This window comes from Bosea sp. ANAM02, assembly GCF_011764485.1.
In the GTDB taxonomy this organism is placed as follows: Bacteria; Pseudomonadota; Alphaproteobacteria; order Rhizobiales; family Beijerinckiaceae; genus Allobosea.
This window is the reverse complement of sequence record NZ_AP022848.1, coordinates 2,516,541-2,572,876: the sequence shown is the minus strand read 5'-3', so window position 1 is coordinate 2,572,876 and position 56,336 is coordinate 2,516,541. Positions and strand designations below refer to the sequence as shown.

Below are 56,336 nucleotides of genomic sequence, written 5' to 3'. Positions count from 1 at the left end.
GATCGCCATGGTCATCGGCAGGAAGCGCAGCGAGGCGAAGGCGATCGCGATCACGATCGCGCTCCAGGCCGCGCCGGCGGCGATCGAGGCGAAGAACAGCACCTGCGACGGCCCGGCCCAGACCAGGATGGTCGAGAGCACGGCGACATCGACGGGATAGCCGACATCGCGGGCGAGCGAGCCGATGCCGATCAGCCCGAAACCGACGATCCAGGCCGGCAGCGTGAGCGCGTCGCGCATGCCGGCCAGCGCGACGCGCTGCCAATTCCAGTCGGCGGATACGCTCATGAGGTCATCGCTGCGGGATGGCTCGAAAGGGTTGCGACTCCGGCAAATGCCGGACCTCGACCTCTATTGCCCATGCGCGCAACGCCTGCATAGGCTTCAGCAAGCCGGCCGGACCTGCAGTTGATGCAGGGTGCGCGCCCGGAAACTAGTTCGGGCGGATCCCGTGCGATTGATCATTCTACGGGAAAACACGTGGGTCATCCCGGGCTTTACCCGGGATCCATGCCGGAGCGCTTCCGATCAAGGTTCAGGCATGGATCCCGGATCGGCGCCGCTTCGCGGCTTGTCCGGGATGACCCGCGTTTTCATCGGAAGACGGCATGCCCTTGAACCGGCGACCGCCCCCGTCAGCCCTTGCCGCCCTTCATCGCGATCGCGATGAGTTCGTTGGCGAAGTCGATCAATTCCTTGGGAATGCCGCCGACGGCCTGCACGCCGAGATAGATCAGGTAGATGAAGGCCGGCACCAGGATCCAGCCCAGCACCTCCTCGAAGATCTTGCGGCGGCGGCGGCGGCGGTCGCGCTTCTCGAACCAGCCGAGCTTTTCCTTCTTCGGGCGCGCCGGTGCCGCGGGCGCCGCCGGTGCCTCCTCAAGCACCTCGCCGCTCTCGGCGGCGAGGCTCGCGGTCTTTCGCTTGAACAACACGGTCTCAGGCCTTCGTCAGCGGAACCTTCGGCACGGTGCGCACGCCCTTGGCCGAGGCCTTCGGAGCACCGCCACCCGTCCCATCGGGAGTGCCGCCACCTTTAGGCGCTCGCCGCGGCGGAGTCTTGCTCGTTTTGCCGGTAGCCGCAGCTTTCGCACGCGGCTTCGGCACCCGCTTGGCGGTCGCCGCCGCGACGTCCTTCTCCGGCTTGGGCTTCGCCGGCCCGTCCGGGAATTCGAGGCCGAGCACCTTGATACCGGTCTCGGACTGGACGACGACGACCTTGACCGCGCCACCATTCTTCAGGCGCCCGAACAGCACCTCGTCGGCGAGCGGGGTCTTGATCGTCTGTTGGATCAGGCGGGCCATCGGGCGGGCGCCCATCGCCTCGTCATAACCGTTCTCGACCAGCCAGTCGCGCGCCTCTTCCGAGAGCTCGATCGTGACGTTGCGGTCGGCGAGCTGCGCTTCGAGCTGGAGCACGAACTTGTCGACGACACGCGCAACCACCGTCTTCGGCAGATGGCCGAAGGAGATGACCGAATCGAGCCGGTTGCGGAATTCCGGCGCGAACAGCTTGTTGATCGCCTCCGTATCGTCGCCCTCGCGCTTGGTCCGGGTGAAGCCATAGGCGTTGCGGGCCATGTCGGCGGCGCCGGCATTGGTCGTCATGATCAGGATGATGTTCCTGAAATCGACCTGCTTGCCGTTATTGTCGGTCAGCTTGCCGTGGTCCATCACCTGCAGGAGGATGTTGAACAGGTCCGGATGGGCCTTCTCGATCTCGTCGAGCAGCAGCACGCTGTGCGGATGCTGGTCGATCTGGTCGGTCAGGAGCCCGCCCTGATCGAAGCCGACATAGCCCGGAGGCGCGCCGATCAACCGCGAGACGGTGTGGCGCTCCATATATTCCGACATGTCGAAGCGGATCAGCTCGACGCCCAGCGAGGAGGCGAGCTGGCGCGCGACCTCGGTCTTGCCGACGCCGGTCGGGCCGGCGAAGAGATAGCAGCCGATCGGCTTCTCGCCGTCGCGCAGGCCGGCGCGGGCGAGCTTGATCGAGGAGGACAGGGCCTCGATCGCCTTCTCCTGCCCGTAGACGGTACGCTTCAGCGTCGTCTCGAGATTGCGCAGCACCTCGGCATCGTCCTTGGAGACGGTCTTGGCCGGAATGCGCGCCATGGTCGCGATCGCTGCCTCGATCTCCTTCACGCCGATCGTCTTCTTGCGCTTGGATTCGGTCACCAGCATCTGCGAGGCGCCGGTCTCGTCGATCACGTCGATCGCCTTGTCCGGCAGCTTGCGGTCATGGATGTAGCGCGCCGAGAGCTCCACCGCCGCCTTGATGGCGTCATTGGTGTAGCGCAGCTTGTGGAACTCCTCGAAATAGGGCTTCAGCCCCTTCAGGATCTCGATCGTGTCCGGCACCGACGGCTCGTTGACGTCGATCTTCTGGAAGCGGCGCACCAGCGCCCGGTCCTTCTCGAAATACTGGCGGTATTCCTTGTAGGTGGTCGAGCCGATGCAGCGCAGCGAGCCCGAGGCCAGCGCCGGCTTGAGCAGGTTCGAGGCGTCCATCGCGCCGCCCGAGGTCGCACCGGCGCCGATCACCGTGTGGATCTCGTCGATGAACATGATCGCCTTCGGGTGCTGCTCGATCTCCTTCATCACCTGCTTGAGGCGTTCCTCGAAATCGCCGCGATAGCGCGTGCCGGCGAGCAGCGTGCCCATGTCGAGCGAGAAGACGGTCGCGTCCTCCAGCACCTCCGGCACCTCGCCGCGGGTGATCTTGAGGGCCAGGCCCTCGGCGATCGCGGTCTTGCCGACGCCGGGATCGCCGACCAGCAGCGGATTGTTCTTCTGCCGGCGGCACAGGATCTGGATCGTGCGCTGCACCTCGGCCTCGCGGCCGATCAGCGGATCGATGCGCCCGTCCCTCGCCTTGCGGTTGAGGTTGACGCAATAGGCGTCGAGCGCGCTTTCCTTCTTCTTCTTGTCCTTGTCCTCGGCCTGGCCCTGCTCGGAGCGCTGCTCGCGCTGCGGCTCGCCCTCCTCCTCGGCGCCGCGGACGGGCCGGCTCTCGCTGGCGCCGGGGCGCTTGGCGATGCCGTGGCTGATATAGTTGACCGCGTCGTAGCGGGTCATGTCCTGCTCCTGCAGGAAATAGGCGGCGTGGCTCTCGCGCTCGGCGAACATCGCGACGAGCACATTGGCGCCGGTCACCTCCTCGCGGCCCGAGGACTGGACATGGATCACCGCGCGCTGGATGACGCGCTGAAAGCCGGCGGTCGGCTTGGAATCGTCACGCCCGTCGGTGACGAGATTGGTCAGCTCCGCGTCGATATAGTCGACGAGATTGCGCCTGAGCAGGTCGAGATCGACGCTGCAGGCGCGCATCACCGCGGCCGCGTCCTGGTCGTCGACCAGCGCGAGCAGGAGATGTTCAAGGGTGGCGTATTCGTGACGGCGCTCGTTGGCCAGAGCCAGAGCCCGGTGAAGCGCCTGTTCGAGACTGCGCGAGAAACTCGGCAAGGGGCGCGCTCCTATCTGTTTCGGGTACGTATGATCAACCGAAGGCTACTTCTTCTCCATCACGCATTGCAGCGGATGCATGTGCTTGCGCGCCAGATCCATGACGAGCGTAACCTTGGTCTCGGCGACTTCGTAGGTAAAGACGCCGCATTCGCCGACGCCGTTCTGATGCACATGCATCATGATCTGCGTGGCTTCGGCGCGGTCCTTGTTGAAGAACCGCTCCAGAACGTGAACGACGAACTCCATCGGCGTGTAGTCGTCGTTGAGCAGCAGGACGCGATAGAGATTGGGCTTGCGCGTCCGCGTGCGGGTCAGGACGGCGGTGCCGCTGCCCTCGCGGCCGTTGCCGTCACGCCCGCCACCGTCGTTCGGCGGCTGGCCACGCTTGGGGCGATCGGCCATGACGAGCCCCTCGCCGGCGCGCGCCGGACGCCCTGCCCGCCTGGTCCTGTGCTGGCCTGACTGCATCATTCCCGTCCGCGCCGTATCCACATCCGATCCTGCATCGACTTCCGAGATAGTGCTTCGCCTGCGAATTTACAGACCTCGCCTCCGCTTCGCCAGCCCGTTCGCGGCGAGCATGGCCGATAAGCGCTCCGCAGGGCTACCCCGACTTGACCCGGCCGGGCTCAACTCGACATAAGCCCGGCAAGCACCCGGCAGCCCGCTGGACAAGGACGCCGCCATGACTCCTAACGCCATCGTGACCATCGGCGAGGATCTCGCCCGACCCGTGCGCTTCGGCAATGCCCTGCCGCTCGCCCTGATCGCCGGCCCCTGCCAGATGGAAAGCCGCGACCATGCGCTGGAATGCGCGCTCGCGCTCAAGGAGATCGCGGCGGAGCTGGATGTCGGCCTCGTCTTCAAGGCCTCCTTCGACAAGGCCAACCGTACCAGCGTCAAGGGCGCCCGCGGCATGGGAATGAAGGCCGGGCTGCCCGTCTATGCCGAGATTCGCGAACGCACCGGTCTGCCGGTCGTGACCGACGTGCATGAAGCCGACCAGTGCGCGCCGGTCGCCGAAGTGGTCGACATCCTCCAGATCCCGGCCTTCCTCTGCCGCCAGACCGACCTGCTCGTCGCGGCCGCGAAGACCGGGCGCGTCGTCAACGTCAAGAAGGGCCAGTTTCTCGCGCCCTGGGACATGGTCAATGTCGCCGCCAAGGTCACCGAGAGCGGCAATCCGAACGTGATACTGACCGAGCGCGGCGCCTCCTTCGGCTACAACACGCTGGTCTCCGACATGCGTGCCCTGCCGACCATGGCCGAGATCGGCGCGCCCGTGATCTTCGACGCCACCCATTCCGTACAGCAGCCCGGCGGCAAGGGCGCCTCCACCGGCGGGCAGCGCGAGTTCGTACCCGTCCTGTCGCGGGCGGCGGTCGCAGTCGGCGTCGCCGGTCTCTTCATCGAGACCCATCCCGACCCGGACAAGGCGCCCTCCGACGGCCCCAACATGGTGCCGCTCGCCGAGTTCAAGGCGCTGATCGCCGAATTGCAGGGCTTCGACCGCTTGGCCAAGTCGCGGACCGCCCCGGCGGCCGTCGCTTATGTCTGAGCCCGTTCCGCAGGCAGATTCTTCGGCGACATCGCTGGGAACGCTCGTCCTCGTCCTCGGGACCTGCGGCTTCGCCTCGACCTTCACCATGCGGCTCATCGATCCGCTGGTGCCGACGCTCGCCGCTCATTTCAGCCGTTCGATCGCACAGGTCGCGGTGATGGCGACGGCGTTCTCGTTCTCATATGCCTTCGGCCAGCCGATCCTCGGCCCGATCGCCGACGCGATCGGCAAGATTCGCACGATCGGCAGTTGCCTTGTCCTGCTGGTCTTGCTGTCGGTCGCCTGCTCCTTCGCCCCGAATTTCGAGGCACTGCTCGCGCTCCGCGCCGCCAGCGGCATCGTCGCCGGCGGGATCATCCCGATCGCGATGGCGGCGATCGGCGATCGCGCGACCATGGCGCAGCGCCAGGTCACGCTCGGCCGCTTCACCGTCATCATGATCTTCGGCCAGATGGCGGGCGCCGCCTGTTCCGGCGTGATCGCCGAATATCTCGGCTGGCGCGGCGTCTTCCTGATGGCGGGCGGCATCGCCGCGATCGCCTTCCTGATGCTCACCCTGACGATGCGGCCACGCGCCGGTGCGGTGCGGCGGCGCCCGACCCTGGGCGGAGCGATCGCCAGCTACGCGGCTGTCTTCTCCAACCCGCGCTCGAAGCTTCTCTATGCGCTGGTGATCACCGAGGGCAGCCTCATCTTCGGGATGCCGCCCTTCGTCGCCGCCATCCTGCAGGAGCGCGCCGGAATCGGCCCCTCGCTCGCCGGGCTGGTCATCGCGGGAACGGGCATCGGCGGGCTGATCTACGGTCTCACGACCCGCATCCTGGTCGATCGGATCGGCCCCACCCGCATGCCGATCGTCGGCGGCGTCCTGATGGCGATCGGCTATGGGCTGTTCGCGCTGCCCTTCCTGCCGTGGTGGAGCGCCATACCGTTCTTCGTGGTCAACGGCTTCGGCTTCTTCCTGATGCACGGCACGTTCCAGGCGCAGGCCACCGAACTGGCGCCCGGCGCCCGCGGCTCGGCGGTCTCGCTCTTCGCCTGCTCGCTGTTCGCGGGCCATGCGCTCGGCCCGGTCTTGATGGGCACGGCGCTCGCGCTGCTCGGCACGACCGGCGCGATCGCCCTCTTCGCCGCCGGCATTGGTTTGCTCGGCTTTGCCGCGCCGCGCATCCTGCCGATGCTCGGCGCGGCGGAGGCTCAGCGCCCGCGATAGGGCGCGACGCCCTGGTCGGGCAGCCAGAGGCCCTTGGGCGGCTCGCCGGTCTGCCAGAACACGTCGATCGGGATGCCGCCGCGCGGATACCAGTAACCGCCGATGCGGAACCATTCCGGTTCCAGCAGGTTGACCAGCGTCTTGCCGATCGAGACCGTGCAATCCTCGTGGAAGGCGCCGTGGTTGCGGAACGAGCCGAGATAGAGCTTCAGCGACTTCGATTCGACCAGCCATTGCCCGGGCAGATAGTCGATGACGAGGATGCCGAAATCCGGCTGGCCGGTGACCGGACAGATCGAGGTGAATTCCGGGCAGGTGAAGCGGGCGAGATAATTCGTGCCGACATGCGGATTGGGCACGCGGTCGAGCCGCGCCTCCTCCGGCGAGGCGGGCAAGGCGCTGCTCTGGCCGAGCTGCAAGGTCGAGGCGTCGATGGTCATGGGATGCTCCTGGATTTGGGCGGGTTCTAGAGCATCTCCAGCGGATATGGGAACTGTCGCCTGCCGCGCCGCAGCCTCCGACGCCATAATGCAGGCTGGCACGATAGCCGGCGCGCGAAACCACAGCCTTGCCTCGCCGTTCGTCGACTGAGCATCCCTTAAAGCAGTCAAGTTTTATGTAATAAAATCGACTGATTTATTAAATATTTCTGGATCTTCCACACGCTTATTTGCGCGATATGCCTGCACGCTCTACTTCGATTTCGTGAAATCGGAAGCCTAGACCGTACTATATGATCATTGCCGGCATCCTGTTCCTGATCGGCCTTCTGATCGGCCTCTCGCACGGCTATCCGGCAATCCTTCTTGCAAGTGCCGCGGTCACGCTCGTCGCCTTTCCGACATGGATCATCCGCGGCGAGCTTGGCCTGTTCGTCGTCCTCGTCTGGATCGGATACCTCTTTGCCCTCCAGGCCGGCTTCCTGCTCGGCGGCTATCTCGGCCTGCCCGAGGAGGAACGGGATTTACCAGAACCAGACCGGCCGCCCCGCGAAGAGGCAGAGCCCCGTCCACCACAGGACGGTCAAACCGGACCAGAACAGGACAGAGGAGAGTGAAGGCCGGCGGCGGTCAGGCATGGTCTGGAACATGATCGTTTCCCGATGGGACGAAGCGTCTGGGTCCCCCGGTAATCCGCAAGCTCCGCGCCACGCAGGCGCCGATTGAGGCTTTCCCCGCGGCAGGCTCTTGGCTAGAAGCGCCCTATCCATCCCGCCCCGCCTCTCCCGGAGCCTGCCATGACCGCGATCATCGACATCATCGGACGCCAGATCCTCGATTCCCGCGGCAATCCGACGGTCGAGGTCGATGTCGTGCTGGAGGACGGCTCGATGGGCCGCGCCGCTGTTCCCTCCGGCGCCTCGACCGGCGCGCATGAGGCGGTGGAACTGCGCGACGGCGACAAGTCGCGCTATCTCGGCAAAGGCGTGCTCAAGGCCGTCGAGGCGGTCAACGTTTCCATCGCCGAGGCGATCGTCGCCATGGACGCCGAGGACCAGACCGCGATCGACCAGGTGATGATCGAACTCGACGGCACCCCCAACAAGTCGAAGCTCGGCGCCAATGCCATCCTCGGCGTTTCGCTCGCCGTCGCCAAGGCCGCGGCCGAAGCCTCCGGCCTGCCGCTCTACCGCTATGTCGGCGGCACCTCGGCCCGGATCCTGCCCGTGCCGATGATGAACATCGTCAATGGCGGCGCCCATGCCGACAACCCGATCGACTTCCAGGAATTCATGGTGATGCCGATCGGCGCGACCTCCTTCGCCGAAGGTCTGCGCATGGGCGCGGAGATCTTCCACACCCTGAAGAAGAAGCTGCACGACGCCGGCCACAACACCAATGTCGGCGACGAGGGCGGCTTCGCCCCGAACATCAAGTCGGCCGAGGCCGCGCTCGACTTCGTCATGCAGGCGATCGAGACCGCCGGCTACAAGCCCGGGCAGGACGTCGCGCTGGCGCTCGACTGCGCCGCGACCGAGTTCTTCAAGGACGGTTCCTATGTCTACGAGGGCGAGCGCAAGACGCGCGACCCCAAGGCCCAGGCCAAGTATCTCGCCAAGCTCGTCGGCAACTATCCGATCGTCTCGATCGAGGACGGCATGGCCGAGGATGACTGGGACGGCTGGAAGGCGCTGACCGATCTCGTAGGCAGCAAGTGCCAGCTCGTCGGCGACGACCTCTTCGTCACCAACGTCACGCGCCTGTCGCAGGGCATCAGGTCGAAGACGGCGAATTCGATCCTGGTCAAGGTCAACCAGATCGGCTCGCTGACCGAGACGCTCGCCGCCGTCGAGATGGCGCAGCGCGCCGGCTACACCGCCGTGATGTCGCACCGCTCGGGCGAGACCGAGGATTCGACCATCGCCGACCTCGCCGTCGCCACGAATTGCGGGCAGATCAAGACCGGCTCGCTCGCCCGTTCGGACCGGACCGCGAAGTACAACCAGCTGCTGCGCATCGAGGAAGAGCTCGGCGCGCAAGCCGTCTATGCCGGCCGCAACGCGCTGAAGGCTCTGGCCTGATCGACCGGCTCAGGCTGCCGCGTTCACCAGCGCGGCAGCAGGCCGTTAGCCTGCGTCAGGGTCCATGATCCTGCCGCCTGCACGCTTCCGGCCGCGCCGGACACCGCGTCGACGACCTTCATCGCCGGCGCGACGACATACTGCCGCAGGGATGAATCGGCAGCCCCGCCGCTTGAGGCGTCGGCCGCCGGCGCCGTATCCGCGCCGGCCATGGCCGCCGGAGGCAGGATCACCAGCGGCGCGGCCGGCCCGTGGCCCTTTCTCTCGGACAGCACCGCCAGGCGACGCGGCGGCAGCGCAATCGCGCTGGCTACGGCTGGTACCGGCGCCTTCGCCTGCGCGATCGTGCGCGGCGGCGCCCACTCACCCTGCTCGGGCCAGGCAAGCGACATCGGCATCGCCAAAGCGGCCGGCGTCAGCAGGCGCTCCTCCGGGACCCCCTCCTCGCCGCCTGCTGCGAACTCCGCCAGCCTATCCGTGAGTTTGCCGTCGCGCAGCAAGGTCAGGGCCGGCGCTTTGGCACGATCGGGCGCGGCATCGGACATCAGCGCCGGCACCGTCACGAGCAGGGCCGTCGCCGCCGCGACACCCAGCGAGAGCAGGAGATCGCCGCCCAGCCGCGCCGCCATCGCGGCCGGCGCGGGAAATTCAGAATCTGTCTGCATCGGTTGCGCTCCGCATCGCTGCGCCCCTTGCCTGTTGCATCGCAAGGAAGCCGTGGCCTCTGGGCGCCAGCGGGGCCGAAACAGGGCGCAAATACGGTCTGCCGCCGCACGCGCGGGCGCCATGCGCGCCGGCCCGTAACCGGCCCGCCGATGCGGCGTTAGAGAAGGATGATGGACCAGATCACCCCCGCTGCGATGCTCGAGACCGATACGCGGGTGCGCCGCCGCAAGCGCCTCGCCGCGCTCGGCATGCTGTTGGCCGTGCTGATCTACGGTTCGAATTTCGTCATCAGCCGCCATGCCGTCCTGAACGGGCTGACCCAGCATGACCTGATGGCGCTCCGCTTCGCCATCGCCGGCCTTCTGCTCCTGCCGATCTTCCTGCGGCCGGGACTGGCCACCTGCGGCGGCGTCGGCTGGGGGCGCGGCCTCTGGCTGACACTGAGCAGCGGCGTCCCGATGACCTATCTGATGCTGACCGGCCTGACGATGGCGCCAGCCGCCCATGGCGCCACCATCGGGCCGGGCACGGTGACGCTGATCGGCATCATCGGCTCGGTCGTGATGTTCGGCGCCGCCCTGACCGGGCGGCTCATGATCGGCGTCGCGGGGGTGCTCGCCGGCCTGATCTGCCTCGGTATCGCCGGCAGCGCGGGCGCGAACGCCATGACGCTGCGCGGCGATCTCTGCTTCCTAGGCGTCGGCCTGCTCTGGGGCTTCTACCCCCTGATGATCCAGCGCTGGCAGGTCGACGGCCTGAAGGCGACGGCGATCGTCTCGGTGCTCTCGCTGGTCTATCTGCCGATCTATTTCCTGTTCTATTTCCGCGGCTTCGACGTCGCGCCCTGGTGGGTGCTGGCGCTTCACGGTTTCAATCAGGGCGTGCTCAACGTCATCGTCGGTCTCTGGGTCTGGGGCTGGGCCGCCCATGTGCTCGGACCGTCCGTGGTCGGGCGCTTTCCCCCGCTGATCCCGGTCACCGGCACGCTGCTCGCGATTCCCGCGCTCGGCGAGATCCCCTCCTCGCTCCAGCTTGTCGGGATCGTGCTGATCATCGGCGGGCTGTTCGTGGCCTCATGGCGCCGACCGACGCGCCAGGCCCAGCAGGATCAGGTTCCAGCCGACGGCAATGACAAGGCCCAGCCCCAGCGCAGCCCATGAGCCCCAGGGCACCGCGGCGACATGCACCGCTGCCAGCCCAAGCCCGGCCCCGAGCAGGCCGAGCGCGCTGCTGCCGATGACGGCAGCAGCCGCCCGGCCGCCGGCTCGCATATGCAGGATGACGATCAGGCTCGACAGGATGATCGGCAGGCCGGCAAGGATGCCGGACCATTGCGGGCCGACACGCTCGCTGAGCCCGGTCACGATGCCGACCAGCGCCGCGACGCAGGCCGCGCGGATGGGAATGGCATGGCGCGAAATCCCGGCCGGAGGCTTGGCGCGCACCTTGAGATAGGGCCGCACGAGCAGGTGCACGACGAACAGGGCGAGCACCGTCAGCACCGTGAGCGGGAACACCGTCAGCGCCATGCTGCGCAGGACCAGCAGCAGAACCGTCCAGATTGCCAGCGCTCCACCGAGGGAGACCAGCACGCCATGGCGCTGCGCGAGCAGCACATAGCTCAGCACGAAGCTGGCATGGGTCGCATTGGCGTTCATCGTGCCGAGCGCGGCGCCCGCGATGAAGTCGGGGCCATGGTCGAGCGCGAGGAAGACGAGCACCGGCCCGAGCGAGATCGGCAAGGTGGCGATCATCGCCGCCATCAAGGGCCCGGCCCGCTCGGCCAGCATCGAGCAGCTCACGACCACGCAGGCCGCGAGCGCCATCTTGAAAGGCAGCAGGGCGAGGCCCGTGTTCAAGCCGGCTCGCCCCTGTCCCAGCCTTCGCGGGTCTCGGCGATGAAATCGTCGAGCCGCCCGGCGGCGATCGCGGCGCGCAGGCCGGCCATCAGGTCCTGGTAATAGGCGAGGTTCACCCAGGTCAGCAGCATCTTGCCGAGCATCTCCTCGGCCTTGACGAGATGGTGCAGATAGGCGCGCGACCAGCTATTCGCGGCCGGGCAGGAGGATTGCGCGTCGATCGGGCGCGGGTCTTCCGCATGCTTGGCGTTCTTCAGGTTCATCCGGCCGAAGCGGGTGAAGATCTGGCCGTGGCGGCCGGCCCGCGTCGGCATCACGCAATCGAACATGTCGATGCCGCGCGCCACCGATTTCACGATGTCGTCGGGCGTGCCGACGCCCATCAGGTAGCGCAGCTTCTCCTGCGGCAGATGCGGCTCGACCGTCTCGATCATCGCCAGCATGACGTCCTGCGGTTCGCCGACCGCAAGCCCGCCGACCGCATAGCCCTTGAGGTCCATCGCCGCGAGCTCGCGTGCGCTCTCGACGCGCAGATGCGGCACGTCCCCGCCCTGCACGATGCCGAACAGCGCCCGGCCCGGATGATCGCCGAACGCCGCCTTGCAGCGCTCGGCCCAGCGCAGCGACAGCCGCATCGCCTTCTCCGCGACCTTCTCCTCGCAGGGCAGCGCCACGCATTCGTCGAGCTGCATCACGATGTCGGAGCCGAGCAGGTTCTGGATCTCGACCGAGCGCTCGGGGGTGAGCACATGTTTCGAGCCGTCGATATGCGAGCGGAAGGTCACACCCTCCTCGGTCAGCTTGCGGAGCTGCGACAGCGACATCACCTGGAAGCCGCCCGAGTCCGTCAGGATCGGGTGCGGCCAGTTCATGAATTGATGCAGGCCGCCGAGCCGCGCGACGCGCTCGGCGCCAGGCCGCAGCATCAGGTGATAGGTGTTGCCGAGCACGACATCGGCGCCGAGCGCCCTCACCTGCTCGGGGTACATACCCTTCACGGTCGCGGCGGTGCCGACCGGCATGAAGGCCGGCGTGCGGATGACGCCGCGCGGCATGCTGATCGCGCCGGTGCGCGCCGCGCCGTCGCGGGCCGCGACCTTGAAGGTGAATTCGGGTGTGGCAGCGGTTTGCGGCTGCAGGACTTGGGGCTCGACGGTCATGGCCTGCGAGGTAGAGCAGCGCGCGGGTTTAGGGAAGTGACCCGCGCGCCGGATGGCCGTTCCTCGCCGTCATGAGCGAACCGAACTCTCCACAACCGGATGCCGTCTTGAACCGCGGGGAACCCCTCTCCTGCATCGAAGCCGGCTGTTGCCGACTTCGACACTATACGACGCCCATCTCGGGCAAGCCCGAGATGGGCGAGAGGGTCAGGGGTGAGGTGTAGGTCCCTGGGCCAGTGAAGCGCTGCCGCCATAGCAGCAACGGTCAGGTCACGGCCAAAACGTCCAACAGACTCCCCCTCACCCTGCCGTCTCCCTCCGGGAGAGGGTTCCCCGCGCTGTCCGCGCGTTCCTTAGCGAGCCTCAACTCCTCGATACCGCGGCCGCGTAAATCTCCGGCTTGAAGCCGACGATCGTCCTGCCCTGGCCCAGATCGAGCACCGGACGCTTGATCATCGAGGGCTGCGCCAGCATCAGCGCGATCGCCTTCTCGGCATCGAGCCCCTGCTTCTCGGCATCCGGCAGCGCGCGGAAGGTCGTGCCGGCGCGGTTAAGCACCGTCTCCCAGCCGTGCTCCTTGACCCAACGCTCAAGCGACGCCTTGTCGACCCCGCTCGCCTTGTAGTCATGGAACGCGACGGCGACGCCATGGCCGTCGAGCCAGGCCCGCGCCTTCTTCATCGTGTCGCAGTTCTTGATGCCGTAGATCGTCTTGGCCACGCTTGAGCGCCCCTCAATCTCATTGAAAGTATATCGAGCCCTCATCCTGAGGAGCCATTCCGCTTGGGAATGGCGTCTCGAAGGATGTTCCAGGAGACTCCGGAGACACCTGGAACGCCCTTCGAGACGGCCCTTCGGGCCTCCTCAGGACGAGGGCTGACGTTCTAAATCAAACCTCAGGCCGGGCGCTTCGGGCTGTCGAGGCCGCGCTGCACGGCCGGGCGCGACAGGCAGCGCTCCAGCCAGATCGGCACATGGGTCAGCTTGGCATAGTCGACGAGTTCGCCCGCGCCGTAGAATCCGACGAGATTGCGCACCCAGCCGAGGATCGCGATATCGGCGATGCTGTAGTCGTCGCCCATGATCCAGGTGCGGCTCGCCAGCCGGTCCTCGAGCACGCCGAGCAGGCGCTTGCTCTCATTGGCGTAGCGGTCGCGCGGACGCTTGTCCTCGTATTCGCGGCCGGCGAATTTGTGGAAGAAGCCGAGCTGGCCGAACATCGGGCCGATCGCCGCCATCTGGAAGAACACCCACTGGATGGTCTCGTAGCGGGCGGCAGGGTCCTTCGGCAGGAGCTTGCCGGTCTTCTCGGCGAGATAGAGCAGGATCGCGCCGGATTCCCAAAGGCCGAACGGCTTTCCGTCCGGGCCGTTGGGGTCGATGATCGCCGGGATCTTGCCGTTGGGGTTCAGCGACAGGAATTCCGGCCCCCAGGTCTCGTTCTTGCCGATATCGATGGCATGCGGCTCGTAGGGCAGTTCCAGCTCCTCCAGCGCGATCGAGACCTTCACGCCGTTGGGCGTCGGCAGCGAATAGAGCTGGATACGGTCGGGATGCGCTGCCGGCCAGCGCCTGGTGATCGGGAAAGCGGACAAATCGGCCATGACAGGCTCCGTCTGAATCGGATGGGCTTCGGCCGGAAACGATAGAGCCGACCGCGCCCAAAGCAACGGCGCAGCATCCCGATCGCCGCAAAGCGGCCTTGCACGGCTGCATGGAGTTCAGCCGAGCGGCCAGGAGCCCAGGATGACGTATTTCCTGTTATCGATGCTCTCGATCAGCACGAACGCGCGCACCTGCCAGCGCAGCTCGGGCAGATCGATCGGCTCCCGACGTCTCCGGTCGTAGAACAGCGTGACATGCGGCTGGAAGCTTGATCCATCGACCTTGAGGCCGGCATGCCGCAAGTCATCAAGCAGCGTGGCAGACAAACTGTTGGCAGCAGGCAAATCCGCCCGTGTCGTCAGGGAGAATGCGTATTTCGGCGGCTTTCCGAAGCTTGCGGCCTGATCGAACATGACGGCGAAGGACGTCCTCCGAATCGCGTCGGCGACCGTGCGTGCCATCGCGATGCTCTGCCCGAACGAGCCGTCGGGCACAGCAATTCCACGCAAGGTCACATGATACTTGTCCGGCCCGCGCAGCCGGTTCGAGGCGCGAAGCCGCGCGTTCAACTCACCGGCAAGCTTATGGATTCGCTGCTTCGCTTCGATATCCGGAAGGAGCGCGAAGAAATAGCGGGGTGGGCGGTGGACTTCTCGCGGCTGAAACTCCCGCTCACCGTCGAGGTCGAGAACGAGCTGCATATCCAATGATAGAACAAAAAAAGAACAATACAAGCGATAATCCGACCAGCGAAAATCGCAAGGCTGCCAGTCGCCGCGACAGCCCGGCCCGCGCTTGAGCGCCGCAGACCCCGCGTCTAGGCTGCCCGCGACAGCCGCTCGGCCGCCGCTTGCGCCCCCGCTCGGCGGTCGGCACGGATTCCTCTCCAGTCAGGCATTGTCTATGGCTTCCTCAGACGCACTCGCCGCGGTCTTCGACCATATCGAGACCAATCGCAGCGCCTTCCTCGACCGCCTCGTCGCCTATCTGCGCCATCCCAGCATCAGCGCCGAGAATATCGGCATCGCCGAGGTCGGCCTGCTGCTCGTCGACATGCTCACGGAGATCGGCCTCGAAACCAGTCTCGTCCCGACCGAGGGCCACCCGGTCGTCGTCGCGCGCAGGGAGAAGGCGCCGGGCAAGCCGACCGTGCTGCTCTACGGCCATTACGACGTGCAGCCGCCGGACCCGCTCGATAAGTGGGTGTCGCCCCCGTTCGAGCCGACGATCCGCGACGGACGCCTCTATGCGCGCGGCGTCGGCGACAACAAGGGCCAGCACTTCGCCCAGATCCTCGCGATCGAATCTCATCTCAAGGTCCATGGCGAACTGCCCTGCAACGTCATCCTCGTGCTCGAGGGCGAGGAAGAGATCGGCAGCCCGAACATCGCCGGCTTCGTCCGTGCCAACCCGCATCTGCTCAAGGCCGACCTCGCCGTCACCGCCGACGGCCCGCGCCATGCCAGTGGCGCGCCCACCATCAAGTTCGGCTCGCGCGGCGTCGTCTCCTTCGACCTGCGCTGCCGCCATGCCAGCCGCGACGTCCATTCCGGCAATTTCGGCGGCGTCGTGCCGAACCCGATCTGGACGCTGGTCCATCTCCTCGCCACGATGAAGAACCCCGAGGGGGAGATCACCATCGACGGGCTGCACGATGCCATCGAGCCGCCGAATGCGGAGGACCTGGAAGCGGTCGAACGCCTGCCGCTCGACATCGAGGCCTTCAAGAAGGGGCTCGGCCTCACTCGCCTCGACGCGCCGGCCGACCGGCCCTTCTACGAGCGTCTCTGCTTCCGGCCGACGCTGACGATCAACGGCTTCCATGGCGGCTATGGCGGGCCGGGCACCAAGACCGTGCTGCCGAACGAAGCGTTGGTGAAATGCGATATCCGCCTCGTCGAGGCGCAGGACCCGGAGGACATCCTGCGCAAGGTCCGGGCTCATGTCGAAAAGCACGCGCCCGAGGTCGAGTTCGTCGCCGAGGAAAAGGGCATGCAGCCCTCAAAGACCGCGATCGCCTCGCCCTATACCGCGCCGTTGCGGCGCGCCTTCGTGGCGGCGCAGGGCGAGGAGCCCCTGCTGATCCCGGCCGGGTTCGGCAGCCTGCCGAACTACGTCTTCACCAAGATCCTCGGCATTCCCGCCTTCGTGACGCCCTACGCCAATCACGACGAGGCCAACCACGCCCCCAACGAGAACATGACGCTGGACTGCTTCTATAGCGGCCTGCGCACCGGCGCAGCCCTGCTGCACGAACTCGGGCAGTTGGGTAAGCAGGGCTGAGAGGCGCTATCGGGCAGCCATGGAGGCCGTCATGCTCGGGCTTGACCCGAGCATCTCAGGCCGAAAAGGGCACCCAGCGCCTCTTCCGGCCGGAGATTCTCGGATCTCCGCTTCGCTGCGTCCGAGAATGACGGCTGGGTATGGATCCTGGGCCAAGCCCGCAACCACCGGCAAACAGGCGCCCCTTACCGCCCCTGCCAGTTCGGTGTCCGCTTGCCGAGGAATGCTTCCATGCCCTCGCGGAAATCGGCGCTGGTATAGCAGAGCGTCACGAGGTCATGGCCGTCGATCCCAGAAGCGGTCGCGGCCGTCAGGCGGCGCATCGCTTCCTTGGTCGCGCGCATCGTCAACGGCGCATGGCCGGCGATGATCTGCGCCAGTTCGCGGGCGCGCCGCATCAGCGCTTCATGGTCCGGCACCAGCTCGTTATAGAGCCCGATCCGCGCGCCCTCCTCCGCCTCGACGAGCCGAGCGGTGAAGACGATGTCCTTGACCCGCGCCGGGCCGAGAATGGCGTAGAGCCGCCCGTAATTCTCCATCGACAGGCAGTTGCCGAGCGTGCGCGCGATCGGGAAGCCGAAGCGCGCGCTCGTGGTCGCGATGCGTAGATCGCAGGCGAGCCCGATCGCGGCCCCGCCGCCGGTGAAGGCGCCGGAGATCGCGGCGAGCGTCGGCACCGGGCAACGCTCGATCGTGCCGATCACGACTTCGATCCGCTCCTCATAGGCCAGCGCGTCCTCAGCGCTCGAGAAGGAGCGGAACTGCGCGATATCGGTGCCGGCCGCGAAAGCCTTGTCGCCGGCCCCGGTCATGACGATGACACGCGGATCGCCATGAGCCGCCGGGTCGCGGCAGATCTCGGCGATGCGCTCGTACATGGCGAAGGTCAGCGCATTACGCGCCTGGGGCCGGTTGAGCGTGATCGTGCCGACCCCGCCCTCGACCGCATACAGGATTTCGTCGTTCACGCAGGCTCTCCGTCAGATCACGCCATCGGCCCGCAAGCGCGCGAGCCCGGCTTCGTCATAGCCGAGACCGGCCAGGATCTCGTCGTTATGCGCCCCGGCCGCCGGCGTCGGCGTCGCGACATCGGCCGGCGTGCGCGACAGCGTCACCGGCTGGCCGATCAGGTGGATACCGCCGAGCTCGGGATGGTTCACCGGCCTGGCGATGCCGAGATGGCGCACCTGCGGGTCCTCGAACATCTCGTCGACCGCATAGATCGGCCCGGCCGGGACGCTGTTGCGCTCCATCGCTTCCAGCCAATCGGCGCTGTCCGCCCCGGCGAAGATGTCCTCGATCAGTTCGCGCAGCTCCGGCCGGCGGGCGAAGCGCTTCTCCGTGCTGTCATAGCGCGTATCCGTGCCCCAGTCCGGTCGCCCGATCGCCCGGCAGAACGAACGCCACTGCTCTTCGCCGCCGACGCCGAGATTGATCGCGCCGTCGCGCGTCCGGTAGACGCCCATCGGCGTCTGGTAGGGATGGTCGTTGCCGGACTGCGGTGGCACCGAACCCTCGACGAGATAGCGCGCGGCCTGGAAATCCATCATCGCGATCTGCGCTTCGAGCAGCGAGGTCTGCACCCACTGCCCCCGCCCCGAGACTGCCCGCTCCTGCAGCGCGACCAGCGCCCCGACCGCGCCATAGAGCCCGGCCGAGGAATCGGCGAGCGCGATTCCCGCCCTCACCGGCCCCTGCCCCGGCAGCCCCGTCACCGACATCATCCCGCCCATGCCCTGCGCGATCTGGTCGAAGCCGGCACGCGTCCGGTAGGGGCCGGACTGGCCGAAGCCGGAGATCGAGACCAGGATCAGGCGGGGATTGCGCGCATGCAGCGTCTCGAAATCGAGCCCGAGCCGCTCCTTCACATCCGGGCGGAAGTTCTCGACGACGAGATCGGCCTCGTCGACGAGCTTCATCAGGATCGCCTTGCCCTCGGGCGTCTTCAGGTTCAGCGCGAGCGAGCGCTTGTTGCGATGCAGGTTCTGCATGTCGTAGCCGAGGCGCGGCCCGCTCATGTTCTCGTTGGGGTCGAGTCCCGGCGGGCTCTCGACCTTGATCACGTCGGCCCCGAAATCGGCGAAGATGCGCACGCAGGTCGGCCCGGCCCGCACCCGCGTCAGGTCCAGCACCTTGAGCCCGGCAAGCGCGGTGGACGGTCTCGGCTGCGGCATCGGTCTTCGCTCCCTCTCGGGGCGAACTATCCGGTACGGCGAGCGGCGCGGTCAATGGCGTCGTGTATGCTGCATGCAGGAGCGGAGTGCATGGCAACGAACCGCCGCGCCACTCCAGCCGTCATGCTCGCCCTTGTGGCGAGCATCCACGTCTTGAACACCGCATGGCATAAAAGAAGACGTGGATGGTCGGGACAAGCCCGACCATGACGGATAGGTCGTATTCAAGGTTCCGGCTCGGACCGGCCGCCCGCTCCGGAACGACAAAGGGAGAGGCCTGAACCGTTACGCCACCGCGCGCGCCGCATCCCGCACCGCGGAAAGCGTCGCATCCACAACCGACGCATCATGTTCCGACGACACGAACCAGGCGCCGCGCTCCAGCACGCGCACGCCGCGCTTCAACAGTTCATGCGCGAAACGGCTATAGGCAGCCTTGTCGGCGCGCGCGACGTCGCGGTAGTTCCGCGCCGGCGCATCGAGCCCGAAGGCGACGTGGAACATCAGCGGGAAGCCGGCGACCTGCGCCTTGATGCCGGTCTCCGCGAGGATCGTGCGGATACCGTCCTGCAGGCGCTGGCCCTGAGCGGAGCTGCGCTCATAATGCTCCGGCGTCAGCGCCTTCTGGGTGGCGACGAGTGCCGCCATCGCGACCGGCTGGGCATTGAAGGTGCCGCCATGCAGCACGCCGTCGGCGAAGAGGTCGAGCAGGTCCGCCCGCCCGGCGATCGCAGCGACCGGGAAGCCGTTGGCGATCGCCTTGGCCATGAGGGTGAGGTCCGGCGTCACGCCGAAGCGCTCCTGCGCGCCGCCGCGCCCGAGCCGGAAGCCGGTGATGACCTCGTCGAAGATCAGGATCGCGCCATGCTTGCGGCAGGCCGCGAGCGCTCCTTCCAGATAGCCCGGCGCCGGTGCGATGGCGCCCTGGTTGCACATCGCCGGCTCCATCAGCACGGCGGCGACATCGCCCCTCGCGAGCCGGGCCTCCAGTGCCGCGAGATCGTTCCAGCCGAGGATCGAGAGCCCCTCGCCGGCCTGCGGGTCCTGGCCCTTGCTGCCGATCACCGGCGTCGGCGCCTCCTCGGGACCTGCCGCATTCAGCCCCGGCGCCGTCGACCACAGGATGTTGTCGAACCAGCCGTGATAATGCCCCTCGAACTTGACGATCGTCCGCTTGCCGGTGGCCGCGCGCGCCAGCCGCATAGCGGCTTGCGCCACCTCCGAGCCCGATGAACCGAAGCGCAGGCGCTCGGCCGAGGGAATGCGCTCGCAGATCAGTTGTGCAGCTTCCACTTCGACCGGCATCTGACCCGCGAAGAGGATGCCCTTCTCGGCCTGCCTTTTCACCGCCTCGATGACGGGCGCCGGCGTATGGCCGAGCACGGTCGCGCCCATGCCGCAGTAGTAGTCGATGATCCGGTTGCCATCGACATCGATCAGATAGGCACCCTCGCCGCGCTCGAAGACGAGCGGGCCGGGCTGCATGCCCAAGCGGAAATTGCTGTTCACGCCGCCGGCGATGAAACGCGCATTCGCCGCGATCTGCCGGGCGGATTCGTCGAAGCGCAGAGCGCCCGCCTGCTGGCTGCCATTGCCTGTCACTGCGTTGCCTCCTGCTGTTGTCCCGACCAGACCAGAGCGCCCACTCCGCGTAAAGGAACAGGGGTTTCGCCTTGCGGAATTATTAGGGGTTGGCCATGCTGGCGGTCGAACGAGCGCGACCACCGGAGCCGCCATGTCCAGGACAACCGACAACCCCTATGTCGTGCAGCCGGTGATGAAGGCGCTGAAGGTGCTGGAGCTGGTCGCCCGCCACGGCCATGAGATCGCGCTCACCGCCGTCAGCAAGGAGCTCAAGATCCCGAAGACGACGACCTTCCGCTATCTCCAGACGCTGACCGCCGCCGGTTTCCTCGACCACAACCGCGCGACCGACCGCTACAATATCGGGCCGCAATTGCGCGCCATCGCCCGCGCCGATGCCAGCGTCAGCAAGGTCCGCGAGCTCGCCCGCCCAGCCATGATCGAGCTGATGCAGGAGTTCAACGAGACCGTCAATCTCGCGGTCAAGGGCAACGGCACCGTCGTCTATATCGACCTTATCGAGGCCAATCGCTCGCTCAGGATGCAGGCCCGCATCGGCGAGAGCCACCCGATGCATTCGACCGCGCTCGGCAAGGCGATCCTCGCCTTCCTGCCGGATGCGGAGCGGCAAAGGCAGCTCGACCTGCCGCTGACCGAGCGCACCGGCCGCACCCTGCTCGAGCGCGAGGAGATCGAGCGGCAGCTCCGGCAGGTCGCCCGTACCGGCTACGCCACCGAGATGGGCGAGAACGAGGACGGCGCCATGTGCGTCGGCGTGCCGATCCTCGACGATGACGGCTATCCCGTCGCGGCGCTCAGCGTCTCCGCGCCGCTGATGCGGATGCCGCACTCGCTGGCGGCCAAGGTCGGGACGCGCCTGCGCGAGGTCGCGGCCGGCATCTCGACCCATCTCGGCTCGCGCCCGACCGCGGACCTGCGCTGAAACGCATGGAGGCTTGGTCAGACCGGCCTTCCCATCCGCCACCGTCGCCGCCCCGGTTCCGTCATGCTCGCCCTTGTGGCGAGCATCCACGTCTTGAACACAGCGCTCGACCCATGAAGACGTGGATGGTCGGGACAAGCCCGACCATGACGGAATATGGGTTCCGGGCTCGATCCTGCGGACCGCCCCGGAATGACGGCGGAGGTTCCGTCGAGAACCGTTTCGACAAACGCGCGCATCCTCGAGAGCGGCAATCATCGGTATTCGATCCGCGGGTCGATCCAGGCATAGAGCATGTCGACCGTGAGGTTGATCAGCATATAGGCGACCAGGATCACCAGGATGCAGCCCTGAATCAGCGGGTAGTCGCGGGTGCTGATCGCCTGGATCAGCAGGCGCCCGAGCCCCGGATAGGTGAAGACCGCCTCCGTCACCACGGCCCCGCCGATGAAATTCGCCATCATCAAACCGACGATGGTGACGAAGGGCAGAAGCGCGTTGCGCATGATGTGGAAGCCGACGATCCGGTTCTCCGGGACGCCCTTGGCGCGGGCGGTGCGGACATAGTCGGCCCGCGCCTCACCGATCAGCGAGGCCCGCAGGAAGCGCGCCAGGATGCCGGAGACATAGGTGCCGAGCGTGATCGCCGGCAGCGCGAGACTGCGCAGCGTGTCTAAAGGCGACTCCCAGAATGGCACATGGCGCGAGGCCGATGGCAGCCAGCGCAGTTCCACGGCGAAGAGCAGGATCAGGAGGATACCGAGCCAGAAGGTCGGCACGCCCAGCGCCAGCGCGCTCCAGCCGCTGAGCAACCGGTCGAGCCAGGAATTCGGCTTGACCGCGCTCGCGATCGCAACGGGAATGCCGATGACGAGCGCGACGAAGATCGCGGCGAGCGCCAGTTGCAGCGTCGCCGGCAGGCGCTCGCCGATCAGTTGCAGCACCGGCTGGCGACTATGCAGCGAGAGCCCGAAATCGCCCGTCGCCGCCCGCCCGAGCCAGTCGGCATATTGCACCACCATCGGGCGGTCGAGCCCGTAGCGCTGGATCGCGGCCGCGATCTCCTCAGGCCCGGCATTCTCGCCAACGATCACCGCGACCGGCCCGCCCGGCACGGCATAGATCATCGCGAAGATCGCGAAGGAGGCGAGCAGCAGCACCGGCAGCATCTGAAACAGGCGGCGCAGGACATATCCCGTCATCGCCGCCCCCCGATCGGCTCGCCGCCCGCCTCGCTCTCGTCGCGGTCGAGGATCGCGGTCAGCGCCCGGCCGATCGTGTCGAGCGAGAGGATCGTCAGCGTCAGCACGATGCCGGGCAGCACCGCATAGGTCGGCGCCTCGTAGAGATAGGATTTGCCGGTACGCAGCATCTCGCCCCAGCTCGGCGTCGGCGGCGGCACGCCGACCCCGAGGAAGGCGAGCGCCGCTTCCAGCAGGATCGCGATCGAGGCCAGCACGATCGCCTGAACCACCAGCGGGCTCAAGGCGTTGGGCAGGATCGTCCGGAACATGATGTAGCCGGGGCTGCCGCCGAAGCCGCGCACCGCCGTGACGAAATCGAGCTGGCGCAAGGCCATGACCTGCGCCCGCGCGATGCGGGCGAACCCGGGTATGCCGGCGATGCCGACCGCGATCAGCGCCGCCCCCTGGCTGCGGCCGAGAACCGCGATCAGCGCCATCGCGAACAGGATGTTCGGCAGCGCCAAGAGCACATCGATGCAACGCATCAGCAGGGAATCGCGCCAGTCGCCATAGAAGCCGGCGGCAAGTCCGATCGGCACGCCGATGAGCGCCGCGATCACGACCGCGCCGGCCGCCGTCAGCAGCGAGGTCCGCGCGCCATGGATGACGCGCGCCAGGATGTCGCGGCCGAGCTCGTCCGTGCCGAACCAGTATTCGGCGGATGGAGGCAGGAGCGAGTCCGCCACGTTCTGCCGCAAAGGGTCAAAGGGCAGCAGATCGGCGAAGGCCGCGGCGAGCGCGACCAGCACAAGAAAGCCGAGCCCCAGGGCCGCGCCCCGCCGGGCCAGCAGCCGACGCAGCAACCCTTTGACCTGGGCAAATGTCTCCGTCATCGCCGGGCGCCGCGCTCGCGCCGCCCGGCGCCGTCAGGCCGCGTCATTTGAAGCCGATGGTGCGGGCGACGAAGAGATTGTCGATATCGAGCGTCACGCCGCCGATCTTGTCCGAGGCGACGATCAGGCCGACATCGTAGGAATTGGTGGGGATGCCGAAGGCCTCCGCGACCAGCACCTTGTTGAGGTTGTCATAGGCCGCCTTGACCTCGGCCGCCCCGCCGGACGTGGCATCGACCCTGGCGATGGCTGCGACATAGTCGGGATGCGGATGCGGGTCCTTCAGGACGGGGTTGCCCGAGGTGCGGTAGATCGAGTTGGTGGCGACGCGCGAGGGGAATTTCTGGACGTTGCCGACGGCACCGAAGGTCGCTGCGAAATCGCCGCCGAGCAGCGCGGTGACGTATTCCGCGCCCTGCCGCATGTCGAGCTCGACGGGGATGCCGATCTTCTGCAGCGAGCCCTGCACGATCTGGCTGATCGCGACGGAGGATTCGTCGCTGCCGTTGACCAGCAGCTTCCAGTTCTTGGTCTCGTCGGCGGAAAGGCCGGAATCCGCGATCAGCTTCTTGGCCTTGTCGAGATCATAGGCATAGGTCGCATTGTAGCTCTCGTCATAGGCGGGGCTCGCCGGCGCCCAGGGCAGCGCCACGACCTTGCCCATGCCGGCATAGCCGACCCGCAGGATGCTCGCCCGGTCCATCAGATGGTTGAAGGCCTGCCGGAACGCCTTGTTGCGGAAGGGTCCGCGCGTCGAGTTGATGCGGAAGACCTGCACCAGTGGCCCCGGCCCGGCGAAGACCTGGAACCCGGCATTCTTGAGCCGGACCGCGCTGCGCGAGGAGCCGTTATAGACGATGTCTACCGCGCCCGATTCCAGCGCGGCGCTGGCCGAGGCGTCCTCGCTGAACACCGTGAAGACGAGATCTTGCACGATCGGCTGCTTGTCGCGCCAGTATTTCGGGTTGGCCTTGAGCGTCAGGCTCTGCCCCACCGCCCGGTTGACCAGCGTGAAGGGGCCGGTGCCCGCCGGCACGGTCTCGACCGTGTCGATTCCCTTGGGATCGATCGGGATCAGGAACTGCAGGAGATCGAGCATCTGACGCTCGGGCACCGGCGCCTTGAAATTGATCGTCACCGTGGAATCGTCAGGCGCCGACCAGTCCTTGACGATCGACATGGTCGCGAAGACGTTCTTGCCGCGCTTGGGATCGGCGCCCTTCTGCAGGGTCGCCAGGACGGAATCCGCCTTGAACGGCGTACCACTATGGAAGGTCACGCCGCTGCGCAGCTTCAGCGTCACCGAGGTCTTGTCGGGCGCGATCTTCCACTCCGTCGCCAGGCTCGGCTCCGGCTTCCCCTCCGGCGTGTACTCGATCAGGCTGTCATAGAGGTTCTTGATGACGTGGAAATTCACCGTCGAGAGCTGCTGCGGATCGTAGTTCGCCAGCTCGCTCAGCACGGCGACGCGCAGCCTCCCGCCCTTGAGCTGCTGGGCCGAGGCCGGCAAGGCCCCCGCCAGGGACACGCCCGCCAGCGCAAGGCCGGCCATGCCGAATTGACGTCGCGACAGCTTTGTCATCGCTTTCCCTCTTGTTGTGTTGGTTTCGTCTCAGCTTTTCCCCGCTCCCGGCTGGGACGAATGCGCCCGCCAGTCGCTTATTGTCTCCAACGGATAGACCGGGCGCGGAATCCGCTGCCACGGCAGGGTGAATACGTCCGACTGCCCCGGCCCGCGCGTATCGGCACGGACGAGCCCGGAGGCGATGCGGTCGAAATACTGGAAGTTCGAAGCCGTCTTGAGTACCGCCATCTTGTAGTCGGAGAGGTCGATGCCGAAGGCCTCGTAGACATCGGGCACGTTGCCCGCGACGCCGCGCAGTTCCGAGATCAGCAGCGTCACCGGCCCGACATCGAAGACCGCGACCCGGCCCATATCGACCTCCGGCTGATGGTTGAACCTGAGCGGGATCGACCCGCCGCCGAGCTTGCGGACCTTGCCCGTCACCGTCAGCGGCTTGAAGAAGGCGGTGGCCGCGTCGCCCCCGAGCGGGAGCGTCACCTCGGCGCCCTCGCCCGCCGCGGTCAGCGTCGCGACGGCCTTGGGCGAGATCAGCGGGATCAGCGCCTTGCTCCTGATGCCGAGCCGCAGCATCGCTTCCAGCAGCAGGTTGCTGTCCCCGGCCGCGCCGCCGAAGACGGTGTCGCCGGTATCGCTGATCACGATCATGCCACGCTCGGCCGCATCGGCCTTGCGCACGGCGTCGTCGATGGAAACCGCCTCGCGCACCTGGAAATCGTCGCGCATAGACCAGGCGAGATCGGCGAGCTCGTCCGCCAGCTTCTCGGCCAGCAACCGGTCGCCATCGGTGACCACGATCGTCGACCAGCCGCCCTCGGCCACATCGAGCCAGGGCTGCATCGGGTAGTTCGAAGCCTGTAGCACGCGCCGGTCGGCCTCGATCGCGCGGGCCCGGTCGAACCAGAGCTTCATCGGCCCCTTCGAGGTTAGGAACTGCTCCTGATGCGAGAGCAGCGGGATCTTCCGCCAGGCCATCACCGGCTTGCACTTCTCGGTGAGGATGCGCAGCAGCACCTCGGTGCCGACCTTGCCCGTATCGAACACGTCATGTGGCTGGGTGCGATGGCCGACGATCGTCGTGCAATTGGCCATGATCTTGTGCGTGATATTGGCGTGGTGATCGAGCCCGAGCAGGATCGGCACGTCCGGCCCCAGAATCTCGCGGCAAAGCTCGGCCTGCTCGCCCTCGACATCGTCGATGCCCTCGGCCGCGCAGGCGCCGTGCAGATGCAGGACGAGCCCGTCGATCGGTCCCACCGTCTCCAGCCCGGCCCGGATCTTCGCCTGGAAGAAATCGAAGGCCTCACGCGAGATGCGCCCGCCCGCCACGGCCCAGGCGCGGATGATCGGGATCGTCTCGATCGCGAGCCCGCTTTCCTTCACCGCCGCGTAATGCCCGCCGATCTGGCCGATCTCGCCGAATTGCCGGGCGATCTCCTCGCCCTCGACGAGGCCGAACGCCTCGAAATCCGCGAGCGTCGTCAGCAGCGGATTGAAGTCGTTCGTTTCCTGAACGATGTGGATCAGCGCCAGACGCACGGCCATCCTCCCGGATTGCGGTTCCGCCGGCCGGCCGATGCCGGGCGAAGCGGTAACTCGGACTTCAGGATATCTTGCCGGATCCGTTCTTCAGCCCGGCCTCGTCACCAAAAGCGTAGTTGCGCCAGATATTTCGCGTCAAGGATTGAATGTTCCGCCCTAAGGAACATCCTCGACCTCCCCCGAAAGGAACCATGTCATCCCGGGCGACCGAAGGGAGACCCGGGATCCATGCCGGAACCTTGATCGGAAATGCTCAGGAATGGATCCCAGATCTTCGCTTCGCTCCGTCCGGGATGACCGCGCGATAAGATTAAGAGCTTGCATTTCAAGCGGCCGCTCACGCCGCCTCCCGTCCCGCTCCTTTCGGCCAGTAGCGGCAGGACACGCCATGGCCCGGCGCGACCTCGTGCCATTCGGGCGTTACCGCCCGCGCGTGATCGGCACCATGGACGCACCCGCCGCCATCGCCATCGAGGAAGCGCAGGTCCGGTGGCGGGCGCCGGAGCCGCTCGCGCTGCAGCACGGGGTCGGGCACCGGCACGGCATCCAGCAGGAGTTGCGTGTAGGGGTGTGCCGGGCTGTCATAGACTTGGCCCGCGCTACCCATCTCGACGATGCGCCCGCGGAACATCACCGCGACGCGATGCGCCATCTCGCGGACGATCGCGAGGTCATGCGCGATGAAGAGATAGGACAGGCCGAGTTTCTCCTGCAGCGATTGCAGCAGCGCGACGATCTGCGCCTGTGTCCGCACGTCGAGCGCCGAGACCGGTTCGTCGCAGACGACGAAATCGGGGTTGACCGCGAGCGCCCTTGCGATGACGACGCGCTGGCGCTGCCCGCCCGAGAACTCGTGCGGGTAGCGCCGGATCATCGCGGGATCGAGATTGACCAACTCCAGCAGCTCTTCGACGCGTTCGCGGATGCGGTTGCCCGGCACCGTGCGATGCACCTGCAAGGGCTCGCTCAGGATCTGCCCGATCGTCATGCGCGGATGCAGGCTGGAATAGGGGTTCTGCAGCACGAACTGCATATGCCGGCGCATCCGGCGCAACTCGCCCGAACGCATCCTCGTCAGTTCCTGCCCGAGCAGGCGGACCGAACCTCCGCTCGCCTTCTGAAGCTGGAGGATGGCGCGCCCCGCCGTGGTCTTGCCCGAGCCGGACTGGCCGACGAGCCCGAGCGTCTGCCCCGGCGCGATATCGAAGGAGAGGCGCTCCACCGCCTTGACCGGCGGCGCGCCGCGCCGCGCCGGAAACAGCACCGAGAGATCGCGGACCTGAAGCAGCGGCTCCGTCATCGCAGCGCCCCCGCTCCTTGCAGGCGCGGCACGGCATCGAGCAGCGCCCGCGTATACGCATGCTGCGGCCGGGCGAAGACATCGTCGACCGGCCCGGCCTCGACGATTTCGCCGCCATACATCACGTTCACCCGGTCGACCATGCCGGCGACGACGCCGAAATCATGGGTGATCAGCATCAGCCCCATGCCGCGCTCCTCCCGAAGCCGCAGCAGCAGCCGCAGGATCTGCGCCTGCACGGTGACGTCGAGCGCCGTCGTCGGCTCGTCGGCGATCAGCAGGTCCGGCTCGCAGGAGATCGCGATGGCAATCAGCACGCGCTGGCGCTGCCCGCCCGAGAACTGGTGCGGGAAGTCGTCGATCCGCCGCGCGGGATCGGGAATGCCGACGAGGTCGAGCAGTTCGACGCTACGCTCACGCGCCTCCTTTACTGAAATGCCGAAATGGCGGCGCAGCATGTCGCCCATCTGCGCGCCGATGCTCATCACCGGGTTGAGCGAGGTCATCGGGTCCTGGAACACCATGGCGATGCGTCGGCCGCGCAGGTCGCGCATCTCTTCCTCGCCGAGCCCGAGCAGGTCCTGCCCCCAGAAAGCGATGGAGCCGCCAAGCCCGATCGAGGCGCCATCAGGCGCCAATCGCATCAACGCCTTGGCGGTTACACTCTTGCCGCAACCGGATTCCCCGACGAAACCGACCGCCTCATCGGCATTGATATCGAAGGAGATGCCGCGCACCGCCTGGATCACCTCACGGCGGGTGGTCACGGTCGCGGTGAGGTCACGCACCCTGAGCAGCGGGCCGGTCATCGCACGCTCCCCACATCGAGCACTTCACGCAAGCCGTTGGCGATGATGATGAAGGTCAGCGTCGCGAAGACGATCGCCAGGGCCGGGCCGACCACGGTCAAGGGCGCAAGCTCCATGAACTGGCGCGCTTCCGAGAGCATGCCGCCCCAGTTCGGATCGGGCGGCGGCGGGCCTAAGCCCAGGAAGGACAGCGCCGTCACCGTGAAGATCGTCTGGGACAGCGTTAGGCTCGTCGCGACGAGGATCGGCGAGACCACGATCGGCAGGATATGGCGCAGCACGAGCCGCATCTCGCTCATGCCGACGCTGCGGGCAGCCTCGACATGGTCCCATTGCTTGACGCTGAGCACCGGCGCCCTGACCACCCGCGCCATGGCCGGCGTGTAGACGATGGCGATGGTCAGGATCAGGTTCGGCACGGTCGGCCCCAGCGCAGCCACCACCGCGATCGCGAGCAGCAGAACCGGGAAGGCGAAGACGACATCGAGCAGCCGCATGATGACCTCGTCGGTGCGCCCGCCCATGTAGCCGGCCGCGAGCCCGAGGATCAGCCCGGCCACCAGCGCGATCAACACGGCCGAGACCGTGATGAGCAGCGTCGTGCGCCCGCCGACGATCAGGCGGCTCAGCACGTCGCGTCCGATCGAATCGGTGCCGAGCCAATGGGCTGCACTGGCGGGGGCCAGCGAGTCCGGCGACGTGGCCGAGGGACTGTAAGGCGCGATAAGCGGCGCGAAGATCGTCAGCACCAGCATTGCCGCCAGCATGGCAAGTCCCAGCCCGAGCAGCAGCCAGCCCTGCGTGATCCCTGCCCCCTTCCGCACCGTCGCGGCCGGCGCACTGTCCTGAATGGTCCCGCTCACATCTGCACCCGTGCATCGACGCGGGCATAGGCGATGTCGATCGCCGTATTGACCAGCACGACGATGCCGGCCGCGACCAGCACGATCGCCTGGATCACTGGATAGTCGCGGCTGTTGATGGAATCGAACAGGTACTGGCCCATGCCGGGAATGGCGAAGATGGTCTCGACCAGGATGCTGCCGCCGAGCAGCGCCGCGATCTTGAGGCCGGCGGCAGTGATCACCGGCGTCAGCGCATTGCGCATCAGGTAGTCGCGCAGGATCGCGGCCGGCGTCAGGCCCTTGGCGCGGGCGACCATGACGAAATCCTGGTTGGCGACCTCAAGCACGGCGGCGCGCGTGTTCTCCGCGATCGTCACGGAGACCGCGAGCGCCAATGCGAAGGCGGGCAGCAGCAGGCTGGCGAGATTGCCGAGCGGGTTCTTGAGAAAGGGCGTGTAGCCGAGCACCGTGATCTCCGGGAAATAGAGCCCGAAGAGCAGCACGATCAGCGTCGCCACGACATAGTTCGGCACCGCCAGCATCAGCCCGTTCCAGAGCCGGACCAGCCAGTCGGTCGCGCCGCGCAGACGCGCCGCCGCGAGCCCCGAGGCGACGCCCATCACCGCGGCGATGACCGCGGCGAGCGATGTGAGCTGGACTGTGACGGCGAGCCGATTGAGCAATTCGCCGAGCACCGGCTGGCGGGTGACGAAGGACTTGCCGAAATCGCCGGTCAGCGCAGACCCGAGCCAGAGCAGATATTGCGTCATCAGCGGCTGGTCGAGGCCGAGGTCCCGGCGGATCGTCGCCAGAACCTCCGGCGCCACGCTCTGCGAGCCCGCCGCCGCGATGGCGAAATCGCCGGGAATGGCCCGCATCAGCATGAAGGCGACGAAGGAAACGCCGAGCAGGATCGCGGCCATCCAGGCGAGACGCCCGAGGACGAAACGCGTCATCGGCAGGCCTCCGCCGGGAGGCGGCCGGCCAATTGTGAAAACCGCCCGAGAACCCCGCGAGCCCTCATCCTGAGGAGCCATGCCCTCAGGCATGGCGTCTCGAAGGATGTTCCAGGAGGTTCCGGAACCAATTGAAGCATCCTTCGAGACGCCGCTGCGCGGCTCCTCAGGATGAGGGCTCGTTTATCTGGACGAGCTCTTATTTCTTCAGCCATGTCGTACGCACGAAGGAGCGGATATTCGCGGCGAGCGGCACATAGCCCTGGACATGGTTCCACCAGATCTCCCAGCGCAGCGGGTACTGGTAGATCTGGATGACATAGGCGTTCTCGGCGATGCGCTTCTGGATCGCCTGGTTCTTGGCCGCACGCTTGGGCACGTCGAGCTCGGCCCGCGCCTCGGCGATCATCTTGTCGAGCTCGGGATCGTTCGAGCCCATCGCCTTGCCGTAGCCGCTGGTCGAGGTGATGTACTGGAAGATGCCGTCCGGATCAGGCGTCCAGGACAACGCGACCGAGAGCAGCGTCGGCCAGTCGCCGCTGGCCCATTTGGCCAGGAGCGGCGCGGTTTCCATGGGCACCAGCTTCACGGTGATGCCGGCCGCCTGCCATTGCTGCTGCAGGATCTGCGCGCAGGCGACGTCGAGCGGATTGGCCGCGACGACGATATAGTCCCCGAGATCGATCCCATTCGGATAGCCGGCCTCGGCCAGCAGCGCCTTCGCCGCTGCCGGGTCATGCTTGTAGTACGGCAATTCGCCCGTGCCGTCATAGCCGCCGACCTGGCTTTCCGGGATCATCGCGCCGACCTTGCCGGCGCCGCCGAGCACGGTGTCTAGGCAGGCCTTGCGGTCTGTCGCGAGGCTGAGCGCGCGACGCACCTTCACGTCGTTCAGGGGCTTGGCCTTCATGTTCAGCCAGATCGGGAAGGTCCGCGAGGTCTGGCCCGGCGCCGAGACGAAATTCGACGACGCCCGCGAGATTGCGGTCGCGACCTTCGGGTCCTTCACCCAGGTCATGTCGATGGCGCGCGAGCGCAGCGCAGAGGTCAGCGTCGCCTGGTCCTTGTAGAACTTGAAGATCACCTTCGCGAGATAGGGCTCACCCTTCTCGTAATAGCCGTCGAAGCGCGTCAGCGAGAATTGCTGGTTCGGCTGATAGGCCTCGAAGGCGAACGGTCCTGTGCCGACCGGCTGTGTCACGAGGTTCTCGACGCCGGCCGGCACGATCGCGCCGTTCGGGTTGCTGGCGAGATTGCTGAGGAAGGCCGCGTCGGTGGCTTTGAGCTGGAATTTCACCGTGAAAGAATCGACCGCCGTCACCGACTCGACGCTGGAATAGAGCGACCTGAGCCGGCTGCCCGTCGTCGGGTTCATGATCCGGTCGAAAGTGTGCTTGACGTCCGCGGCGGAGAAATCCTTGCCGTTGTGGAATTTCACGCCCTGCCTGAGCTTGAAGACATAGGTCTTCGGATCGGGCTGCTCGAAGCCCGTCGCCAGATCGGGCTCGAACTTCATCTGGGCGTTCCAGCGCAGCAGGCCGCTATAGAGCAGGCTGGTGAAATCGAAGGACGAGAAGGCGTTGACCGTGACCGGATCGAGCCCGATTGGATCGGCATCGGCGCCGATCGTCAGCGTGCCGCCGGCAACCGGCGTCTGCGCCTGGGCGAGGTTGCTCCACAGGCCTGGGACCGCAAGTGCCGCGCCGCCCGCGCTCAGCAGTTGCAAGAGGCTGCGCCGATGCAAGCCCTGCGCGGCGAGATCGGAGTCATCAATCATCGGGAATGACGGTGTCGTCACGAACGATCCTCCCAGCATCCTGCTTGCCGGCCGGTCCCGGCCTCTTCCGCGCGAGGCAGGGACCGGCCTTCGCCGTGCTTCCCGTCATCGCCGCTCAGCCCGTCTCGTCCGCATCGCGGATGGCGGGCCATCCCTCTGTGAGATGCAGGCTAGGAACGGCCCGAATTCACGTCAAGGATTACAGGTTTCACCAGAAGGAACAGCTTCGGAAGCGCGTCAGAAGAAGGTCCGGATTGCGCCGGTGACGGTCCAGTCGTCGTCGACCAGCATCAGCACCGCCCATTTGTCGAAGGTCGTGCAGGGGTGGCCGATGCCGAAGGCGACCATGTCACCAACCTGCAAGGGGCTCTCTTCAGGCGTGCCGAGATGGCAATGCTGGTCGTTGAGCCCCAGAACCGTATGGCCCGCCGGCATCGGCTCCGGCCGCTGCATCGCGCCGCCCGGCCGATACCAGCGCAACGGCACCGGCATGCCGGAATCGAACGAGATATCGCGCTTGCCCACGGTGAGCAGGCTGCGTCCGCGCTCGGGCCGCGACTGGACATAGGCCCAGACCTCCAGCGCCGGCTCCAGCCCGCCCGGTGGCAGCCTGAGGCTGGTCTCCAGCGTGATCCGCCGGAAGGCTGCCGAATAGGCCGTGGAATCATGAGTCAGGTAGCAGCCGGAGCGCAGCACCTTGACGATCGGCCGCTTGAAGGCGGCGGCATTGAAGGCCTCGCCGACCCGGTCGAACAGCGAGGTCCCGCCGGCGGAGAGCACCATCGGCTCCGGCCCGAGCAGTCCTTCGCCCTCAGCCGCCGCCGCGACCGCGACGACCTCGCCGAGCAGCCGATCGGCGCCGGCAGTGTCGCTGTGCAGCCCCTCGAAACACTCGAAGCCGGAAAGCCGCAAGCCCGGTGCGCCCGCGACGGCACGCGCCACGGCTAGCGCCTCCTCGCGGGTCCGCGCACCGGTGCGCCCGCCCATGAAGCCGATCTCGACGAAGATCCGCAGCGGGTTGGCGCCCTCACGCCCCTTCGCGGCCTGCGCCAGCAAGCCGACGCCGGCGACGCTGTCGGCAAGGCAGTAGAGCTCGAAGCCGGGCTCCCGCAGCGCTTCGAAGCAGGCGGCGACCTCCTGCCGCCCGATCGGCTGGTTGGCGAGGATGACGCGCTTCACCCCGAAATGCCGGGCGACGGCCAATTGCTGCATCGTCGCGACGGTGATCGCCCAGGCGCCATCGGCGATCTGCAGGTCGAAGAGCTGCGGCGCCATCGTCGTCTTGCCATGCGGCGCGATCTTGAGACCGTTTTCGCCGGTGAAAGCACTCATCCAGGCGCTGTTGGCCTTGAGCACGCTCTCGCGGATCACCGCGAGCGGCATCGGCATATCGCCGGCGAGCACATTCCAGCCCTGCTTGCCGACATCGCCGAGCCGGAGCGATGCGCCCGGCGGCAGGCCCTTGACCAGCACATCGAGGCGCTGCTCCTCGATCTCGCCGAGCGACAGGCGGGGCAGCGGGGCGGATGCAGTCACAGCCATGGATTCGGGTCCAGCGGAGAGAAGGGGCGTTTCACCTTGGTATAGGGGATCTTGCTCGCATCGGGCGGATAGGGTCCACCGCTGTCGAGATAAAGCACCTGTGCCGCGATCGGCGCGAAGGCGGCGTGGAAATGGTTGGAGGATTTCACCACCACGACCTTCTTGGCGCTGAGATCGATGCCGAGATCGGTGAAGACCGGCGGGCTGAAGGTCTGCGCCCGCGTCGAGGCCAGCACGATGTCGAGCCGGCCGATCCGGATCGCCGCGGCAGGCCCGAGCGAAACCCAGCTCTGCGCGAACGGGATCAGCAGGTCCCCGGTCGTAGCCGTGACGGTCACCACCGCATCGATCGGCCGCCCGGAGGACGGCGCGGCCTTGCCGATGAAGCGCAAGGGAATCTCGGCGCCGACACCGGCTGCCCGGCACAGGCTGACCGCGACAGGGTCCCACATGGCCCCGATCGCCGCCGGCACATCCGGGTGGCGCAATAGCGCCTCGACCATCACGGAGGAATCGCCGGCGACGCCGCCGCCCGGATTGTCCCAGCGATCGGCCAGCACCACCGGCTTGCCGGGCTTGGCCAGCTCCAGCGCCGCAGCGATCCCCTCTTCCGGCTTGTAGTGCTTCGGCGAGGCGCCCTGCCCCCAGCGCAGGATTTCGAGACCCAGTTCCTTCGCCAGCACTGCCGCCTTCGCCGCGTTGCCGTCAGCGATGACCAGCACCTTGGTCCCGACATCGGCGACATCCGCCGCCTGGAAGCCATGCGCGACCGAGATCGAGAGGATGCCGTCTCGTCCCTCCATCGCGAGCAGCCGGTCGACGAAGCCGCGGCCGGGCTCGCGGCTGGTCATGAAGGCGGCGAGGCCGCGGCAATCGAACACGGCGCTGACCGGCTTCACCTGCTTGCGCGCGGTCCTGAGGCAAAGCTCCAGCAGGTCCTCGGCCCGCGCCAGGAAATCCGTATGCGGGAACTCCTTGAAGGCGACGATGATATCGGCGCCCGCGACCATCTCGGCCGTCAGATGGCAATGCATGTCGAGCTCGGCGCCGATGACGCAATCCGGGCCGGCCAGCGCCCTTACCCGTGCGATCAGGTCGCCTTCGCAATCGTCGTAGCCGCGCGCCACCATCGAGCCGTGCAGGCCGAGCAGCACGATATCAACCGGCAGCGCCGCCTTGAGCTGATCGAGGATTTCGTCGCGCAGGCTCTCATAGCCCTCCCGCGAGACGAGCCCCGCCGGTTCGGCCCAGGTCGCGGTGCCCTCGACCAGCTCGTAGCCCTCGCTGGCGGCGCGGCGGCGCGCCGCGACGGTCGGCGCCGAGCACAGCGTCGGCGTGTCCGGATGCGTGCCGGGCGGACAGTAGAAGGCGCCCTCGAAAGCACTGCGATCGACGAAGAGCGGCGCGAAGGTGTTGGTTTCCGTCGCCAGCGACGCAGTGAAGACGCGCATCCGCATGCTCTCTCGGTCAGGGGCGGCAGCCGCCCTTTCGGACTGCCGGCACGCCCATGAAACCGGGACGGGACGCGGCCTGTCAAAGCACTCGCGTTCCTCCGAATGGAACAATGCAGGCTTGATCCGGAACAGATCGGCGGCCGAGATGCGCAGGCCTCGCAAGCCTGGGAGATTCAGCCGATCATGTCCCGCCGCCGCATCCTGCTGGGATCGCTCTTCCACGAGACCCACAGCTTCGTCGACGAAGAGACGACGCTCGCCGATTTCAGCATCCGCAAGGGTGCCGAGCTGCCGACGCGCCGCGGCGACGGCTCGACGGTGGACGGCTTCCTCGAAATCGCCGAGGCCGAAGGTTGGGAGGTGTTGCCGACGGTGGACTACACCGCCCTGCCCGCCGGCACCGTCAACCACGCCGTCTTCCAGCACTTCCTCGCGGAATTCGACGCCGGACTGAAGCAAGCCCTCGCCCATGGCGGCCTCGACGGCATCTGGCTTGCCCTGCACGGCGCGATGGTCACGACCGAATGCCTCGACCCGGAAGGCGCGCTCCTCGCCCATATCCGCTCGGTGCCAGGCTGCGAGACCTTGCCGGTCTTCGGCGTCTTCGACCTCCACGCCAATTTCACGGCTGCCATGGCGCAGCATGCCAACGCCCTCGTGGCCTATCGCGAAAACCCCCATGCGGATGCCCGCGAATCCGCTGTCCGTTCGGCGAAGCTGCTGGCGCGGGCGCTCCGGACCGGCGAATTGCCGCGCATGCTCTCCTGCAACGCCCCGGTGATCTGGCCGCCGACCGGCACCGGCACCGCCGACCGGCCGATGCGCGACCTGGAGGCGCTGGCGCGCCGGATCGAGCAGGAGAACCCGGATATCTGGGTGGCCAATGTCGTCGGCGGCTACTCCTTCTCGGATGTCCCCGAAGCGGGCGTTGCCTTCGCGGTCGCCTTCGCCGGCCCGGAAGCAGCCGCCCGCGATGCACTGGCGCGCCTGACCGCGACCGCGACGGAGCTGCGCGAATCCGGCCTGCCGGCGGAATGGAATCTCGACGAGGCGGTCGCAGAAATCCAGCGCTCGGAGGGCGGCCCCTATATCGTGGTCGAGCCGGCCGACAATATCGGCGGCGGCGCGCCGGGCGACGCCACTTCGGTGCTGCGCGCCTTCCTGCGCCATGGCGTTACGAACTGCGCCGTCGCCATCGCTGACCCCGCCGCCGTCGCAGCCATGGCCGGCGCCAAGCCCGGTGAAACCCGCAAGCTCTCGATCGGCGGCAAGGGCAGCGCCATCGCCGAGGGGCCGGTCGAGATCGAGGCCAGCTTCGTCAGCGCCAGCGACGGCGAATTCGCGCTGGAGGACCTCAACAGCCACCTTGCGGCCTCGCAGGGCTCGCATTTCAGCATGGGGCCTTGCGTGGTCGTGCAGGTCGAGGGCGTCACGGTGCTGCTGAGCAGCCGCAAGACCCCGCCCTTCGACCTCGGCCAGCTCCGCTCGCAGGGTATCGAGCCGGAGACGCTGAAGGCGATCGGCGTGAAGGCGGCGGTGGCGCATCGGCGCGCCTATGACAAGATCGCAAAGGGCAGCTTCACCGTGACGACGCCCGGCCCCTGCACCAGCCGGATCGCCGGCCTGCCCTACAAGCGCCTGCGCCGGCCGGTTTATCCGCTGGATTGAGGTCAGTCGTCATTCTCGGGCGAAGCGCAGCGCAGACCCGAGAATCTCATGACGAGTGGGTGACAAGAGTCTCTTCCGGCCGGAGATGCTCGGGTCAGGCCCGAGCATGACGCTCATGCGCCCGATGCGCATTTTCCCTCTTGAACCTGAAGTGGCTACAGCTTGTAGAGAGGTGTCCCGTAGCGAAAGAGAGACGGAGACGCGTCATGGCCGCCCGCCCCGAAACCACCGCCCAGACCCTGTCCTGGAAGGTCGGAGGCATGGATTGCGCGAGCTGCGCGACGAAGATTCGCGGTGCGGTCGAGCGCCTGCCCGGCGTCAGCGACGTCAGGCTCTCGGTGATGTCGGAGACGCTGACGCTCGCGCTCGACACGGGCGCGACCACGCCGGAGGCGATCGAGAAGCGCGTCAACGGCCTCGGTTATACCACGGCCGCGCTGGCAAACCCGGCCTCTGTGCGCCCAGAAGCCAAGCAGGACGCCTGCGGTTGCGGTCATGATCACGGTGGCCACGCGCACGGTCACGACCACAAGCACGATCATTCCGGCCATTCCCACGCCGGTCATGACCACGCCCCGAAGGGCGCCAAGCAACCCGTCGCCGCAAAGGATCACGGTCATGGCCTGCCCGGCCATGTCCATGAGGCCACGCCCGAGGGCGCGAGCTGGTACCAGACCGGCAAGGGTAGGCTCGTCATCGCGACGGGCCTGTTCCTCGGTGCGGCCTATGCCGCCGGGCTGATCTGGCCCGGCATCGGCCACTGGGCCTTCATCCTGGCCTGTGTCGTCGGCGTCACGCCCGTGGCGAAGCGCGCTGTCGCGGCGGCGTGCGCCGGCATCCCCTTCACCATCGAGATGCTGATGACGATCGCCGCCATCGGCGCGCTCTTCATCGGCGCGGCGGAGGAGGCGGCGCTCGTCGTCTTCCTCTTCGCGGTCGGCGAGGTGCTGGAAGGCGTCGCGGCCGACCGCGCCCGCGCCTCGATCCGCGCGCTCGGCGACCTCGTGCCCAAGACCGCCATCGTCGAGGAGAACGGGGCGAACCGTCAGGTCGACGCCGCGAGCCTCAGGATCGGCCAGACCGTGCTGGTCCGCCCCGGCGACCGCATCCCGGCCGATGGCGAGATCACCGATGGTACCTCCGGCATCGACGAGAGCCCGGTCACCGGCGAATCCGTGCCGAAGACCAAGGGCGTCGGCGAGCCCGTCTATGCCGGCTCGGTCAATCGCGAGGCGGCGCTGCGCGTGCGCGTCGACAAGGCGGCGCAGGACAACACCATCGCCCGCATCATCCGCCTGGTCGAGGAGGCGCAGGAAGCCCGCGCCCCGACCGAGCGCTTCATCGATCGCTTCTCGCGCTGGTACATGCCGGCGATCGTCGGCCTCGCCGTGCTGGTCGCGCTGGCGCCTCCGCTCCTGCTCGGCGCCGAATGGTCGGTCTGGATCTACCGGGCGCTGGCGCTGCTCCTGATCGGCTGCCCCTGCGCGCTGGTCATCTCGGTGCCCGCCTCGATCGCCGCCGCCCTCTCGGCCGGCGCTCGCCAGGGCCTGCTGATGAAGGGCGGCGTCGTGATCGAGACCGCCGCCAAGACCGGCCTCGTCGCCTTCGACAAGACGGGAACCCTCACGCAAGGTCGGCCGCGCGTCACCGATATCGTGGCGCTCTCCGGCAGCGAGGCTGAGGTTCTGGCCTTCGCCGCCGCGGTCGAGCATGGATCGGCGCATCCGCTGGCCGAGGCCGTGCTGGAGCGCACCCGCAGCGAGAGCATCGCCTACAAGCCCGCGGCCGAGGCCGCCGCGATCGCCGGCCAGGGCGTCACCGGCAAGCTCGATGGCCGCGCCGTCTTCGTCGGCGCTCCCCGCCATGCCGAGAGCCGCGCGCCCTTCGACAAGCGGGCGCGCGTCACGGCCGAGGAGCTGGAGGCCGCCGGCAAGACCGTCGCCGCCGTGATCGTCGACGGCGCGCTCGCCGGCTTCATTGCCTTGCGCGACGAGCCGCGCGAGGATGCCGCCACCGCGATCGCCGAGCTCAAGGCGATGGGCATCCGCTCGACCATGCTGACCGGCGACAATGCCCGTACCGGCGCCGCCATCGCCGCAGGCCTCGGCATGGAGCACAAGGCTGAACTCATGCCCGACGACAAGGTCGCGGCGATCAAGGCCTTCTCCGGCGAGACCTCGGTGATGATGGTCGGCGACGGCATCAACGATGCGCCAGCTTTGGCCGCCGCCAGCATCGGCATCGCCATGGGCTCGGGCACCGATGTCGCGCTGGAGACGGCCGATGGCGCGGTGCTGAAGAGCCGCGTGCGCGATGTCGCGGCACTGATCCGGCTGGCGCGCGCCGCGATGGGCAATATCCGCACGAACATCACGATCGCGCTCGGGCTCAAGGCGGTGTTCCTGGTCACCAGCGTGCTCGGCTATACCGGGCTCTGGGTCGCGATCCTCGCCGATACCGGCGCGACCGTGATCGTCACCGCCAATGCCCTGCGGCTGCTGCGTTTCGACGCCGGGAAGGTGGGCTGACAACAGATCGAAAAAAGAGGCCGGCAGCAGCCGGCCTCGCAAACGCGCTTCACACGCTGATGTCGGCGAGCGCACCGATCTTCTTCGCGGTCTCGCCCTTGGCTTCCATCTGCTTCAGCATCTCGTCGCGGATCTTGCTCATGACGTCGGCCTTGGCCTGGGCGTCGAGCTTGTTGAACTCCTCCTCGGTCATGCCGAGCTTGGCCAGCAGCGCGGCCTGAACCCGCTCCTCCGGCGACATCCGCGCGATCTTCAGGAATTCGGCCTCGGTCGAGGATGACGAGACGGAGGACGAGGCGGCTGCATCCTGCTTCGAATCGCCGTCGGCGGCTTGCTTGGCGGCGAAGGTCTTCGTCAGGTTGACGGGCCAGTTCGAGGTCGAGAACGAGATGGTCATCGCGCGCTCCTTTCTGCTGGGCACCGGCAGGCAATCTCCGGGCCGCGGGCGTCGCTCCTTGAAAACAACCGGATATCAGCGGCTTGCCGGCGGATTGGCGCGATTCGAAGCTAGGTCGCCCGCGACGTCGGGCAAGTTCTGCCCGGCAAACTCTGCCGCCGCGGATCGGTGTGCGCCGGCTGACGAGCCCTCCCCGCGGCAGCCGAGAATCGCCGCCTCACTGCCCCTTGTTGCAACGCAAAATTGCCCTGGCGCAGGCGCTCGCTATTTAGCACATGCAATATGCCTATATAATGAGCAAAGCTTCCGCAGCAAACTCGAGCGAGCAGATTGATGCACAAATCACAGGCGTCTGATTTCCGCATTTTCGCCGCAAGCGTTACGTTCAGTGCAGAACGACCCCCAGAAAATGACGGAAATCTTAATTAGCCATGCGTTGATTGCATATCGGAGCTGACGGCGTGCCCCTGTTGGAAGCAGACTGTCCGGTTTATATGCAGCGCACAACGAAATTATCGCTGTGGGCACCGCCCCGGTCCGGAATATCGCCAAGGAAGACCACCATGTTCGTCACCATGATCGCCGCCAAAATCCGCGCCTACCTCCGCTATCGCGAGACCGTCCGCGAGCTCTCCCGCCTGACAGACCGCGAGCTCGATGATCTCGGCCTGTCGCGCTCGGAGATCTCCTTCATCGCGCGTTCGCACGCCGCGGCCTGAAGGCTCTGAATGAGAACCGCCGCGCACAGGGTGCGGCGCGTTCCGTGTAGTTTCTCCTGAGGCTCGTGTTTCCCCTCCCCTCGAGCTTCGGTCGAAGAGCGAATGCCCGCCTCACGGCGGGCATTTTGCATTTCAGGGCGCCTGTCCCTTGACCTTGCGGCCCGCTGCGGACACATCCGCAAGCCATGGAACCCGTTCATATCATCGGCGGCGGTCTCGCCGGCTCCGAAGCCGCCTGGCAGGTCGCGCAGGCCGGCATCCCCGTCATCATCCACGAGATGCGGCCCGTCCGCGGCACCGACGCCCACAAGACCGAGGGGCTGGCGGAGCTCGTCTGCTCGAACTCCTTCCGCTCCGACGATTCCTCCAGCAATGCCGTCGGCCAGCTCCATTGGGAGATGCGCCGCCTGAACTCGCTGATCATGGCCAAGGGCGACACCCATCAGGTTCCGGCCGGCGGCGCGCTCGCGGTCGACCGCGACGGCTTCTCGCAAGCCGTCACCGCCGCGCTCGAAGCCCATCCGCTCGTCACCATCGATCGCGGCGAGATCGCCGGCCTCCCTCCGGCCGAATGGGACAATGTCATCATCGCCACCGGCCCGCTGACCTCGCCGGCCCTGGCCCAGGGCCTGCAGTCGCTGACATCAGAGGATTCGCTCGCCTTCTTCGACGCGATCGCGCCGATCGTCCATTTCGATTCGATCGACATGGATCAGGCCTGGTTCCAGTCGCGCTACGACAAGGCCGGACCCGGCGGTACCGGCGCCGACTACATCAACTGCCCGCTCGACCGTGACCAGTACGAAGCCTTCATCGACGCGCTGCTCGCCGCCGAGAAGACCGAGTTCAAGGAGTGGGAAGGCACGCCCTATTTCGACGGTTGCCTGCCGATCGAAGTCATGGCCGAGCGTGGCCGCGAAACCCTGCGCTGGGGCCCGATGAAGCCGGTCGGCCTGACCAACAAGCACAACCCGACCGTGAAGGCCTATGCCGTGGTCCAGCTCCGGCAGGACAACGCGCTCGGCACGCTGTTCAACATGACCGGCTTCCAGACCAAGCTGAAATATGGCGAGCAGGCCGCGATCTTCCGGATGATTCCGGGCCTGCAGAATGCCGAATTCGCCCGGCTCGGCGGCATCCATCGCAACACCTACCTGAACTCGCCGAAGCTGCTCGACGAGCGCCTGCGCCTCAAGGCCGACACGCGCCTGCGCTTCGCCGGCCAGATCACCGGCTGCGAGGGCTATGTCGAGAGCGCCGCGACCGGCCTGCTCGCCGGCCGCATGGCCGCCGCCGAGCGGCTTGGCCGCGAGCTGCCGATACCGCCCGCGGCGACGGCGCTCGGCGCGCTGGTCAACCACATCACCGGCGGCCATATCGTCACCATCGACGAGGGGCCGCGATCCTTTCAGCCGATGAACATCAATTTCGGCCTGTTCCCGCCGATCGAGGGTGTCGCGACAACCGGCCCCGACGGCAAGCGCCTGAAAGGCCCGGCCAAGAGCCTTGCCCGCAAGCAGGCCCTGACGGCGCGCGCCAAGCAGGTCATGGATGAATGGGCCGGCGGCGTCGAGGCGAAGGCCGCTGAGTAGGCAGCCCTGGCGTCACTCTCAACGGGAAGAACAACCGCGAGGAACCCCTCTCCTGTAAGGAGAGGGGCAGGGGTGAGGTGTAGGCTCCCGGACCAGTGAGGCGCGCACTCACCGCAGCAGCGGTCAGGTCACGGCTCCAGTGTCCAACAGCCTACCCCTCACCCTGCCCTCTCCCTATGGGAGAGGGTTCCCCGCGCAATCTGAAATCTGGACTGAGCAAATCACTCTGCGGAGAGTAACGGCACGAACCTTTCACTTGCGCCGCGACGCCCGCCACAACACCCATTGCCGGCGCCAGGCCGGAAGCGTGATGATGGTGCGGTAGGGATCGTAGCCGGCCACCTCCATCCGCTTGAGATAGGGCTCGACCAGCGCCACCGGCAGGAAGGCCGGCTTCAGGTCGCTCGGAATCGTCTCGCCGAGGCTCGTGAGCTTCTTCAGGTGCCCGCGCGCGATTTCGCGCAACTCCTTCAGCGTGTAGAGCACGCCCGGCCCGCCGCGCCCGCGCACGATGTCGTCGCGCGTCACGCCGTTGCGGGCGAGGATATCGGCCGGCAGATAGACCTGCCCTTCGGCCGCATGCCAGGGGAAGGCGCGCATCAGGCCGGTCAGCGCATAGGCGACGCCGGCATGGCCGCAGGCCGCCGCGCCGCCCGGATCGCGCCCGCCGGCCAGGATGATGCAGGCGAGCCGGATCACCGCGCCGACCGTCTCGCCGGCATAGCCTTCGAGATCGCGCAGCGACGGCATCGGATCGTCGTAGAGGTCGAAGATGCGCGCATCGATCAGCGCGGTCAGCGGCGCGACCGGCAGGCGATAGCGCCTGATCGTGTCGAGCAGGGCCGCGGCGACGGGATGGGCCTGCGTCTCGCCGCCGGCCTGGCCTTCGAGCACGTCGCGCCACCATTGCAGGCGGACCTCGCCTGGCAAGGGTTCGCTCACCAGGGCCCTGACGCGCGCGATCTCCAGGCTGAAGGCATGGAGCGCATAGAGCGCCGCGCGGCGGTCTTCCGGGGCATAGAGCCCGGCGATGTAGCGATCCTGGTCCTGCTCGCGGACGAGCTCGGCGCAATGGGCGTAAGCTTCCGGCAGGCGCGCCGGCGCAATCTCCCTGCGGTCGTCTGTCTCGGTCTGCGGCATCGTTCCGCCTCGGCCCGTCATCGTGCGGCCGTTTCCAATCTTAGGGCAAGCGCCCTGCCCGCGCTACGCGTCGCCGGCATGGCCGACCTCTAGTCGACTGCGATCAGCGCCGCCGCCACCCGCCGGTCCTCGCCGACCAGCACATTATAGGTCCGGGCGGCCGCGCCGGTCGCCATGCCCTCGATGGTGATTCCGGCCTGCCTCAGCGGATCACGCAGAGCGGGCGGAATGAAGGCGATATCCGCGCCTGTGCCGATCAGCAGGAAATCGATCGTCCCGGCCTCATCGAGCACCGGCTGCAGGCTCTCGATCGTAATCTCCGAAAAGCGCGTCACCGGCCAGATCCGGATGCCGGCCGGCGTCGCGATGATCGAGCCCTTGTGGCTCATCTCGGCGAAGCGGAACCCGCCCGCGCCGATGGCGTCGAGCGGGAAACGGCCGGGAACGAAGCCCTCGAAGCGCGGCATGGTGAGCAGAAGCCCCGGCGACGATCAGGCCTTGGCCTTCGCGGCGGAAGCCTTGGCGCGCGCCGCCTCCTGCGCCTCCTCGCGGACGCCGGCGGAGCGGACATCCATGTAGAGCAGCACCGGGGTCGAGACGAACATCGCGGAATAGGTGCAGACGACGACCCCGAACAGCATGACCAGCGCGAAGCCCTCGATCGCCGTGCCGCCGAAGATCACGAGCGCCAGCAGCGACAGGAAGGTCGTGGTCGCCGTCATCGCGGTACGCGACAGCGTCGAGTTCACCGAGAGGTCGAGCAGCTCGGCCACCGGCATGGTCTTGTAGCGCCGCAGCAACTCGCGCGTACGGTCGAACACCACGACGGTCTCGTTCAGCGAGTAGCCGACGATGGTCAGGATCGCCGCGATCGAAGTCAGGTTGAATTCGAGCTGCGTGATCAGGAAGAAGCCGATCGTCAGCACGATATCGTGCAGCGTGCCGAGGATCGCGCCGATCGCCAGCGGCATCTCGAAGCGGAACCAGAGATAGATCAGCACGCCGACGATCGCGAGCACGACGCCGAGCGTGCCGGCCTGGACCAGTTCGCCCGAGACGCGCGGACCGACGGTCTCGACGCGACGGAAGTCATAACCGGAGGCGAAGGCCTCGCGCGCCTTGACCACCACGGCCTGCTGCGCCGTCTCGCCACCCGGCTGCATGCCGAAGCGCATCGAGACCTCTCCGCCGGAGCCGAATTCCTGGACCTCGGCCTCGCCGAAGCCGAGGCCGTTGGCGGTCTGGCGGATCTGGGCGATGTCGACGGCCGCGCCCTTGGTCTGCATCTCGATCAGGGTGCCGCCCTTGAAGTCGATGCCGAAATTCAGGCCGACCGTCAGGAAGAGCACGAGCACGAGGATCGAATAGGCAGCCGACAGCGGATAGCTGAAGCGCCGGAACCAGACGAATTTGAACTTGGTATTGTCGGGAACGATACGAAGCAGGCGCATGCGCATGGCCAATCTCCTGAGGGGTTGGCAGCGTCAGAACGGGAGGTGCTTGGGCTTGGCCAGGCGGTACCAGATCGCGATCAGCATCCGGGTCAGCGTCACCGCCGTGATGACGGTGGTCAGGATGCCCAGGATGAAGACCACCGCGAAGCCGCGCACCGGGCCGGAGCCGAGCGTGAACAGCGCCACCGCCGCGATGAGCATGGTGACGTTGGAGTCGATGATCGTGGCGAACGCGCGCTGGAAGCCGGCTTCGAGCGCGGAGACGAGGCTGCGGCCCTGGTGCTCCTCCTCGCGCATGCGTTCGTAGATCAGCACGTTGGAATCGACCGCCGTGCCGATGGTCAGCACGATGCCGGCGATGCCGGGCAGCGTCATCGTCGCACCGAGAAAGGACATCAGGCCGAAGATCAGCCCGACATGGACGAGCAGCGCGATGCTCGCGATGATGCCGAAGATACCGTAGGTCGCCAGCATGTAGACCACGACCAGCACGGTCGCGATCAGGGTCGCCATCTTGCCGGCCTGGATCGAGTCGGCGCCGAGGCCGGGGCCCACGGTGCGCTCCTCGACGATCGTCATCTTGGCGGGCAGCGCGCCGGCACGCAGCAGGATCGACAGGTTGTTGACCTGCTCGACCGTGAAATTGCCGGAGATCTGGCCCGAGCCGCCGGTGATCGGCGACTGGATCACCGGCGAGGAGATCACCTTGTTGTCGAGCACGATCGCCAGCGGGCGGCCGAGATTCTCGGTTGTGATCTGGCCGAATCGCTGGGCGCCGCGGATATTGAAGCGGAAATTCACGATCGGCTGGCCCGAGCGCGAATCGAAGGCCGGCTGCGCGTCGATCAGGTCGGCGCCGTCGACGACGGGCTGGCGCGCGACGGGCACCATCTGGCCGCCGGCATCCTGCGAGGGCAGCATGTCGACATCGCTGCTGTTGGCATCGCCGACGAGGCGGAATTCGAGCTTGGCGGTGTCGCCGAGGATCTGCTTCAGGCGCTGCGGATCCTGCAGGCCCGGCACCTGCACCAGGATGCGGTCGAGGCCCTGGCGCTGGATGTTCGGCTCGGTCGTGCCGAGCGCGTCGACGCGCCGGCGCAGCACTTCCATGGCCTGCTCCACGGCGCGGCGGATGCGCTCATTGGAGCCGGCTTCCGTGACCGTAAGCTGGATCAGCCCGTCCGGCTGCTCGGTGACGGCGATCGACTGGTTGCCCGAGGGTCCGAAGGCGCCGATCGTACCGATCGGCTGGGCGAGCTCGCGCAGCTTCGGCATCACGCGGGCGCGCTCGGCGGCATCGGGAACGCGGACCTGAACGCCGCGCTGCGTCGTCTGGATGCCGCCTTGTGGCGCCGCCCGCTCCTCGCGCAGGATGCGGCGGGTATCGTCGCGGAGCTGGACGACCTGGCTGCGCACCAGCTCGGCCCGGTCGATCTCGAGCAGGACGTGCGATCCGCCCTGCAGATCGAGGCCGAGCACCACCGCATGGATCGGCAGGAAGGCGCGCGGAATCCAGGAGGGCGCGTTGGTTTCGATGGCCTTGCGCGTCTCAGGCGACAAGAGGTTCGGCACGGCGAGCCCGCAGCCGATGAACAGCACGAGCAGGACGAGAATGACCTTGCGGGCCTGGAGACGAAGCATCTGCGTGAACAGCCTTGTTATCGTGCCTCAGGCCCCCTTTCGAGGGCCTGGGCCGCCGCATTCTCAGTTCTTGACCGGCTCGCCCTTGGAGCGGACGTCCTGGATCATGCCGCGCACGATGCGCACGCGCACGCCGTCGGCGATCTCGACCTCGATCTCGCCGTCGTCGACGACCTTCGAGACCTTCCCGATCATGCCGCCGGAGGTGACGACGGTGTCGCCGCGGCGGACGTTCTTGATCAGCTCCTGATGAGCCTTGGCCCGGCGCTGCTGCGGCCGGATGATCAGGAACCACATGATGACGAAGATCAGCAGGAACGGCACGAGCTGGATCAGCATGTCGGCGCCGCCACCGGCTCCTGTGGCCTGGGCGAAAGCGGGGGTGATCACGAATACACTCCTCTGGTACGGCGGCGGCACGCCGCCGACCGCGAATCTCTAGACGGGAAGACGCAAGCCAAAACCACCGCCCGGCCGCAAAATCGCGCGGACTATAGCCAGCAACGCCGTGAAATCAATCGGACGCGCCCGGTCTCCCGGACATGCGACCACGTTTGAACCCCGAGCCCTCATCCAGAGGAGCCATTTCCGTGGAAATGGCGTCTCGAAGGATGCTCCAGATACCTCCACAATCTCCTGGAGCATCCTTCGAGACGCAGCCTTTGGCCGCTCCTCAGGATGAGGGCTCGACAAACAAACGCGGCAGCTTTTCCGGTCGCCCATGCGCGATCCCTCACCTATGGGCTGGCTGCCATTCGCGCAATGCCCCTTGCGCACGATCCACGACGCGGTTTAGCTAGCGACGAGAACCGTACCGGACGGTACGGTACGGTTCGACGGAATGAAACGAAGGCCACGACGCCATGACCACGACCGAAACCGCCCCCGACCAGACCCTGGCCACGCTGCTGCGCATCGCCGACGCGCTGGAGCGCATCGCCCCGCCCCGTCGCAAGGCGGCCGATCTCAAGGCCGCCAACGCCTTCGTCTGGCAGGCCTCAGGCTCGGAGCTCGTGCCGGTGCCGAAGGTGAACCGCGTCGCGCTCTCGCTGCTGCGCGGCGTCGACCGTGTCCGCGACACGCTGGCCGAGAATACCGAGCGCTTCGCCAAGGGGCTGCCGGCCAACAACGTGCTGCTCTGGGGCGCGCGCGGCATGGGCAAGTCCTCGCTGGTCAAGGCGGTCCATGCCGACACCAACCTGCGCCTCGCCCAGGACGCGCTGCCGCTGAAGCTGATCGAGATCCATCGCGAGGACATCGAGAGCCTGCCGGCACTGATGGGGCTGCTGCGCAACGATCCGCACCGCGCCATCGTCTTCTGCGACGATCTGTCCTTCGACAGCGACGACACCTCCTACAAGTCGCTTAAGGCTGTGCTCGACGGCGGTGTCGAGGGGCGGCCGGACAATGTCGTGTTCTACGCCACCTCGAATCGCCGCCACCTGCTGCCGCGCGACATGATGGACAACGAGCGCTCGACCTCGATCAATCCGGGCGAGGCGATCGAGGAGAAGGTCTCGCTCTCGGACCGTTTCGGCCTCTGGCTCGGCTTCCACAAATGCAGCCAGGACGAGTATCTGGAGATGATCAACGGCTATGCCGGCCATTTCGGGCTGGACGTCGCAGCCGAGGAACTGCGCCGCGACGCGCTGGAATGGTCGACGACGCGCGGTTCCCGCTCCGGCCGCACCGCCTGGCAGTACATCCAGGACCTCGCCGGGCGGTTGGGAAAGAAGCTGGAAGATTAGGGGCGTCATTCTCGGGCTTGACCCGAGAATCTCATGACCAGAGGGCTCTGGTTTCCGAGATGCTCAAGTCAAGCCCGAGCATGACGACGTTGGACAAGCGAAAACGGGGCCGCCCTTTTCTGGGGCAGCCCCGTTCTTTTCGATCGGGAGGGTCTCGCGGAACCGATCGAAGGGTGAAACCTCGTCCGCGGCTCCCGTATCAGTTGTTCAGGTAGGGCGTCGGATCGACCGGCGCCGAGCCCTTGCGCAGTTCGAAATGGAGCTGCGGCGAGGAGACGTTTCCGGTCTGGCCCGAGCTGGCGACGACCTGGCCGCGCTTGACGGTGTCGCCGCGCTTCACCTTGAGCTCGCCGTTATGGGCATAGGCCGAGACATAGCCGTTCGGGTGACGGATCAGGACGAGATTGCCGTAGCCCTTCAGCTCGCTGCCGGCATAGGCGACGGTGCCGCCCTCGGCCGCCTTGACCGGCGTGCCCTCGGGAACCGCGATGTTGATGCCCTCGTTGCCGCCCTTGCCGCTATAGCCGGAGATGACGCGGCCGCGTGCCGGCCAGCGGAAATCCGCCTTGTCGGAGGACGACGCTGCCGCTTCTTCCTGCTTCGGGATGCTCGCCGTGGTCTTCGGCTCCGGCGCCGGATCGGCCTTCGGGATCGCGGTCGGCTTCGGCTCGACAGCCGGCGCGCTCGCGACGACCACCGGCTTCGTCGGCTGGGCGGCAGGCTTCACCGGCTTCGCCTCGGCAGCGGGCCTTGCGGCGGCGACCGAAACCGCAGCGGGCTTGGCGGCCGGCGTCGGCAGCGCCGCGCTCTTGCGGGCATCGGCCTTGGCCTTGGCCTCGGCGGCGAAACGAGCGCGCGATTCCTTCATGGCCTGGGCATCGGCAGCGGCCTTCGCTTTGGCCTCGGCGGCAGCGGCAGCCTTGGCCTCGGCGGCAGCCCTGGCCCGCGTCTTCGGATCGACGGCAGCCGGCGGGGTGACGCGCGGGGCGGCGGACGGCCCGGCGACGAAGCGCTGCGTCTCCACCGGAGCCTGGGCAACCTGTCGGACCGGCGCCGGGGCGGCAGCCGGAACAGCCGCGGCGGAAGCGTTATAGACGGGAATGGTGACGCGCGTACCGGGAGCGACGTTCGGATTGCTCAGCCCGTTCGCCGACATGATGGCGGCCCGCGGCACGCCATAGCGCAGCGAGATCATGTCGAGCGTCTCACCCTGGGCGAGCACGACGGGCGTGCCGCCTTGCGCGGACCAGCCTGAAGCGCCGCCGGAGACGGCCTGCGGAGCCGGCGAGCTCAGCGCGACGGAGGATTGCGGCGGCGGCAGGGGCTGCGCCCGGACGACGGGGGCGGAGGCCACCGGCTGCAGCGGCGCGCTCGACACCTGCCCGATCGAGCCGGTCGTGACCGGATCGCGAACCGGCGCCTGGGCCGTCTTGAACGGACTATCGAACGGCGTCTCGGTGAAACGCATCGTATCCGACGAGCACGCGCTGACGCCGATGGCGAACAGGCACACCGTGGACAAACGACGGAGAGAGCGGGGATTGATCGATCCGGCTTGGCTACGCATGAACTGAGTACTCGCGAACGACGCAACTCGATGACCGGGATTAAACTCCCGTTGAGGTTACGAAACCGTTTCGCTCAGCCGGCCGTCTTCATTTTTTTGGATTTCCCGAAAGAGGGCTCGCGCATGCCGACGGCGCGGCAAGGACCTACAGCGCGCGAGACCGGCCGGGCACGAGAGGCGGCAGGCGCAGCGCCGGCCCGGTCGCATGGTCGAACTGCCCGTCTTCGAGATGCGTGACCACCACCCGCCGCGCCGCGCCGTCGATGCGCAGCGCCCCGACGAGGCGCCCGCCCGGCGAAAGCCGCGCCAGCAGCGCCTCCGGCACGGCCTGGGTCACGCCGTTGACAAGGATGCGGTCGAAGCGCCCGAGCGTCCGGTCGGGCTGGAAACCATCCGCATGGCGCAGGTCGACGATGCCGCCGAAGCCGCTGCCGGAGACACGCTCATGCGCCGCCAGCGCCAGCGAGCGGTAGCGCTCCAGCGAGACGATCTCGCCGCCCATGGCGGCAAGCAGCGCCGAGACGTAGCCGGAGCCGGTCCCCACTTCGAGCACCCGTGCACCCGGTTGCATGTCGAGCGCGCCGAGCAGGTTGGCGACGGTGTGCGGCGCGGTCATCGTCTGGCCGCAGGGCAGCGGCACCGAGACGTCCTGCCGGGCGAGATCGGCGAAGCGGGCCGGCGCGAAGCGGTCGCGCGGCACCCGCTCCATCGCGCGCAGCAGCGCGAGGTCGCGCACGCCCCGCGCCCGGAGCGAGAGCAGGAAGGCGACGGTGCGCTCGCCTTCGCTGGCCGGCGCGTCCTCGCTCATGCTGTCCGGCATCCGTTCATTGCGCCGCCGTCATGCTCGCCCTTGTGGCGAGCATCCACGTCTTGAACACCGCTCCCGACAAAGGAGGACGTGGATGGTCGGCACAAGGCCGACCATGACGCAAAGGGCAATGCCTCCTCACGCGAAGAGCTGCGCGAAGCGCGTCAGCGTCGGCTCATGCGTCAGGTCGAGTTCCAGCGGCGTGACCGAGATCCGCCTTTCCGCCAGCGCCTTCAGGTCGGTGCCGTTGGCCGGTTCCTGGCCGCTGCGCTGGAAGGCGATCCAGTAATAGGGATTGCCGCGGCCGTCCTTGCGCGGTTCGAGCTGCACGATCCCCTGGTCGCGCCGCCCCTGCACGGTGACGGCGACGCCCTCGACCTCGTCCGGTCCGGCATTGGGGAAGTTGAGGTTGAACAGAACGCCCTCCGGAATGCCCTCCTCCAGCAACCGGCGGATGATGCCCGGCGCATGGCTCTCGGCGCAGTCCCAGCGGATCGAATCGCGATTGCCCGGCATATAGGCCTGGCTCACCGCGATCGAGGGCACGCCGAGCAGCGTGCCTTCCATGGCGGCGGCGATCGTGCCGGAATAGGTCACGTCCTCGGCGACGTTCGAGCCGCGGTTGACGCCGGAAAGCACGAGATCGGGCCGCGCCTCCTTCATGACGGCGCGCACCGCCATGATCACGCAATCGGTCGGCGTGCCCTGCACCGCGAAGCGCTTTTCCTCGATCTGGCGCAGCCGCAGCGGATTGGACAGCGACAGCGAATGCGCGACGCCGGACTGGTCGGTCTCTGGCGCCACGACCCAGACGTCGTCGGAGAGCTGGCGCGCGATGCGCTCCAGCACGGCCAGGCCCTCGGCATGGATGCCGTCATCATTGGTGACGAGGATACGCATGTCTCAGGCCGCCTTCTCGATCCGCGTCAGCCCACGCATATAGGGCACCAGCACGTCCGGCACGGTGATCGAGCCGTCGGCGTTCTGGTAGTTCTCCATCACCGCGATCAGCGCCCGGCCGACCGCCGTGCCCGAGCCGTTGAGGGTGTGCACGAAGAACGGCCCCTTGCCGTCCCTGGTCTTGTAGCGGGCGTTCATGCGCCGCGCCTGGAAATCGCCGCAGACCGAGCAGGACGAGATCTCGCGATAGGTCTTCTGGCCGGGCAGCCAGGCCTCGATGTCCCAGGTCTTCTGCGAGGCGAAGCCCATGTCGCCGGTGCACAAGGTCATCACGCGATAATGCAGGTCGAGCTTCTTCAGCACGGCCTCGGCGCAGGCGAGCATGCGCTCATGCTCCTCGCGCGACTTCTCCGGCGCGGTTATCGAGACGAGCTCGACCTTCTCGAACTGGTGCTGGCGCAGCATGCCGCGCGTGTCGCGCCCGGCCGAACCGGCTTCCGAGCGGAAGCAGGGTGTCAGCGCGGAGAATCGAAGCGGCAGCTCCTCCTCGGAGAGGATTGATTCCCTTGCCAGATTGGTCAGCGGCACCTCGGCGGTCGGGATCAGCCAGTGCTCCTCGCCGGCGCGGAACTGATCCTCGCGGAACTTCGGCAACTGCGCCGTGCCGAACATCGCGTCGTCGCGCACCAGCAGCGGCGGGTTGACCTCGGTATAGCCGTGCTCTTCCGTGTGCGTGTCGAGCATGAACTGCCCGATCGCCCGGCTGAGCCGCGCGACCCCACTCTGCAGCACGACGAAGCGCGAGCCGGAGAGCTTGGCCGCCTTCTCGAAATCCATCTGGCCGAGCGCCTCGCCCAGCTCGAAATGCTGCTTGGGATCGTTGACGCCCTTGAGCAGCCCGCGATCCTCCGGCTTCACGCCATGGACGTGCAGCACGACATTGCCGTGCTCGTCGGCACCGTCCGGCACGTCGTCGAAGGGCATGTTCGGGATCGCGGCGAGCTTTTCGTCGAGAGCATCCTTGGCGGCCTTCTCCTCCGCCTCCAGCGCCGGCTGCTGCTCCTTGAGCGCGGCGACCTCGGCCTTCAGGCTGTCGGCGAGCGCGGCATCCTTCTGCGCAAAAGCCTTGCCGATCTCCTTGGAAAGCGCGTTGCGGCGCTCCTGCGTGGCTTGCGCCTTGGCGATCGACGAGCGGCGGACATCGTCGAGTGCGAGCAGCGAGGACGACAGCGGCGCCAGGCCCCTGCGTTCAAGCCCCTTGTCGAACGCCGTGGCGTTCTCGCGAATCCATCTGATGTCGTACATCGTCGTCCGGCCATGCCATCGCTGCGGAATGCAGCGTCGCATGCTCTAGACCGGGATCGCGCGCGAGGGAACCACCGTTATGGGCATTTGAAGGCCCGACACGTCATGGTCGGGCCTGTCCCGACCATCCACGTCTTCGTCGACGCAGTGCGATGCCCAAGACGTGGATGCTCGCCACAAGGGCGAGCATGACGGGAGCGCCCTACTCCGCCGCGTCCGCTTCCGCCTTCGCGGCCTCGCCCTTCTTCTCGACGCGACGCACCGAGAACACCGAGAGCTCGTAGAGCAGCATCATCGGCACGGCGAGCATGAGCTGCGAGATCACGTCCGGCGGTGTCAGCACCGCCGCGACGACGAAGACGAAGACGATCGCGTAGCGGCGCTTGTCCTTCAGGAACTGCGAATCGATGATTCCGGCCTGCCCGAGCAGGGTCAGGATCACCGGCAGCTGGAAGGCGATGCCGAAGGCGAAGATCAGCGTCATGATCAGCGAGAGATATTCGCTGACCTTCGGCAGGAGCGCGATGCCGGCCTGGGTCTCGGTCGCAGCCTGCTGCATGCCGAGCGAGAACTTCATCAGAACCGGCATGGCGAAGAAGAACACCAGGAGCGAGCCGAGCGTGAAGAAGATCGGCGTCGCCACCAGATAGGGTGCAAAGGCCGCCTTCTCGTTCTTGTAGAGGCCGGGCGCGACGAATTTGTAGATCTGCGTCGCGATCACCGGGAAGGCGAAGAAGCCGGCGCCGAAAGCCGCCACCTTGATATGGGTGAAGAGCAGCTCGAGCGGACCGGTATAGATCAGTTGCGCATTGGCGGCGCTGCCGGCGGCCCAGACATAGGGCAGCACGAGGATATTGTAGATCTGCGTCGAGAAGCCGAAGCAGACGAAGAACATCAGCAGGAACGCGATCAGCGACTTGATCAGGCGCGAGCGCAGTTCGACCAGATGCTCGATGAGCGGCGCGCGCGAGGCCTCGATCTCGTCCTCGCCATCGCGCGGATTGGCGACGCTCATGCGGAATTCTCCTCGCCCTTGGCGGTCTTGCGCTTGCGGGCGGCAGGCTTGGCGGACTCGGACGGGGCCTCGGCCGCGACCTTCGGCTTGCGGGCGGCTGGCGCCTTGAGAGCCTTCGCCGGCACGGCAGCGACGGGCGCCGGAGCTTTGGCGGCAACCGGGGTTTCAACGGCCTTTGCGCCGCGCTTGCGGACGGGCTTGGCCGGAGCGGGCTCGGCCAACACGGCCGGGGCGGCAGGCGCCTCGACGACTGCAGGTACAGGCTCGGCCGCAGCCTTGCGCGCCCGCTTAGGCCTCTCGGCGGGCTTCGATGCCTCGGCCGCGATATCGACCGGCGGCAGCGGCTCGGGTGGCGGCAGCGAAGCGAGCTTGACCTCGGCCTCCTTCAAGGCCTCCTCGTCCGGCTTCGGAGCATCCGGCTTGGCGGGATCGAACTCCTTCGGGGTCTCGATCGGCTTGAAATCGCTATTCAGCGCGCTCGACACCGATCCGCCGACATCCTCGACCTGCTTCTTCAGGTCGGCGAGTTCGGCCTCGCGCATCGCCTCGTTGAACTGCCCCTGGAATTCCGAGGCCATGCGCCGGATGCGGCCGACCGTCTGGCCGACCGTGCGCAGGGCCTTGGGCAGGTCCTTAGGGCCGATCACCACCAGCGCCACCGCGCCGATCAGCACCATCTCGCTCCAGGCGATGTCGAACATCGACGGCTCGTCCTCTCAAGCCTACCCCCGGAGGGGTAGCGGCATCAGGCCTTGTGCTCGGCCTTGGCCTGGGCCTGGGCGGCGGCGTTGTCGGCCTTCGTCTGGTCGATCACCTTGGGGTCGACATTGGTGGCGGTCGGCGCCGCCGCCTCGTCATCCTCGGCCATGCCCTTCTTGAACGATTTGATGCCCTTGGCGACATCGCCCATCAGCTCGGAAACCTTGCCGCGCCCGAAGAGCAGCATCACGATGACGCCGACGACGATCCAGTGCCAAATGCTCACGCCACCCATGGCGAAACTCCTCCGAAATTGCGACGACCGGGGAATGGCCCCAACCAAATCCTGGTCCGGTCGCTTGTTCGGCGGCGGAACCTATTGATCCGCGGCCGGAAACACAAGGACTTCGTCCGACGGAATCTCGACCCCGATCTCGTCGCCCACCGCGATCTCGTCCGAGAGCGGCGCGCGAACCGACAAGGCCCTGTCGAAGCCGTCCACCGTCACCTGCAGATGATCGGCCTCCCCAAGGAAGCGCCGGCCGATCAATCGCCCGCGCAGATAATAGCCCTTCGGTACGATACGGACACGGTGTGGCCGGATGCAGGCGATCGCCATCGCGCCTTCCGCGATCCCCGGCGCCGCGAAACGGCCGAATGGCGTATCGACGGCGCCATCGGACACCCGCCCTTCGACCTCCGTCAGATCGCAGAAAAATCGGGCGGCAAAGAGGCTGTTGGGCTGCCGGTAAAGCTCCTCGCCGGTGCCGACCTGGACGATCCGGCCGGCCCGCATCAGCACGATCCGGTCGGCGATGCGCATCGCGTCCTCGGGGTCGTGCGTGACGATGATCGAGGTCGCGCCGGTTTCCTCAAGCAGGGCCGCGGTTTCGTCGCGCACCACGTCGCGCAGGCGCCGGTCGAGATTGGAGAAGGGCTCGTCCATCAGCAGCACGCCCGGCCGCGGCGCGATCGCGCGCGCCAGCGCCACGCGCTGCTGCTCGCCGCCCGAAAGCATATGCGGGTAGGAATCGGCGAGTTCCGCAAGGCCAACCCGCCCCAACGCGCGCAAGGCGGTCGCATCGGCCGCCGCCGGCGCCTGGCCGCGCAGGCCGAAGCGGACATTGTCGCGCACGCTGAGATGGGGAAACAGCGCATAATCCTGAAAGACGAAGCCGATTCCGCGATCCTCGGGCTCGACGAAGCGATCGGGCGCCGAGACGTCGCGTCCTTCGAGCAGGATCCGGCCGGCGCTTGGCCGCTCGATCCCGGCGGCGAGCCTGAGCAGCGTCGTCTTGCCGCAGCCCGACTGGCCGAGAAGCGCGACGATCTCGCCCGGTTTGACCGAGAGCGAGACATCGGACAACGCGGTCACCGCACCGAAGCGCTGCGTCACGGCCTCGAAGCCGAGCGCCATCGGGATCGCCGCGCCGGCCGTGCCGCGCCGGCCCCAACCGAGCCATCCTGATTTGGTCTCGCTCTGCGCCAAGTCCCTGCTCCTTACCGGGCGTCGTCCTTCAGCCCTCATCCTGAGGAGCCGCGTAGCGGCGTCTCGAAGGATGGTCCAGCGCGCTCTGAAACATCCTTCGAGACGCAAGCTGCGCTTGCTCCTCAGGATGAGGGCTGAGCAGGCGACACAAGCCGCCTCACCCCTGCGACCCGCCTTCGCCGTCGTCAAGCGGGCTGAACAGGTCGCCGAGCGGGTCCTCGTCGTCGCGCAAGGACGGATCGTCGTCGGGAACCGGCACGGCGAGGTCGCGCGTCAGGCGCCCCTCGATGAAGCCCGTCCCCTTCAATTCCTCCAGCCCCGGCAGGTCGTCGATGCGATCGAGCCCGAAATGGTCGAGGAAGCCCGGCGTCGTGCCATAGGTGATCGGCCGCCCCGGCGAGCGCCGCCGCCCGCGCAGGCGGACCCAGCCCGCCTCCAGCAGGATGTCGAGCGTGCCCTTGGCGGTGGCGACGCCGCGTATCTCCTCGATCTCGGCCCGCGTTACCGGCTGATGATAGGCGATGATCGACAGCACCTCGAGCGCGGCCCGCGACAGCCGGCGCGGCGGCTCCGCCTCGGCCGCGAGCAGGTAGCCGAGATCGGGCGCCGTGCGAAAGGCCCAGCCGCCGGCGACCTGGCGCAGATTGACCCCGCGCAAGGCATAGCTCTCGACCAGCCGAGCCAGCACCTGCTCGATCGCGATGCCGGCGGGAATGGCGCGGCCGAGCGCCTCCGCCGTCAG

The 56,336-nt window shown here is 67.3% G+C and carries 52 protein-coding genes (2 of these 52 cut by a window edge); 12 read left to right on the top strand and 40 right to left on the bottom strand.

What is annotated here, in order from left to right; genetic code table 11:
• From OCUBac02_RS12450 to clpS, 4 genes are all read right to left on the bottom strand, one after another.
• Positions 1 to 288 carry the 5' end (the start) of an AzlC family ABC transporter permease gene (locus OCUBac02_RS12450; RefSeq protein WP_173045976.1) on the bottom strand. Its footprint begins 435 nt before the window's first position, so only the first 288 of its 723 coding nucleotides appear in the window; the start codon lies at positions 286 to 288; its stop codon lies off the left edge, out of view.
• 347 nt (positions 289 to 635) lie between these two features.
• A complete protein-coding gene (locus OCUBac02_RS12445; protein ID WP_173045974.1) occupies positions 636 to 932 on the bottom strand; it encodes a hypothetical protein in 297 nt (98 codons plus the stop codon).
• Positions 933 to 939: 7 nt separating this feature from the next.
• Complete coding sequence (clpA, locus tag OCUBac02_RS12440) at positions 940 to 3,468, bottom strand: ATP-dependent Clp protease ATP-binding subunit ClpA (protein WP_173045972.1); 2,529 nt, start codon at positions 3,466 to 3,468, stop codon at positions 940 to 942.
• A gap of 45 nt (positions 3,469 to 3,513) precedes the next feature.
• The gene (gene clpS / locus OCUBac02_RS12435) at positions 3,514 to 3,873 is read right to left on the bottom strand and encodes an ATP-dependent Clp protease adapter ClpS (protein ID WP_173045970.1); all 360 of its coding nucleotides are present in this window, start codon (positions 3,871 to 3,873) and stop codon (positions 3,514 to 3,516) included.
• Positions 3,874 to 4,156: 283 nt separating this feature from the next.
• Here clpS and kdsA point away from each other — a divergent pair, with 283 nt between their 5' ends.
• Positions 4,157 to 5,029, top strand: a complete 873-nt coding sequence (gene kdsA / locus OCUBac02_RS12430) for a 3-deoxy-8-phosphooctulonate synthase (RefSeq protein ID WP_173045968.1) — start codon at positions 4,157 to 4,159, stop codon at positions 5,027 to 5,029.
• Positions 5,022 to 6,245: an MFS transporter gene (locus tag OCUBac02_RS12425; RefSeq protein ID WP_173045966.1), complete on the top strand. Its 1,224-nt coding sequence runs from the start codon at positions 5,022 to 5,024 to the stop codon at positions 6,243 to 6,245. The genes kdsA and OCUBac02_RS12425 overlap by 8 nt, the downstream gene beginning before the upstream one ends.
• Here the strand turns inward: OCUBac02_RS12425 and queF are convergent.
• Positions 6,230 to 6,685 (bottom strand): preQ(1) synthase, encoded by a 456-nt coding sequence (queF, locus tag OCUBac02_RS12420; protein WP_173045964.1) that lies wholly within the window; start codon positions 6,683 to 6,685, stop codon positions 6,230 to 6,232. The two genes, OCUBac02_RS12425 and queF, sit on opposite strands and share 16 nt — an antisense overlap.
• Positions 6,686 to 6,978: 293 nt before the next feature.
• Here queF and OCUBac02_RS12415 point away from each other — a divergent pair, with 293 nt between their 5' ends.
• Both OCUBac02_RS12415 and eno read left to right on the top strand, forming a co-directional pair.
• The gene (locus tag OCUBac02_RS12415; RefSeq protein WP_173045962.1) at positions 6,979 to 7,302 is read left to right on the top strand and encodes a hypothetical protein; all 324 of its coding nucleotides are present in this window, start codon (positions 6,979 to 6,981) and stop codon (positions 7,300 to 7,302) included.
• 180 nt (positions 7,303 to 7,482) lie between these two features.
• Complete coding sequence (gene eno / locus OCUBac02_RS12410; protein WP_173045960.1) at positions 7,483 to 8,766, top strand: phosphopyruvate hydratase; 1,284 nt, start codon at positions 7,483 to 7,485, stop codon at positions 8,764 to 8,766.
• A gap of 23 nt (positions 8,767 to 8,789) precedes the next feature.
• Here eno and OCUBac02_RS12405 read toward each other — a convergent pair whose 3' ends face one another.
• Positions 8,790 to 9,431, bottom strand: coding sequence for a hypothetical protein (locus OCUBac02_RS12405; RefSeq protein ID WP_173045958.1), 642 nt, complete (start codon positions 9,429 to 9,431; stop codon positions 8,790 to 8,792).
• 171 nt (positions 9,432 to 9,602) lie between these two features.
• Here OCUBac02_RS12405 and OCUBac02_RS12400 point away from each other — a divergent pair, with 171 nt between their 5' ends.
• On the top strand, positions 9,603 to 10,592 hold the full coding sequence (locus OCUBac02_RS12400; RefSeq protein ID WP_173045956.1) for a DMT family transporter: 990 nt from the start codon (positions 9,603 to 9,605) through the stop codon (positions 10,590 to 10,592).
• Here the strand turns inward: OCUBac02_RS12400 and OCUBac02_RS12395 are convergent.
• The 5 genes from OCUBac02_RS12395 to OCUBac02_RS12375 form a co-directional block, all read right to left on the bottom strand.
• A complete protein-coding gene (locus OCUBac02_RS12395; RefSeq protein ID WP_173045954.1) occupies positions 10,506 to 11,291 on the bottom strand; it encodes a hypothetical protein in 786 nt (261 codons plus the stop codon). The genes OCUBac02_RS12400 and OCUBac02_RS12395 overlap by 87 nt on opposite strands.
• Positions 11,288 to 12,451, bottom strand: a complete 1,164-nt coding sequence (gene tgt, locus OCUBac02_RS12390) for a tRNA guanosine(34) transglycosylase Tgt (protein WP_173045952.1) — start codon at positions 12,449 to 12,451, stop codon at positions 11,288 to 11,290. The genes OCUBac02_RS12395 and tgt overlap by 4 nt, the downstream gene beginning before the upstream one ends.
• A 363-nt stretch (positions 12,452 to 12,814) precedes the next feature.
• Positions 12,815 to 13,171 carry an ArsC family reductase gene (locus OCUBac02_RS12385; RefSeq protein WP_173045951.1) on the bottom strand — a complete coding sequence of 119 codons (357 nt, stop codon included), beginning with the start codon at positions 13,169 to 13,171 and terminating at the stop codon, positions 12,815 to 12,817.
• A gap of 176 nt (positions 13,172 to 13,347) precedes the next feature.
• A complete protein-coding gene (locus OCUBac02_RS12380; protein ID WP_173045949.1) occupies positions 13,348 to 14,055 on the bottom strand; it encodes a glutathione S-transferase N-terminal domain-containing protein in 708 nt (235 codons plus the stop codon).
• Positions 14,056 to 14,172: 117 nt separating this feature from the next.
• The gene (locus OCUBac02_RS12375; RefSeq protein ID WP_173045947.1) at positions 14,173 to 14,757 is read right to left on the bottom strand and encodes a 2'-5' RNA ligase family protein; all 585 of its coding nucleotides are present in this window, start codon (positions 14,755 to 14,757) and stop codon (positions 14,173 to 14,175) included.
• Between the two features lie 202 nt (positions 14,758 to 14,959).
• Here OCUBac02_RS12375 and OCUBac02_RS12370 point away from each other — a divergent pair, with 202 nt between their 5' ends.
• Complete coding sequence (locus OCUBac02_RS12370) at positions 14,960 to 16,339, top strand: M20/M25/M40 family metallo-hydrolase (RefSeq protein WP_173045945.1); 1,380 nt, start codon at positions 14,960 to 14,962, stop codon at positions 16,337 to 16,339.
• A 185-nt stretch (positions 16,340 to 16,524) separates the two neighbouring features.
• Here OCUBac02_RS12370 and OCUBac02_RS12365 read toward each other — a convergent pair whose 3' ends face one another.
• From OCUBac02_RS12365 to OCUBac02_RS12355, 3 genes are all read right to left on the bottom strand, one after another.
• On the bottom strand, positions 16,525 to 17,307 hold the full coding sequence (locus OCUBac02_RS12365; protein WP_173045943.1) for an enoyl-CoA hydratase/isomerase family protein: 783 nt from the start codon (positions 17,305 to 17,307) through the stop codon (positions 16,525 to 16,527).
• 12 nt (positions 17,308 to 17,319) lie between these two features.
• On the bottom strand, positions 17,320 to 18,513 hold the full coding sequence (locus OCUBac02_RS12360) for a CaiB/BaiF CoA transferase family protein (protein WP_173045941.1): 1,194 nt from the start codon (positions 18,511 to 18,513) through the stop codon (positions 17,320 to 17,322).
• 285 nt (positions 18,514 to 18,798) lie between these two features.
• On the bottom strand, positions 18,799 to 20,115 hold the full coding sequence (locus OCUBac02_RS12355; RefSeq protein WP_244638904.1) for an aspartate aminotransferase family protein: 1,317 nt from the start codon (positions 20,113 to 20,115) through the stop codon (positions 18,799 to 18,801).
• A 133-nt stretch (positions 20,116 to 20,248) separates the two neighbouring features.
• Here OCUBac02_RS12355 and OCUBac02_RS12350 point away from each other — a divergent pair, with 133 nt between their 5' ends.
• On the top strand, positions 20,249 to 21,040 hold the full coding sequence (locus OCUBac02_RS12350) for an IclR family transcriptional regulator (RefSeq protein WP_173045937.1): 792 nt from the start codon (positions 20,249 to 20,251) through the stop codon (positions 21,038 to 21,040).
• Positions 21,041 to 21,294: 254 nt separating this feature from the next.
• Here the strand turns inward: OCUBac02_RS12350 and OCUBac02_RS12345 are convergent, their stop codons facing one another.
• From OCUBac02_RS12345 to OCUBac02_RS12295, 11 genes are all read right to left on the bottom strand, one after another.
• Positions 21,295 to 22,242, bottom strand: coding sequence for an ABC transporter permease (locus tag OCUBac02_RS12345; RefSeq protein WP_173045935.1), 948 nt, complete (start codon positions 22,240 to 22,242; stop codon positions 21,295 to 21,297).
• Complete coding sequence (locus OCUBac02_RS12340) at positions 22,239 to 23,117, bottom strand: ABC transporter permease (protein ID WP_173045933.1); 879 nt, start codon at positions 23,115 to 23,117, stop codon at positions 22,239 to 22,241. Before OCUBac02_RS12340 ends, OCUBac02_RS12345 begins: the two co-directional genes overlap by 4 nt.
• 43 nt (positions 23,118 to 23,160) lie before the next feature.
• Positions 23,161 to 24,699, bottom strand: coding sequence for an ABC transporter substrate-binding protein (locus OCUBac02_RS12335; protein ID WP_244638901.1), 1,539 nt, complete (start codon positions 24,697 to 24,699; stop codon positions 23,161 to 23,163).
• Positions 24,700 to 24,729: 30 nt separating this feature from the next.
• Positions 24,730 to 26,238 (bottom strand): M81 family metallopeptidase, encoded by a 1,509-nt coding sequence (locus tag OCUBac02_RS12330; RefSeq protein ID WP_244638900.1) that lies wholly within the window; start codon positions 26,236 to 26,238, stop codon positions 24,730 to 24,732.
• A 340-nt stretch (positions 26,239 to 26,578) separates the two neighbouring features.
• Entirely contained in the window at positions 26,579 to 27,541 is a 963-nt protein-coding gene (locus OCUBac02_RS12325) for an ABC transporter ATP-binding protein (protein ID WP_173045929.1), read from the bottom strand.
• A complete protein-coding gene (locus tag OCUBac02_RS12320; RefSeq protein WP_173045927.1) occupies positions 27,538 to 28,350 on the bottom strand; it encodes an ABC transporter ATP-binding protein in 813 nt (270 codons plus the stop codon). The genes OCUBac02_RS12325 and OCUBac02_RS12320 overlap by 4 nt, the downstream gene beginning before the upstream one ends.
• On the bottom strand, positions 28,347 to 29,213 hold the full coding sequence (locus OCUBac02_RS12315; protein WP_244638898.1) for an ABC transporter permease: 867 nt from the start codon (positions 29,211 to 29,213) through the stop codon (positions 28,347 to 28,349). The genes OCUBac02_RS12320 and OCUBac02_RS12315 overlap by 4 nt, the downstream gene beginning before the upstream one ends.
• Positions 29,210 to 30,151, bottom strand: a complete 942-nt coding sequence (locus OCUBac02_RS12310) for an ABC transporter permease (RefSeq protein WP_173045925.1) — start codon at positions 30,149 to 30,151, stop codon at positions 29,210 to 29,212. The genes OCUBac02_RS12315 and OCUBac02_RS12310 overlap by 4 nt, the downstream gene beginning before the upstream one ends.
• Before the next feature lie 199 nt (positions 30,152 to 30,350).
• Positions 30,351 to 31,949, bottom strand: coding sequence for an ABC transporter substrate-binding protein (locus tag OCUBac02_RS12305; RefSeq protein WP_244638896.1), 1,599 nt, complete (start codon positions 31,947 to 31,949; stop codon positions 30,351 to 30,353).
• 216 nt (positions 31,950 to 32,165) lie between these two features.
• On the bottom strand, positions 32,166 to 33,470 hold the full coding sequence (locus tag OCUBac02_RS12300; RefSeq protein ID WP_173045921.1) for an alanine racemase: 1,305 nt from the start codon (positions 33,468 to 33,470) through the stop codon (positions 32,166 to 32,168).
• Positions 33,461 to 34,921 carry a M81 family metallopeptidase gene (locus OCUBac02_RS12295; protein ID WP_173045919.1) on the bottom strand — a complete coding sequence of 487 codons (1,461 nt, stop codon included), beginning with the start codon at positions 34,919 to 34,921 and terminating at the stop codon, positions 33,461 to 33,463. The genes OCUBac02_RS12300 and OCUBac02_RS12295 overlap by 10 nt, the downstream gene beginning before the upstream one ends.
• Before the next feature lie 186 nt (positions 34,922 to 35,107).
• Between OCUBac02_RS12295 and OCUBac02_RS12290 the strand changes: the two genes are divergently transcribed.
• On the top strand, positions 35,108 to 36,592 hold the full coding sequence (locus OCUBac02_RS12290; protein ID WP_173045917.1) for a M81 family metallopeptidase: 1,485 nt from the start codon (positions 35,108 to 35,110) through the stop codon (positions 36,590 to 36,592).
• Positions 36,593 to 36,798: 206 nt separating this feature from the next.
• Complete coding sequence (locus tag OCUBac02_RS12285) at positions 36,799 to 39,120, top strand: heavy metal translocating P-type ATPase (protein WP_173045916.1); 2,322 nt, start codon at positions 36,799 to 36,801, stop codon at positions 39,118 to 39,120.
• A 49-nt stretch (positions 39,121 to 39,169) separates the two neighbouring features.
• On the opposite strand, the gene OCUBac02_RS12280 is transcribed toward OCUBac02_RS12285, so the two are convergent.
• A complete protein-coding gene (locus OCUBac02_RS12280; protein ID WP_173045914.1) occupies positions 39,170 to 39,517 on the bottom strand; it encodes a hypothetical protein in 348 nt (115 codons plus the stop codon).
• A 563-nt stretch (positions 39,518 to 40,080) separates the two neighbouring features.
• Here OCUBac02_RS12280 and OCUBac02_RS12275 point away from each other — a divergent pair.
• Both OCUBac02_RS12275 and trmFO read left to right on the top strand, forming a co-directional pair.
• Positions 40,081 to 40,236 (top strand): DUF1127 domain-containing protein, encoded by a 156-nt coding sequence (locus tag OCUBac02_RS12275; protein ID WP_082009515.1) that lies wholly within the window; start codon positions 40,081 to 40,083, stop codon positions 40,234 to 40,236.
• Between the two features lie 185 nt (positions 40,237 to 40,421).
• Positions 40,422 to 41,828, top strand: coding sequence for a methylenetetrahydrofolate--tRNA-(uracil(54)-C(5))-methyltransferase (FADH(2)-oxidizing) TrmFO (gene trmFO, locus OCUBac02_RS12270; protein WP_173045911.1), 1,407 nt, complete (start codon positions 40,422 to 40,424; stop codon positions 41,826 to 41,828).
• A gap of 252 nt (positions 41,829 to 42,080) precedes the next feature.
• On the opposite strand, the gene OCUBac02_RS12265 is transcribed toward trmFO, so the two are convergent.
• The 5 genes from OCUBac02_RS12265 to yajC form a co-directional block, all read right to left on the bottom strand.
• Positions 42,081 to 42,968 carry a phytoene/squalene synthase family protein gene (locus OCUBac02_RS12265; protein ID WP_047576508.1) on the bottom strand — a complete coding sequence of 296 codons (888 nt, stop codon included), beginning with the start codon at positions 42,966 to 42,968 and terminating at the stop codon, positions 42,081 to 42,083.
• A gap of 89 nt (positions 42,969 to 43,057) precedes the next feature.
• Positions 43,058 to 43,435, bottom strand: coding sequence for an Mth938-like domain-containing protein (locus OCUBac02_RS12260; RefSeq protein ID WP_173045909.1), 378 nt, complete (start codon positions 43,433 to 43,435; stop codon positions 43,058 to 43,060).
• A 24-nt stretch (positions 43,436 to 43,459) separates the two neighbouring features.
• On the bottom strand, positions 43,460 to 44,419 hold the full coding sequence (gene secF, locus OCUBac02_RS12255) for a protein translocase subunit SecF (RefSeq protein ID WP_047576511.1): 960 nt from the start codon (positions 44,417 to 44,419) through the stop codon (positions 43,460 to 43,462).
• A 33-nt stretch (positions 44,420 to 44,452) separates the two neighbouring features.
• Positions 44,453 to 46,063, bottom strand: a complete 1,611-nt coding sequence (gene secD / locus OCUBac02_RS12250; RefSeq protein ID WP_047576505.1) for a protein translocase subunit SecD — start codon at positions 46,061 to 46,063, stop codon at positions 44,453 to 44,455.
• A 63-nt stretch (positions 46,064 to 46,126) separates the two neighbouring features.
• The gene (yajC, locus tag OCUBac02_RS12245) at positions 46,127 to 46,402 is read right to left on the bottom strand and encodes a preprotein translocase subunit YajC (protein WP_052232110.1); all 276 of its coding nucleotides are present in this window, start codon (positions 46,400 to 46,402) and stop codon (positions 46,127 to 46,129) included.
• 524 nt (positions 46,403 to 46,926) lie between these two features.
• Here yajC and OCUBac02_RS12240 point away from each other — a divergent pair.
• Complete coding sequence (locus OCUBac02_RS12240) at positions 46,927 to 47,811, top strand: ATP-binding protein (protein WP_173045907.1); 885 nt, start codon at positions 46,927 to 46,929, stop codon at positions 47,809 to 47,811.
• A gap of 199 nt (positions 47,812 to 48,010) precedes the next feature.
• Here OCUBac02_RS12240 and OCUBac02_RS12235 read toward each other — a convergent pair whose 3' ends face one another.
• The 9 genes from OCUBac02_RS12235 to scpB all read right to left on the bottom strand — a co-directional run.
• Entirely contained in the window at positions 48,011 to 49,279 is a 1,269-nt protein-coding gene (locus OCUBac02_RS12235) for a LysM peptidoglycan-binding domain-containing M23 family metallopeptidase (protein WP_173045905.1), read from the bottom strand.
• A 244-nt stretch (positions 49,280 to 49,523) separates the two neighbouring features.
• Entirely contained in the window at positions 49,524 to 50,186 is a 663-nt protein-coding gene (locus OCUBac02_RS12230) for a protein-L-isoaspartate O-methyltransferase family protein (RefSeq protein WP_173045903.1), read from the bottom strand.
• 138 nt (positions 50,187 to 50,324) lie between these two features.
• Positions 50,325 to 51,086, bottom strand: a complete 762-nt coding sequence (gene surE / locus OCUBac02_RS12225) for a 5'/3'-nucleotidase SurE (RefSeq protein WP_173045901.1) — start codon at positions 51,084 to 51,086, stop codon at positions 50,325 to 50,327.
• Between the two features lie 3 nt (positions 51,087 to 51,089).
• On the bottom strand, positions 51,090 to 52,391 hold the full coding sequence (gene serS, locus OCUBac02_RS12220; RefSeq protein ID WP_173045899.1) for a serine--tRNA ligase: 1,302 nt from the start codon (positions 52,389 to 52,391) through the stop codon (positions 51,090 to 51,092).
• A gap of 202 nt (positions 52,392 to 52,593) precedes the next feature.
• On the bottom strand, positions 52,594 to 53,406 hold the full coding sequence (gene tatC / locus OCUBac02_RS12215; protein WP_047580446.1) for a twin-arginine translocase subunit TatC: 813 nt from the start codon (positions 53,404 to 53,406) through the stop codon (positions 52,594 to 52,596).
• A complete protein-coding gene (gene tatB, locus OCUBac02_RS12210) occupies positions 53,403 to 54,107 on the bottom strand; it encodes a Sec-independent protein translocase protein TatB (RefSeq protein ID WP_173045897.1) in 705 nt (234 codons plus the stop codon). Before tatB ends, tatC begins: the two co-directional genes overlap by 4 nt.
• A 44-nt stretch (positions 54,108 to 54,151) precedes the next feature.
• On the bottom strand, positions 54,152 to 54,400 hold the full coding sequence (locus OCUBac02_RS12205) for a twin-arginine translocase TatA/TatE family subunit (RefSeq protein ID WP_047577664.1): 249 nt from the start codon (positions 54,398 to 54,400) through the stop codon (positions 54,152 to 54,154).
• An 81-nt stretch (positions 54,401 to 54,481) separates the two neighbouring features.
• Positions 54,482 to 55,594: an ABC transporter ATP-binding protein gene (locus tag OCUBac02_RS12200; protein WP_244638895.1), complete on the bottom strand. Its 1,113-nt coding sequence runs from the start codon at positions 55,592 to 55,594 to the stop codon at positions 54,482 to 54,484.
• Positions 55,595 to 55,751: 157 nt separating this feature from the next.
• Positions 55,752 to 56,336, bottom strand: the 3' portion of a protein-coding gene (scpB, locus tag OCUBac02_RS12195; RefSeq protein ID WP_244639206.1) for an SMC-Scp complex subunit ScpB. It continues 102 nt past the right edge of the window; the window shows 585 of its 687 coding nt (coding positions 103–687); its start codon lies beyond the right edge, outside the window; its stop codon occupies positions 55,752 to 55,754.

Excerpts from the sequence above, each read along its gene's own strand:
- serS (WP_173045899.1), bottom strand. The coding sequence starts at position 52,391 with ATGTACGACATCAGATGGATTCGCGAGAACGCCACGGCGTTCGACAAG.
- secF (WP_047576511.1), bottom strand. The coding sequence starts at position 44,419 with ATGCGCCTGCTTCGTATCGTTCCCGACAATACCAAGTTCAAATTCGTC.
- clpS (WP_173045970.1), bottom strand. The coding sequence starts at position 3,873 with ATGGCCGATCGCCCCAAGCGTGGCCAGCCGCCGAACGACGGTGGCGGG.
- OCUBac02_RS12400 (WP_173045956.1), top strand. The coding sequence starts at position 9,603 with ATGGACCAGATCACCCCCGCTGCGATGCTCGAGACCGATACGCGGGTG.
- OCUBac02_RS12265 (WP_047576508.1), bottom strand. The coding sequence starts at position 42,968 with ATGCCGCAGACCGAGACAGACGACCGCAGGGAGATTGCGCCGGCGCGC.
- OCUBac02_RS12310 (WP_173045925.1), bottom strand. The coding sequence starts at position 30,151 with ATGACGCGTTTCGTCCTCGGGCGTCTCGCCTGGATGGCCGCGATCCTG.
- OCUBac02_RS12260 (WP_173045909.1), bottom strand. The coding sequence starts at position 43,435 with ATGCCGCGCTTCGAGGGCTTCGTTCCCGGCCGTTTCCCGCTCGACGCC.
- OCUBac02_RS12375 (WP_173045947.1), bottom strand. The coding sequence starts at position 14,757 with ATGCAGCTCGTTCTCGACCTCGACGGTGAGCGGGAGTTTCAGCCGCGA.
- OCUBac02_RS12335 (WP_244638901.1), bottom strand. The coding sequence starts at position 24,699 with ATGACAAAGCTGTCGCGACGTCAATTCGGCATGGCCGGCCTTGCGCTG.
- OCUBac02_RS12280 (WP_173045914.1), bottom strand. The coding sequence starts at position 39,517 with ATGACCATCTCGTTCTCGACCTCGAACTGGCCCGTCAACCTGACGAAG.
- tatB (WP_173045897.1), bottom strand. The coding sequence starts at position 54,107 with ATGTTCGACATCGCCTGGAGCGAGATGGTGCTGATCGGCGCGGTGGCG.
- queF (WP_173045964.1), bottom strand. The coding sequence starts at position 6,685 with ATGACCATCGACGCCTCGACCTTGCAGCTCGGCCAGAGCAGCGCCTTG.
- surE (WP_173045901.1), bottom strand. The coding sequence starts at position 51,086 with ATGCGTATCCTCGTCACCAATGATGACGGCATCCATGCCGAGGGCCTG.
- OCUBac02_RS12290 (WP_173045917.1), top strand. The coding sequence starts at position 35,108 with ATGTCCCGCCGCCGCATCCTGCTGGGATCGCTCTTCCACGAGACCCAC.
- OCUBac02_RS12425 (WP_173045966.1), top strand. The coding sequence starts at position 5,022 with ATGTCTGAGCCCGTTCCGCAGGCAGATTCTTCGGCGACATCGCTGGGA.
- yajC (WP_052232110.1), bottom strand. The coding sequence starts at position 46,402 with ATGCTGATCCAGCTCGTGCCGTTCCTGCTGATCTTCGTCATCATGTGG.
- kdsA (WP_173045968.1), top strand. The coding sequence starts at position 4,157 with ATGACTCCTAACGCCATCGTGACCATCGGCGAGGATCTCGCCCGACCC.
- OCUBac02_RS12360 (WP_173045941.1), bottom strand. The coding sequence starts at position 18,513 with ATGCCGCAGCCGAGACCGTCCACCGCGCTTGCCGGGCTCAAGGTGCTG.
- OCUBac02_RS12285 (WP_173045916.1), top strand. The coding sequence starts at position 36,799 with ATGGCCGCCCGCCCCGAAACCACCGCCCAGACCCTGTCCTGGAAGGTC.
- OCUBac02_RS12230 (WP_173045903.1), bottom strand. The coding sequence starts at position 50,186 with ATGAGCGAGGACGCGCCGGCCAGCGAAGGCGAGCGCACCGTCGCCTTC.
- OCUBac02_RS12415 (WP_173045962.1), top strand. The coding sequence starts at position 6,979 with ATGATCATTGCCGGCATCCTGTTCCTGATCGGCCTTCTGATCGGCCTC.
- OCUBac02_RS12340 (WP_173045933.1), bottom strand. The coding sequence starts at position 23,117 with ATGACGGAGACATTTGCCCAGGTCAAAGGGTTGCTGCGTCGGCTGCTG.
- tgt (WP_173045952.1), bottom strand. The coding sequence starts at position 12,451 with ATGACCGTCGAGCCCCAAGTCCTGCAGCCGCAAACCGCTGCCACACCC.
- tatC (WP_047580446.1), bottom strand. The coding sequence starts at position 53,406 with ATGAGCGTCGCCAATCCGCGCGATGGCGAGGACGAGATCGAGGCCTCG.
- OCUBac02_RS12345 (WP_173045935.1), bottom strand. The coding sequence starts at position 22,242 with ATGACGGGATATGTCCTGCGCCGCCTGTTTCAGATGCTGCCGGTGCTG.
- OCUBac02_RS12320 (WP_173045927.1), bottom strand. The coding sequence starts at position 28,350 with ATGACCGGCCCGCTGCTCAGGGTGCGTGACCTCACCGCGACCGTGACC.
- OCUBac02_RS12275 (WP_082009515.1), top strand. The coding sequence starts at position 40,081 with ATGTTCGTCACCATGATCGCCGCCAAAATCCGCGCCTACCTCCGCTAT.
- OCUBac02_RS12370 (WP_173045945.1), top strand. The coding sequence starts at position 14,960 with ATGGCTTCCTCAGACGCACTCGCCGCGGTCTTCGACCATATCGAGACC.
- OCUBac02_RS12300 (WP_173045921.1), bottom strand. The coding sequence starts at position 33,470 with ATGGCTGTGACTGCATCCGCCCCGCTGCCCCGCCTGTCGCTCGGCGAG.
- OCUBac02_RS12325 (WP_173045929.1), bottom strand. The coding sequence starts at position 27,541 with ATGACGGAGCCGCTGCTTCAGGTCCGCGATCTCTCGGTGCTGTTTCCG.
- OCUBac02_RS12295 (WP_173045919.1), bottom strand. The coding sequence starts at position 34,921 with ATGCGCGTCTTCACTGCGTCGCTGGCGACGGAAACCAACACCTTCGCG.
- eno (WP_173045960.1), top strand. The coding sequence starts at position 7,483 with ATGACCGCGATCATCGACATCATCGGACGCCAGATCCTCGATTCCCGC.
- OCUBac02_RS12235 (WP_173045905.1), bottom strand. The coding sequence starts at position 49,279 with ATGCGTTTCACCGAGACGCCGTTCGATAGTCCGTTCAAGACGGCCCAG.
- OCUBac02_RS12405 (WP_173045958.1), bottom strand. The coding sequence starts at position 9,431 with ATGCAGACAGATTCTGAATTTCCCGCGCCGGCCGCGATGGCGGCGCGG.
- OCUBac02_RS12350 (WP_173045937.1), top strand. The coding sequence starts at position 20,249 with ATGTCCAGGACAACCGACAACCCCTATGTCGTGCAGCCGGTGATGAAG.
- OCUBac02_RS12240 (WP_173045907.1), top strand. The coding sequence starts at position 46,927 with ATGACCACGACCGAAACCGCCCCCGACCAGACCCTGGCCACGCTGCTG.
- OCUBac02_RS12380 (WP_173045949.1), bottom strand. The coding sequence starts at position 14,055 with ATGGCCGATTTGTCCGCTTTCCCGATCACCAGGCGCTGGCCGGCAGCG.
- trmFO (WP_173045911.1), top strand. The coding sequence starts at position 40,422 with ATGGAACCCGTTCATATCATCGGCGGCGGTCTCGCCGGCTCCGAAGCC.
- OCUBac02_RS12205 (WP_047577664.1), bottom strand. The coding sequence starts at position 54,400 with ATGGGTGGCGTGAGCATTTGGCACTGGATCGTCGTCGGCGTCATCGTG.
- secD (WP_047576505.1), bottom strand. The coding sequence starts at position 46,063 with ATGCTTCGTCTCCAGGCCCGCAAGGTCATTCTCGTCCTGCTCGTGCTG.